Origin of the sequence: Amycolatopsis coloradensis (genome assembly GCF_037997115.1) — a bacterium.
Taxonomy (GTDB): domain Bacteria; phylum Actinomycetota; class Actinomycetes; order Mycobacteriales; family Pseudonocardiaceae; genus Amycolatopsis; species Amycolatopsis coloradensis_A.
On record NZ_CP150484.1, the window covers coordinates 3,525,238 to 3,582,908 of the forward strand.

Consider the following 57,671-nt stretch of genomic DNA (forward strand, 5'->3'; position numbering starts at 1 on the left):
GACCCGCGCGATCCCGGCGTTGTCCACGAAGGTCAGCGCCACAAGCTCGACACCCCGGGCCCGGAGTTCCCCGGTGAGGGCGGTCGCGCGGGCGGTCAGTGCTTCCCGGTTCACCATGGTTCCTCATCCTGGCCTCGATCGGAGTCCCTTGCCACGCCCGGATCCGGTCATAGGGTGAGGCCGCACTCGTCGACCACGAGAAGGGACGCGCTCATGCCGGGACCCCCGATCCTGCCGTTCGTCGCACAGACGAGGCTCGTGGACCACCACTGCCACGGCGTCGTCACCGGTGATCTGGGCCGGATCGAGTTCGAACAGCTGCTCACCGAGGCCGACACCGTCTCGTCACTGGGCACGACCCTGTTCGACTCGCTGATCGGGCTCGCGGTGCGGGCCCGCTGCGCCCCGGTGCTCGACCTGCCGCCGCACGTCCCGGCCGAGGTCTATCTGGCCCGCCGCGCCGAACTGGGCGCCACCGAGGTCAACGCGCGGTTCCTGCGCGCCACCGGCACGACCGAATTCCTGCTCGACGGCGGCTTCCTGCCGGACACGCTGACCACGACCGAGCAGTTCGCGGCCCTGTCCGGCGCCCGCGCGCGGGACATCGTCCGCCTCGAACAGGTCGCCGAAACGGTGATCGGCTCCACCACCGCGGCCGGATTCGCGTCGGCCTTCGCCTCGGAGCTGGCGAAACGCGCCACGACCGCGGTCGGGTTCAAGTCCATCGCCGCCTACCGCGTCGGCCTCGACCTGGCGGGGGAGCGGCCGACGGACACCGAAGTCACCGAAGCGGCGGGCCGCTGGCTCGCGCGGATCGAGGCGGGCGGACCGGTCCGGCTCGCGGACGAGGTCCTGCACCGGTTCCTGTTCTGGACCGGGATCGACCTGGCCCTGCCGATCCAGTTCCACGTCGGCTTCGGCGACGCGGACGTGGACCTGCACCGCTGCGATCCGCTGCTGCTCACCGGGCTGTTGCGGGCCACCCGGTCACACGGGGTGCCGATCATGCTGCTGCACAACTATCCCTTCCACCGGAACGCCGCGTATCTGGCGCAGGTCTTCGAGCACGTGTTCATCGACGTGGGACTCGCGACGCACAACGCCGGTCATCGTGCGCCCGCGATCATCGCGGAGACAATGGAGATCGTGCCGTTCGGGAAGCTGCTGTTCTCCACGGACGCGTTCGGGCTGGCCGAGCTGCACCACCTCGGCACCGCGCTGTTCCGGCAGGGGCTGTCCGACTTCCTGTACGCGGGGCTCACTTCGGACGTACTGTCCGAAGTGGACGCGCATCGGATAGCGGCGCTGGTGGGGCACCGCAACGCCGAACGGGTGTACGGGCTGGAGGGGACATGACGGAACTGGACGAACTGCAGGACCGGTGGGAGGCCGCCGTCGAGGCGGAACTGCCGTCCGCGATCGAACTGCGGCACCGGGTGCACGCCGATCCGCGCGCGTCGGGGGACGAGGAGGACACCGCACGGGTCGTCGTCGAGGCGCTGGGCATCGACGAAGGGGTCCGGGTCGCCAAGACCGGGCGTGCCGTGCTGCTTGCCGGTACCTCGCCGGGACCGGCCGTGGCGCTGCGCACCGAGCTGGACGCGCTGCCGGTCACCGAACGCACCGGGATCCCGTGGGCCTCGGAGACACCGCTGATGCACGCGTGCGGGCACGACGTCCACATGGCCGCGCTCGTCGCCACCTGCCGCGCGGCCTCCGTGGTCGGGGTGCCCCGGCCGCTCCTCGCGCTCCTGCAGCCGCGTGAGGAGACGTCGCCGTCCGGCGCGCTGGACATCGTCGACTCCGGCGTGCTCACCGAATACGGCGTCGAGTCGGTCATCGGCGCGCACGTGCAGCCCAGGCTCGCGGCGGGGGTGGTTTCGGCGGTGCCGGGACCGGTCAACGCCTCCGCCGACGAGTTCGACGTCGTCGTCCGCGGTCAAGGCGGGCACGCCGGCTACCCGCATCTGCTGCGGGACCCGATCCTCGCGCTCAGCCAGATCGTGGTGAGCCTGCAGCAGCTCGCGAGCCGCCGGGTCGACCCGGTGTTCGGCGCGGTCTGCTCGGTCGGGCGGATCGAAGCCGGGACGACGGCGAACGTCGTACCGAACGAGGCCCGCCTGTCGGGCTCGCTGCGGCTGATGCGCGCCGAAGACCGCGACCTCGCCCTGGAGGGGCTCGCCGAGGTCGTCCACGGCACCGCACAGGCGCACGGCTGCCGGGCGGAACTGGAGATCAGCCCGTGCGAACCGGTGCTGCACAACGACGCCGGGCTCACCCAGCGCGCGCACCGGCGGCTCGTCCGGACGGGGGCAGTCGTGGACACCGACTTCCGGTCGTTCGGCGCCGACGACTTCGCGCACTACTGCGGGATGACACGCGGGCTGATGATGTTCATCGGCCTCGGCGACACCGCGGGCGCGCCCAGCCTCCACGACGAGGTGTTCCTGCCGCCCGACGCCGCCATCGGGCACGTCGCGTCCGCGCTGATCGCGGGCTATTTGGCCGCCGTCGAGGGCTGACGCCCCCAAGAAGTGGACGAAGCGCTACGGTGGCCGACGTGAATACCGCCTCGGCAGCGTTCCTCGCGACCATCCCCAGTCCCGACCAGGGCGTCTGGCATATCGGGCCGGTCCCGATCCGGGCCTACGCGCTCTGCATCATCGCCGGCATCATCGTGGCGATCTGGCTGGGCGAGCGGCGCTGGGTCAACCGCGGCGGCACGAAGGGCACGGTCATCGACGTCGCGGTCTTCGCGGTGCCGTTCGGCCTGGTCGGCGGGCGGTTGTACCACGTCATCACCGACAACCAGCTGTACTTCGGCGAGGGCAAGAACCCGCTCAACGCGCTGAAGATCTGGGACGGCGGGCTCGGTATCTGGGGCGCGATCGCGCTCGGCGCGGTCGGCGCGCTGATCGCCTGCCGCCGCCGGGGGATCCCGCTGCCCGCGATGGCGGACGCGCTCGCGCCGGGGATCGTGATCGCGCAGGCGATCGGGCGGCTCGGAAACTACTTCAACCAGGAGCTCTACGGCGCGCACACCGATCTGCCGTGGGGCCTGGAGATCTACCAGCGCTACAACCCGACCAACCCGGACGACTTCCTGAACGGTGTCGCGCTCGGGCACGTCCCGCTGCCGGACAGCCCGGTGCACCCGACGTTCCTGTACGAGCTGATCTGGAACCTCGGTGTCGCGCTGCTGGTCATCTGGGCGGACAAGAAGTTCCGCCTCGGCCACGGCCGCGTGTTCGCGCTGTACGTCGCCGGGTACACCGCGGGCCGGTTCTGGATCGAGATGATGCGGACCGACACCGCGAACCACATCCTCGGCCTGCGAGTCAACGTGTGGACCTCGATCCTGCTGTTCGCCGCGGCGATCGCGTACTTCGTCCTCGCCGCCAAGCGTGGACCGCGGGAAGCGCCGGAAACGTTGTGGAGCAAGGACGTGCCGCGAGAGGACTCCGGAGCCTCTTCCTCCTCCGAGCCGTCCGATGAGGAGCCGCACGCGGACGTCGCGGCGGCTCCGGACACCGTCCGGGACTCGGCCGCGGACAAGGCGACCGAGGACCCGAAGCCGGACCCCGAGAAGTAGCACTCCGATCAAGTCCCGTGAAGGCCTCCTTCCCTACCCTCAAGGTAGGAAAGGAGGCCTTCACGGCATCAGGGAGCCACCAGGCCCCGCCCCGTCACCAAGGGCAGGTCCAGCGCCGTCAGCAGCCCGGGCGGAGCCGCCACCACCGCCGGGATCGCGTTCACCAGCCGCATCGCGGTCGCCTTCAGCCCGGCCGTGTTGTGGTCGCCGTCGGTGCCGACCAGGCGCAGGTCCAGTTCATACCGAGGCTCCCCGGTCACCTGGACGCGGTAGCAGCCCTGCCCGCTCGGCTGCGGCCAGTCCGGCCCGAGGTCGCCGCGCAGCCGCGTGACGTGCTCCAGCACGCACACCGCCCGCCCGCCGCGCATGCCGCGCACCTCGAACCGCAGCGCCGCCGCCGTGCCTTCTTTGATCGTCCCCGAAGCGATCTCGAACGTCTCGGGAGCCGGAAGCCGTTCATAGACCTCCTCGACGGCATCGAGTCCGACGTCCAGCCCGGCCGCGAGCTGCCGCACGACGCTGCCCCAGGCCAGCGACAGCACACCCGGCTGCAGCAGCAGTGGCAGATCGTCCATCTCCCGGCCGAAGCCCATGATCTCGAACAGCACCTTGCCGTTGTCGTACGTCGAATAGTCGAGGATCTCCAGGCAGCGCACCTCGTCGATCCGTTCGCACACGCCGGTGAGCACCAGCGGCAGCCAGTCGTTGGCGAAACCGGGGTCGACACCGTTGACCCACAGCGAAGCACCGCCTTCGCGAGCGGCCTCCCGGATCGGCTCGATCATCTCCGGCGGGACGACGCCTTCGGGATACTGGAGGAACACCGGGCTGCTGGACACCACGTTGATCCCCGCGCGCAGGAAGCGTTTCAGGTCTTCGACGGCCTCGGGCAGCCGGTCGTCGGCCATCGCCGTGTAGAGCACGCAATCGGGCCTCAGAGCGATGAGCGCGGCCGCGTCGGTCGTCGCGGTGACACCCAGCGGACGACCGAGCCCGGCCAGATCCCCAGCGTCCACGCCCGCCTTGGCGTCGCTCGAAACCCAGACTCCGGCGAGTTCGAGATCCGGCCGCGCGGCTATCCCCGCCAGCGCGTGGCGGCCGACGTTCCCGGTACTCCACTGGACCACGCGCACGGCGTTCGCCTCCTGATGTCTGGTCGGTGAACCCGCGTCCGCGATCGACGTCGGCAGGACGCTGCCTGGGAGACCACGTCACGGTTGACGAGCAGGGCGTCCTGCCACCGCGATAGCGGGGCCTTCGGCCAGGAAGGGTTCACGCGTATGGTCCTTTTCCCGATATCTCTCAGCTCCGCGGACAGTCTCCTACAGATCGGGCAGGCCCAGCTCGAGGTTCGGGGCCTGCAATCCGCCGTCGACTTCGATGATCTTGCCGGTGACGTACCGGCCCGCGCCCGACGCCAGGAACACGACGGTGGCCGCGATGTCCTCGGCCTCGCCGATCCGGCGCAGGGGAGTGGCGGCCTCCATCCGGCCGCGCAGTTCGTCGTTGCCCACCACCACTTCGAGCGCGGAAGTCGCCACCGAGCCGACCGAGATCGCGTTCACCCGCACCTTCGGCGCGAGATCGGCCGCCGCGAGCCGGGTGTAGTGCGCCAGCGCGGCCTTCGCCGTCCCGTACGCGGCGAAGCCACGGCCGGTCACGCGGCCCATGACCGACGAGATGTTGACGACCGATCCGCCCGTCTCCAGCAGGGACGGGGCCGCCGCGACGGTCAGTGCGTGTGCGGTCGAGACGTTGAAACGAAAGGCTTCCTCGAGGAATTCGGCGGTGGTTTCCAGTAGCGGCCGGGGATAGGTTCCGCCGACGTTGTTGACCACCAGGTCCAGCCGCCCGAATTCCGCCGCCGCGATCCGAGCCAGCTCGCCCGCGGCGGCCGGGTCGCTCAGGTCGGCGGGCACCACGTGCGCGCGCCGGCCGGTGGCGGCGACCAGGGCCGCCACGTCGTCGAGCTGGGTTTCGGTGCGGGACGAGATCACCACGTCGGCACCGGCCTCGGCGAGTGCCACGGCCGTCGCCGCGCCGATCCCGCGTCCGGCGCCGGTGACCACGGCGACCTGGTCGGTGAGCCGGAAACGGTCCAGGATCATGCGCGGAACTGTAACACGTTCTAGTGGATGCCGGTCCCGCCCGCGCGGAGCGGGACCGGCTCCGCCTAGCCGTTCACGATGAACGAGTAGTACCGCGGATCACTGAAATTCCCGTCGGTGTAGACCGAACTGACCTCGAGGACATGTCCGCCGGCGCTGCCCGGGGTGAGCGAGACGGTCGCGGTCCCGTTCGTCGCGGGGACCATGCCGGACTCGCCGTTGTCCAGCATGTAGAAGAAATCGGTGACGTCCGGACGTCCCGACGAGAAGACGAACTCGCCAGGTACGCCGACTCCGCCGCCCGGCTGATCCGCCGGATAGGTGGCACTGGTGACCGTCGGGACACCGCTCTGCTCCACCCGGCCCTCCCATTGTTCGGACCTCCAGCCTTCCTTGGTCCGGCTCGACACCACCAGGTAGTTCCACGGCTCCTTGGGGGTCACCGTGGTCGTCGCCTTGCCGTCGGGTCCCGCCGGGACCACGACCTCGCCTGCCCAGCCGAAGTCGTAGACGTACTCGACGACGCCGGGCATCGCGCCGGGGGTGAAGTCGAGCCGGAGCGGCTTGCCCACGGCGACCGTCCGGGCGTCGTAGGTGACACCCGGCTCCGACGGTGTGGCGGTGAACCCGTAGTGCGTGCCGGGACCGTTGTTGCCCGCCTTGTCCCTGCCCCAGGCGCTGAAGGTGTCGAACTCCGTCTTCGGCGTGTACTGGACGGTCGCGACACCGCCGGGGCGGTCCGCGGGTACGTAACCGTTGCCGGTGTTGAAGCCGATGATGTCCTGATCACCCTTGGCATCGATCGTGAAGGTGCCCGGGATGCCGATGGCGCCGTGCCGCTCGCGGTCGTTCGGGTAGTCCGCCGACGTCACGACCGGCGCGGTGGTCGGTGCCACCCGGTCGATGATGAAGGAACACGGCGCGCTGACCGGTCCGGCCAGTCCCTCTTCGACCCCCTGCATCGTCCACCGGTACTCGCGGCCGTGGGTGGTGAACTCGGACGGTAACCAGTAGCGCACGTGACGCGGCGCGGCGGAGAAGTAATCAGGACCCAGTTCCAGCCGCTTCGCGGGGTCGTCGGCCGCCCAGACCGTCACCTTGGCGGAGACCGCGGACCGGTCGGGGTCGTCGACCCGGCCGTAGACCTCGATGGGGTTGTCCGCCGTGTACACCGGATCCGCGCCGCACGGCTTGAGCCCGACGTGCAGGTCGGTCGGCACGGTCGGCGGCCGGTTGTAGTCGACGTAGAGATGCAGGCGGTTCTCGACGCGCCTGCCGTAGGCCGGGTCGAACTGCCGGTCGTCCGGCATCCGCAGCGCGAAGGTCACGGATTCCTTGCCCGCGGCGAGTGCGGCCGTGATCGCCTGTCCCGCGTCCCATTCGACGCGGTTCCACAGGCAGCCGCCCTGGGCGCCCGGGCCGGGAAGCTTGGTTCGCTCCTTCGGCTGACGCAGCCAGGTCGGCGCCGTCGCCGGGTCGGTGACCCACAGTTCGGTCGCGCGCGGCTTGGTGCAGTCGTTGGCGGCGGTTTCCGTCGCGTACGCCTCGGCGTAGCCGATCGTGGCCCCACGATAGGGGCGCAGGTCGAAGGTGAAGTACGCCTTCGAAGCGTGGAACCCGCGGTCGGTCCAGGCGCCGACCGGGACGTCATTCCCGGTGGCGGTGAAGGACTTCGCCGGCGCCTTGAGGTCGATGTAGACGGCCGGCGCCGAAGTGGCCGTCTCGGAGGTGGCCAGCGCGGGCGTGGCCGAGAGCAGGGCGGAGAACGTGAGCGCGGCCGCGCCGAGCACAGCGGTTCTTCGGATCAAGTTGAGCATCAAGCCCCCAGAGGTGAGGTGATTTCACCTCTAGGTCGATCTAGAGCGGTGTCAGGTTGCCGTGAAGCGCAGGATTGGGCCGTACGGCCTAATCGGCCCAGGGCTCGCGCCGGGCGCCTGGAGTGACTAGGGTCGCCTCACCGCGTCTCGTGACATCCCGGAACGGGACATATACTTAGCGGAACGAAGTACTGTGACCTCATCAGGAACTGTGTCGTTCCGGGCGTCCAGATCGTTACCCATCGGCGGGCTTTCGTGCCCGCCGAACTGATGCCGACGTGTTTCACAGGTGTTAAAGTCGCGCTAACGAACGGGCCATCGTCGTCCCGTGCGCATTCCCCCGGCCGGCCCCGTCCGGCCGCTGAGCACAGACGACGAAGGAGGTCCCTTCATGATCTTCTCCGCCATTCCAGGCAAACAGGGTCTCTACGATCCCGAATCCGAACAGGACTCCTGCGGTGTGGCCATGGTGGCCGACGTCCGCGGGCGGCGTTCGCACGGCATCGTCACCGACGGCCTGTCCGCGCTGACGAACCTCGACCACCGCGGCGCCGCCGGCGCGGAGCCGACCAGTGGTGACGGTGCGGGCATTTTGCTGCAGCTCCCGGACGAGTTGCTGCGGGCCGAAGTGGACTTCACCCTGCCCGAGGCGGACGCCGACGGCCGGCAGACCTACGCGACCGGGATCGGTTTCCTGCCCTCGGACATCGAGGAGCGGACCAAGGCCGTCGCCCTGATCGAGCGGATCGCCGGTGAAGAGGGCCTCGACGTCCTCGGCTGGCGTGAGGTCCCGGTCGACGCCGACCGCGCCGACATCGGCCCGACGGCGCGTTCGGTGATGCCGCATTTCGCGATGCTGTTCGTCGCGGGCGCCGAGGCCGACGGACGATGTCCCTCCGGGCTCGAACTGGACCGCCTTGCCTTCTGTCTCCGCAAACGCGTCGAGAACGAAAGCGTGACCGCGGGCTGCGGCACCTACTTCCCGTCGCTGTCCTCGCGGACCATCGTCTACAAGGGAATGCTGACCCCCGTGCAGCTCCCGCTCTTCTTCGCCGACCTGACCGACACCCGGCTCACCAGCGCCATCGCGCTCGTGCACTCCCGATTCTCCACCAACACCTTCCCGTCGTGGCCGCTGGCGCATCCGTTCCGGTTCGTCGCGCACAACGGCGAGATCAACACCATCCGGGGCAACCGCAACCGGATGCGCGCCCGTGAGGCGCTGCTCGAATCGGACCTCATCCCCGGCGACCTGACCCGCCTGTACCCGATCTGCTCGGCCGACGCGTCGGACTCCGCCTCCTTCGACGAGGTGCTGGAGCTGCTGCACCTCGGCGGCCGGTCGCTGCCGCACGCGGTGCTGATGATGATCCCCGAAGCGTGGGAGAACCACGCCGGGATGGACGCACAGCGTCGTGCGTTCTACCAGTTCCACGCCAGCCTCATGGAGCCGTGGGACGGCCCGGCCTGTGTCACCTTCACCGACGGCACCCTCGTCGGCGCGGTGCTGGACCGCAATGGCCTGCGCCCCGCCCGCTGGTGGCGCACCGCCGACGACCGTGTCGTGCTGGCCAGTGAGGCGGGCGTGCTCGACGTCGCCCCCGCGGACGTCGTGGCCAAGGGCCGCCTCAAGCCCGGCCGCATGTTCCTGGTGGACACCGAGGCGGGCCGGATCGTCGACGACGAAGAGGTCAAGTCGGAGCTGGCGAAGCAACTCCCGTACGAGGGCTGGCTGCACGCCGGTCTCCTGCAGATCGCCGACCTCCCGGACCGCGACCACATCGTGCAGAGTCACGATTCCGTGCTGCGGCGCCAGCTTTCCTTCGGCTACACCGAAGAAGAGCTGAAGATCCTCCTCGCGCCGATGGCGGTCAAGGCCGCCGAGCCGATCGGCTCGATGGGTTCCGACACCCCGCCCGCCGTGCTGTCGCAGCGTTCCCGGCTGCTCTACGACTACTTCAAGCAGAACTTCGCGCAGGTCACCAACCCGCCGCTGGACGCGATCCGCGAAGAGCTCGTCACGTCGATGAGCCGGATCATGGGCCCCGAGCGCAATCTGCTCGCCCCCGGCCCGGCCTCCTGCCGTCACGTGCAGCTGCCGTATCCAGTGATCGACAACGACGAACTCGCCAAGCTGATCCACATCAACGACGACGGTGACCTTCCCGGCTTCGCGTGCAGTGTCCTTTCCGGACTGTACGAAGTGGACGGTGGAGCCGAGGCGCTGGCGTCCGCGATCGAGCGGGTCCGGCGCGAGGCCTCCGAGGCGATCGCGGCCGGCGCGCGCACGCTCGTGCTGTCCGATCGCGACTCCGACCACCGCATGGCGCCGATCCCGTCGCTGCTGCTCGTCTCCGCGGTGCACCACCATCTGGTGCGTACCAAGGAAAGGCTCCGCGTCGCGCTGGTCGTCGAGACCGGTGACGCCCGCGAGGTCCACCACATCGCGCTGCTGCTCGGCTACGGCGCCGCGGCGGTGAACCCGTACCTGGCCTTCGAGACCATCGAAGACATGATCTCGACCGGTGCCGTCACCGGCATCGAGCCCGCCAAGGCGATCCGCAACTACGTCAAGGCGCTCGTGAAGGGCGTCCTGAAGATCATGTCGAAGATGGGCATCTCGACCGTCGGCGCGTACACCGCGGCACAGGTCTTCGAATCCTTCGGTCTGGCCCAGGATCTGCTCGACGAGTACTTCACCGGGACGTCGTCGAAGCTCGGCGGCGTCGGGCTGGGCGTGCTCGCCGAAGAGGTCGCCACGCGGCACCGCCGGGCGTACCCGGACAACCCGACCGACCGGGTCCACCGTGGACTCGAGACCGGCGGCGAATACGCGTACCGCCGCGAGGGCGAACTGCACCTGTTCACCCCGGAGACCGTCTTCCTGTTGCAGCACGCGACGAAGACCGGCCGGGAAGAGGTGTACAAGAAGTACTCCGACGAGGTGCACCGCCTGTACCGGCAGGGCGGTGCGCTGCGCGGGCTGTTCTCCTTCCGTGAGGGCGCGCGTGAGCCCGTCCCGCTGGACGAGGTCGAGCCCGTGGAGGCGATCTTCAAGCGCTTCAACACCGGCGCGATGTCCTACGGCTCGATTTCGGCCGAGGCGCACGAAACGCTCGCCATCGCGATGAACCGCATCGGCGGCCGGTCCAACACCGGTGAAGGCGGGGAAGACCCCGAGCGGCTCTACGACCCGGCGCGCCGCAGCGCGATCAAGCAGGTCGCGAGTGGCCGGTTCGGTGTCACGAGCGAATACCTGGTCAACGCCGACGACATCCAGATCAAGATGGCGCAGGGCGCGAAGCCGGGCGAGGGCGGGCAGCTGCCGCCGAACAAGGTCTACCCGTGGATCGCGCGCACGCGGCATTCGACGCCCGGCGTCGGGCTGATCTCGCCGCCGCCGCACCACGACATCTACTCGATCGAGGATCTCGCCCAGCTGATCCACGACCTCAAGAACGCCAACGAGAAGGCCCGCATCCACGTGAAGCTGGTGTCCTCGCTCGGCGTCGGCACGGTCGCGGCGGGCGTGTCCAAGGCGCACGCCGACGTCGTGCTGATCTCCGGCCACGACGGCGGCACCGGCGCCTCCCCGATGAACTCGCTCAAGCACGCGGGCACCCCGTGGGAGATCGGGCTCGCCGAAACGCAGCAGACGTTGCTGCTCAACGGTTTGCGCGACCGGATCACCGTGCAGGTCGACGGCGCGATGAAGACCGGCAAGGACGTCGTCATCGCCGCGCTGCTCGGCGCGGAGGAGTACGGCTTCGCGACGGCACCGCTGATCGTCGAGGGCTGCGTCATGATGCGCGTCTGCCACCTCGACACCTGCCCGGTCGGCGTCGCGACCCAGAGCCCGGATCTGCGCAAGCGGTACACCGGCCAGGCCGACCACGTCGTGAACTACTTCCGGTTCGTCGCCGAAGAGGTCCGGGAAACGCTGGCGGCGCTCGGTTTCCGCACCCTCGACGAGGCCATCGGGCACGCCGAGATGCTGAACACCGACGAGGCGGTCGAGCACTGGAAGGCCTCCGGCCTCGACCTCGCGCCGATCTTCGAGATGCCGGCCGAGACTCCGTACGGCGGGGCGAAGCGGCGCACGCGGACACAGGACCACGGCCTTGAGCACGCGCTCGACCGGACGCTGATCCAGCTCGCCGAGGCGGCGCTGGAGGACGCGCACCCGGTGCGGCTCGAACTGCCGGTGCGGAACGTGAACCGGACCGTCGGCACACTGCTCGGTTCCGAGATCACCCGCCGCTACGGCGGTGAGGGCCTTCCCGAGGACACGATCCACGTGCTGCTGACCGGTTCCGCCGGGCAGTCGCTCGGGGCGTTCCTGCCGCGCGGCATCACGCTCGACATGGTCGGCGACGCGAACGACTACGTCGGCAAGGGCCTTTCGGGCGGGCGGATCATCGTGCGCCCCCATCCGGACGCGAAATTCGCCGCGGAGGGCCAGACCATCGCCGGGAACACGCTCGCCTACGGCGCCACCGGCGGCGAGATGTTCCTGCGCGGCCAGGTGGGCGAACGGTTCTGCGTGCGCAACTCCGGCGCCGTGGTCGTCGCCGAGGGCGTCGGCGACCACGCCTTCGAGTACATGACCGGCGGGCAGGCCGTGGTGCTCGGCCCGACCGGGCGCAACCTCGCGGCGGGGATGTCCGGCGGCGAGGCCTACGTGCTCGACCTCGCTCCCGAGCTGGTCAACGAGGAGATGGTCAACCTCCAGACGCCGTCGTCGGAAGACCTCGCCTGGCTCAAGAAGACCGTGCAGAAGCATTACGACCTCACACGTTCGGCCGTGGCCGCGTCGCTGCTCGGCGACTGGCCGCGTCGCTCGGCGGCGTTCACCAAGGTGATGCCCCGCGACTACCAGCGTGTCCTTGACGCGGCGAAGGCGGCGCGTGCCGCGGGCCGCGACGTCGACGAAGCGATCATGGAGGCCGCTCGTGGCTGATCCGACGGGTTTCCTGAAGTACGAACGCGAAGAGCCGAAGAAGAAGTCCAAAGAGGAGCGTCTCGCCACCTGGGGCGAGGTGTACGCCGACGTGGAGCCCGCCGAGCGCAACGAACAGGTGCGCAAGCAGGCTTCGCGGTGCATGGACTGCGGCATCCCGTTCTGCCATTCCAGTGGTTCCGGCTGCCCGCTGGGCAACCTGATCCCGGAGTGGAACGACCTCGTGCGCCGCGGCGACTGGGCCGCGGCGAGCGACCGGCTCCACGCCACCAACAACTTCCCCGAATTCACCGGGAAGCTGTGCCCCGCGCCGTGCGAGGCGGGCTGTGTCCTGTCGGTCTCGCCGCTGTCCGGCGGCCCGGTGGCGATCAAGCGGGTCGAGCAGACGATCGCCGACCAGTCCTGGGAAGCGGGCTACGTGCAGCCGCAGGTCTCGGCCGTGTCGTCGGGGCAGCGGGTCGCGGTCGTCGGCTCCGGCCCCGCCGGGCTCGCCGCCGCGCAGCAGCTGACCCGCGCCGGCCACGAAGTGACCGTCTACGAACGGGACGATCGCCTCGGTGGCCTGCTGCGGTACGGCATCCCCGAGTTCAAAATGGAGAAGAAGGTCCTCGACCGGCGGCTCGCGCAACTCCGCAAGGAGGGCACGAAGTTCGTCACCGGCTGCGAGGTCGGCGTCGACCTCACCGTCGAGGAACTGCGGGCGGGCTACGACGCGGTGGTCCTCGCCGTGGGCGCGCTGCGCGGCCGCGACGACAAGACCACGCCCGGACGTGAGCTGGCCGGGATCCACCTGGCGATGGAACATCTGGTCCCGGCCAACAAGTACGTCGAGGGCGACGGCCCGTCGGCGGTGGACGCGGCGGGCAAGCACGTCGTCATCATCGGCGGCGGTGACACCGGGGCCGACTCGTACGGCACCGCGACCCGTCAGGGCGCGCTTTCGGTGACCCAGCTGGACCAGTACCCGACGCCACCGTCCACAAGGGACGACGAGCGGTCGCCGTGGCCGACCTGGCCGTACATCCTCCGCACCTATCCCGCGCACGAAGAGGCGGGCGAGCGCAAGTTCGCCGTCGCGGTCACGCGGTTCATCGGTGACGACGAGGGCAACGTGCGCGCGGTCGAGCTCCGTCAGGTCCGCGTGGTCAAGGACCCGGAGACCGGCAAGCGCATGGTGACCCCGGTCAACGACGAGGTCGAGGAACTGCCCGCCGACCTCGTGCTGCTCGCGATCGGCTTCGAGGGTGTCGAGCACATGCCGCTGCTGGACGGGCTCGGGCTCTCGCTCACCAAACGCGGCACGCTTTCGTGCGGCGCGGACTGGCAGACGGAGTCGCCCGGCGTGTTCGTCTGCGGTGACGCGCACCGCGGTGCGTCGCTGGTCGTGTGGGCGATCGCCGAGGGACGTTCGGTGGCGAGCGCCGTGGACGCCTACCTGACCGGTGCTTCGGACCTGCCCGCTCCGGTGCACCCGACGGCGCTGCCGCTCGCGGTGGTTTAGGTCCCGGACAGCGTCGCGCCTCGTGAGTGGTAAGGACGGTTAGAACCGTCTGTCCTGTTTCAGGACCTCACGGACAGATGTGTTTCAGTACTTGTCGGACAGTTTTGGGTTGGTCAGTGGTTGGTAGCGTATTGCTCTGTTGAGGGTGAGCTGGCGGGCGAGTGTGTCGCCGATCATGATGACGACGCGGTCGCCCTGCCAGAACACGGTGGCGCTCTGGCCGGCCCAGTGTCGGCCTAGCACGATGGAGCAGCCGGAGAAGGCGATGACCCCGGTGCTGGAGACGGGGCGTTGGGTGGTTCCGCTGGGAGCTGTGGAGCCTTCGGGTGGAGTGGCTTTGGGACTGGCGTCGTAGCGTTGCTGCGGGGTCTGGCCGTCGAGGCTCTGGTGTCTTCGGTTGTTGTAGATTGTGCGGTAGTCGTCGAGCAGCTGTTGCAGGGCGGCAAGATTCTCGGCCGGGGGCCGGGCGGCGAGCCATTTCTGCAGAGTCTGATGGACGCGTTCGTTCTTGCCGCAGGTTTGCGGGTGATAGACCGACGAGGCGATCGTGGTGACGCCGTGTTCGGCGAGGTGACGTTCCAGATCGGCCATCCAGCCGCGGTGTTTGCCGGAGAAAGCCAGCCCGTTGTCGGACAACAGTTTCACCGGCGCCCCGTAGCAGGCGATGGCCAGTTGCACTGCGGTCCAGGTGTCAGCACCGTTCTCGCTGACCGCGGCATAGGAGCCGACATCGAGGCGGGAATGGTCATCCAGGATCTGGATGATGCAGACCTTGGTGCCGTCGGCCAGGTAGTGCTCCGTCCCATCGATCTGCCAGCAGCCGTTCGGGTCCGGGTACTGGAACCGGCGCCGCGTGCGGGGCTTCTTGCGTGGCTCGGGTTCGATCTGGCCGCGATCACGCAGGATCCGGTAGATCGACGACTGCGAGGGCGGCGGGAGCATCCCGGCGTCCTCCAGACGCCAGCGAATCGAGATCGGCCCGTTGTCCAGGCCTTCCTCCTCGAGCTCTTTACGGGCCCGCAGCACCGCCTCGGCCACCTCCTCACCCAGCGCGGACGGATGGCTCAGCGGAGCGGTGCTGCGGCAGGCGAACCCGACGGTCCCCTCGCTCCGGAACCGAGCCACATACCGATAGAAGGTGTCACGGGAAACCCCGTGCTCGCGACAGAACCGCGCCACGTTGATCTTCTCGCCCGCAGCCGACCTGACGATCGCGGCGACGAACTCAGGATCCATCGGAAAACCTGCTCTGCCCATCGCCGCATGATCACCACACAAGCCCTGGTCACCACGCCGACAAGCCGGTCAGTGTCCGTGAGGTCCTGAAACATCAACTGTCCGACATGTCCTGAACTCAGACAGACGGTTAGAACCGTCCTTACCACTCACGAGGCCCAAGACCGACGTCAGGCTCCACTCCTCCCGAAGGTGGAGGGCCACGCTCATGCTCCGGGCCGACGCGGTAGGGCGGCCTGCCGCGCCACGCTCTCCGCATGAGAAAAACGTTGGCGATACTGGCTTTCCTGCCACTGACCATGGCCGTCCCGGCGACCGCCGAAGCGGCTCCGGCCCTGAAGTGGACGTCTCCCTGTCCGGATTACGGCATGATCCCCTCGCCGACCGCGGGGCTCGAATGCGCGAGACTCAAGGTTCCGCTGGACTACGCCGATCCGGGCGGGCGGACCATCGAACTCACCGTTTCCCGTAAGGCGAGCACCTCGCCCCAGCGCCGTGGCGTGCTGCTGATGAACCCCGGTGGCCCGGGAAGCCCAGGCTTGGCGATGCCCGCGCAACTCGCGCAACGCCAGGGGCGGTCCGGCCTGCTCGAGAGTTACGACGTCATCGGTTTCGACCCACGCGGGACCACCTACAGCACGCCGGTGACCTGCGACCTCACCGAGGAGCAGAAGTTCATCCTCGTCGGCCCGTACGCGGAGGGCCCGCGCGACGTCGCCGAGAAGGCGGCGAAGTCCCGTGCGGTGGCGAAGCAGTGCGCCGAGTCGAAGACGGCGGATCTCCTGCCGCAGATGAACACCGCCAACACCGCGCGCGACCTGGACAGGATCCGCGAGGCGCTGGGGGAGCGGACGATCTCGTACTACGGCGTCTCGTACGGGAGCTATCTCGGCGCCGCCTACGCGTCGATGTTCCCGGCGCGCACGGACCGGATCGTGCTGGACAGTCTCCTCGGTCCCGACGGGCTGGACGTCCGGGCGCACCGGCGTTTCGCGGAAGGTTTCGATGACCGCTTCGGCGACTTCACGGCTTGGGCGGCTGCGCGGGACGACGTCTACCACCTCGGGCGGACGCCGGCCGAGGTGACGGCGAAATTCCTCGAACTGACCGGAAAACGCCCGGAAATCCGGACCGCCACCTGGGGAGCCCTGTACGACGACGCGAACTTCCCCGGTCTCGCCGAGCTATGGTCGGCTCCGGCAACGAAGGCTCAGGGTGGGCCGCTCGACGGCGACAATCACGCCGCGCTCCAGCTCCAGGTGCTCTGCAACGACTCCGACTGGCCGGAAAGCGTGCGCTACTACCGAAACGCGGTCGAACGGGCCCGCGTGACGCACCCGATGTTCGGCCCGGCCGCCGCCAACATCACCCCTTGCGCGTTCTGGCCGGTCGAGCGCCGCGAACCGCCCGTGCGGATCCACGACCGCGGACCGTCGAACATCCTGCTGGTGCAGAACCTCCGCGACCCGGCGACACCGCTCGTCGGCGCCCGCGAAATGCGATCGGCACTGGGCGCGCGGGCGAAGTTCGTCACCGTGGACGCCGGCGGACATGGCGTCTTCACCATGGGGAACGCCTGCGGGAACGACGCCGTCGTGCGGTATCTGCGGGACGGCGTCCGTCCGGCCTCCGATACGCACTGCCCGGCTTGATCAGGAGAACAGGAAGACGATCAAACCGATCCAGCCGAGGCCGCCGACCAGGATCCCCAGCAGGACCCCGGCGGCGGTTTCGGCGAAGGTGTCTTCGGCCAGCCTCACGCGTGCCCAGCACACCCAGGCCACCAGCAGGCCGCCGAGCAGCATCACCGGCCCGAAAATGAACACCAGCACGGTGACCGCGGCGGCTTCGGGTGAGGTGTGCGGCGAAATCCTGAAGCCGGATCCGTGCTTGATCATCCATCCCACGGCGAGGGTCACGAGCACCGATCCGGCCAGTGCCGGCAGTGACGGCCAGGTCAGGCCACCGTTGTCGCCGGGGACGATCGTGATCGGTGCCAGAAGGGGTCCAGGCGATCGGAGCCACCAGGTGCGTGCCGAGCAGGGCGAAGCCGTTCACGGGTATCCCTACGAGCAAGGCTGGCCCGCCCCGGTTTCGCCGTATCTGGGCCGAACGGCCCATACGTCGCCACGGATGCGGCCGAACGGCCGCTTGTACGCCCGGTAGCAGGACAAATACTTTCGAAATGTCGTGCAAGTCATACGGCAATTCACCGGCGGCGAAAGGTGGTACGCCATGAAGAGGACGGCTTCCCGGACGGGGATCCTGGCGGCGCTCGTCGGGCTGGCGGTGACGGGGCTGACAGCCGTCGCGAGTCCCGCTCACGCCGGACCGGTCCATCACGAGGCGGCGGTCGACGCGCAGGCGGTGGCGGCCTACTGGACGCCCGAGCGGATGCGGTCGGCGGTGCCGATCGAACAGCTGGTCCAGGCGCCCGCTTTCACCCCGAAGGACGTCGCGAAGGGCAAGAGCACGATCATCCAGAGCATTCCCAACGGTGGCGGCGCGTGGACCGGGGCGGGCAAGGTCGTCCAGACCGCGGGCCGGGTGTTCTTCACCATGGGCGGGCGGAACGCGTCGTGCTCCGGTGACGCGGTCACCAGCACGAACGGCAGTGTCGTGATCACCGCCGGGCACTGCGTGAAGTACCAGGGCGCCTGGCACACGAACTGGACCTTCGCGCCCGGCTACAACAACGGCAACACGCCTTACGGCACCTGGGCCGCGAAGAGCACGCTGACCACTCCGCAGTGGGAAGCGAGCGAGGACATGAACTACGACATCGGCGCGGCCGTGGTCAATCCGCTCAACGGGCAGAAGCTGACCGACGTCGTCGGCGCGCAGGGGATCGCGTTCAACCAGTCGCGCAACCAGTCGATGTACACGTTCGGGTATCCGGCGGCGGCGCCGTACGACGGCTCGAAACTGATCTACTGCAGCGGCAGCACCTTCACCGACTTCCTGCTCACCAAGGACCACGGCATGAGCTGCAACATGACCGGCGGTTCGAGCGGCGGTCCGTGGTTCCTCAACTTCAGTGAGGCGACCGGCGCGGGTGTCCAGGTCTCGGTGAACAGCTTCGGCTACAACTTCCTGCCGGGTTACATGTTCGGCCCGTACTTCGGCACGGACGCGCAGAACCTCTACAACAAGGCGCAGGCCGCCTGATCAGCCCGCCGCCCGTCCACTTTTTGGGACTTTCGTCCCGGTGGGCGGGCGGCTTTCGGCGCGGCATATCCTGGTCCGGTGAACTGGACAGTGGACGTTCCCGTCGACACGCTCCCCGAACTGCCTCCTCTGCCTCCCGAGCTGCGTGATCGGCTCGACGACGCGCTTTCCCGGCCCGCGGCGCAGCAGCCCGAATGGCCGGACGCCGAGCTGACGAAGCGTGTGCGTGGCGTGCTGGAGAGCGTGCCGCCGATCACGGTTCCCGCCGAGATCGACCGCCTCTCCGACCGGCTCGCCATGGTCGCCCGCGGCGAGGCGTTCCTGCTCCAGGGCGGTGACTGCGCGGAGACGTTCGAATCGAACACCGAACCGCACATCCGCGCCAACCTGCGCACCCTGCTGCAGATGGCCGTCGTCCTCACGTACGGCGCCAGCCTGCCGGTGGTGAAGGTCGGCCGGATCGCGGGCCAGTACGCGAAGCCGCGTTCGGCGTCCACCGACGCGCTCGGCCTGCCGGTGTACCGCGGCGACATCATCAACTCGCTCGTCGCCAAGCCCGAACTCCGCGTGCCCGACCCGGGCCGGATGATCCGCGCCTACGCGAACGCGGGCGCCGCGATGAACCTCGTCCGCGCGCTCACCGGCGCCGGCATGGCGGACTTGCACCAGGTGCACGACTGGAACAAGGACTTCGTGAAGTCCTCGCCCGCCAGCGAGCGCTACGAGGCACTGGCCTCGGAGATCGACCGCGGCCTGCGGTTCATGTCGGCCTGCGGCGTCACGGACACCTCGCTCCAGTCCACCGAGATCTTCGCCAGCCACGAGGCGCTGCTCCTGGACTACGAGCGCTCGATGCTGCGGATGGACCGCGCGGACGCGGCGAACCCCAAGCTGTACAACCTGTCGTCGCACTTCCTGTGGGTGGGCGAGCGGACCAGGCAGCTCGACGGCGCGCACATCGCCTTCGCCGAACTGCTGGCCAACCCGATCGGGCTCAAGATCGGCCCGACGACCACGCCGGAGCAGGCCGTCGAGTACGTCCGCCGCCTCGACCCGCGCAACGAGCCCGGCCGGCTGACGCTGATCGCCCGGATGGGCAACGCCAAGGTCCGCGAGGTGCTGCCCGCGATCGTCGAGAAGGTCGAGGCGTCCGGGCACAAGGTCATCTGGCAGTGCGACCCGATGCACGGCAACACGCACGAGTCTTCGACCGGCTACAAGACCCGGCACTTCGACCGGATCGTGGACGAGGTGCAGGGCTTCTTCGAGGTGCACCGCAAGCTCGGCACCTACCCGGGCGGCATCCACGTCGAGCTGACCGGTGAGGATGTCACCGAATGCCTCGGCGGCGCTCAGGAGATCTCGGATCTGGACCTTTCGGGCCGGTACGAGACCGCGTGCGACCCGCGCCTGAACACGCAGCAGTCGCTGGAGCTGGCGTTCCTGGTCGCGGAGATGCTGCGCGGCTGACCGGCTGGTGAGTGGTAAGGACGGTTCTAACCGTCCTTACCACTCACGNACGGTTCTAACCGTCCTTACCACTCACCAGGTGCTAGGCGGTGTCCAGCAGTCGCGCTGCCGACTTGAGTACCCCGTCTCGCAGCGAACCCATGTCCGAGACCGCGGCCCCGTTCGCCTGAAGTCCGATGTGGACCGAGTCGCGATAGGTCGCCACCGCGATCCCGATCGCCTGCCGCGGTGCCAGCGGCACGAACGGGTACACGCCGGCGACCTTCGTCCCGTCGAGGGTGAGCCGATTGGGCGGCACCGGCACCGTGGTGATCACGAGGTCGAACAGCAGTGGCGCGGCCAGGCCGGCGGCCTTCGAACCGAGCCGGTGCAGCATCGGCGGCATCCGGTCGGCGAGCAGCGGGAACGCGCCCGCGCCCCGTGCCGGGCCCGCCGCCTTGTTCCGGCTCATTTCGCGTTGGACGGCCAGCAGCCGCTCCACCGGATCGTCGAGGCCGACCGGCAGGTCGCAGAGATAGCCGGACAGCTTGTTCCCGCCGAGTTGCTCGGCGGAGCGCCCGCGGACGCTGACCGGGATGAGCGCCCGCAGCGTCCGGTCGTCGGCGCGCTGGCCGCGGTTGATCATCCAGTCGCGCAGCGCGCCGCTGAGGATCGCCAGCACGACGTCGTTGGCGGTCCCGCCGTGGGCCCGGCGGATCCGCCGGATCTCGGCGGTGTCCAGCCGGACGAGGCCGAGCCGTCGTTCGGTCGACGGCGGCGCGCTGATCGGCGACAGCGGCGAACGGGTCGCGCGGACGACCGAAGACGCGATCCCGGCCTGGGTCAGCGTCGAGCCGACGGCTTCCTTGACAGCGTCCACAGGGGACCGAGGTGCGGGCGGCCCGGACCCGCCGTGCGGACGCCTCGGCGCGCGGGGGAGTTCGTCGAGCAGGCCCACGGCGACGGCGTACGCGCCCGCCCCGTCGGTGAGCGCGTGGTGCAGTTTCAGCAGCAACGCGAACTCGCCGTCCGGCAGGCCGGTGACGAGATGCAAGTCCCACAAGGGTTTTCCGGTGTCGAGCGGCCGCCCCATCCAGCGCGAGGCGTAGGCGGAGAGCGGGTCCGGTTCGTACAGGGAACTCAGGTGATGATGTGAAATATGTTCACTGGCAACGAAATCCGGGTCCTCGGCCCAGGTGGCGGCGCCGGGCGGGAACAGCGCGGTGCGGGGGCGCTGGCGCAGCTTCGGGAGCCGTGCGGCCCGCTCGGCCAGCAGCGCGGTCAGCTTACGCGCGTGCACCTGCCCGTGCGGCCGGAAGGTGACCACCGCGCCCATGTGCATGGGCGTCGTTTCGCTTTCCAGGCAAAGGAAAGCGACATCGAGTGCGCTCAGCTGGGGGCCTGACATCAGTGACCTTTCTCGGAACCGGCGGCGATGGGCACAACTGCACCAGCCTGACATGACGAGCGGGTGGTCGTCATGTTTCAGGGGCGCTAACTACCGCTGGTTTCACTCGAACGATGGGATCACGTTCGGACATGGACCACGGCTCTGCGGCAGATGGTGGACAGTGCGTCCCGGGGTAACTCGTTAGCGGATCATCCGAGGAAACCGGCAGACTGCACCACCATGACCGACGAACCGAAGCGCCCCGAACCGCCGCTCACCGGCGACGAGCGCACGCAGCTGAACGGCTTCCTCGACTTCCTCCGCGCCACTGTCGTGTGGAAGTGCTCCGGCCTCACCGACGAGCAGGCCCGCCGTCCGCTCGTGCCCAGCGAACTGACCACTGTGGCCGGCCTGCTCGGGCATCTGACCCTCGTCGAGCAGTACTGGTTCAACGTCGTGCTCAACGGGCAGGAGGACGTCTGGAAGGAGGCGCTGGAGGCCGATCCGGACGCCGAGTTCCGGGTCGCCATGCAGACCCCGATCGAGCAGCTGATCGCCGCCTACGAGGCCGAGTGCGAGCGGAGCCGCAAGATCGTCGCCGCGATGGGGCTGGACGACGAGGTCCCCTTCCGCGGCGATCGCAAGGTCAACGTCCGGTTCGTGGTCACGCATATGATCGAGGAGACCGGCAGGCACGCCGGCCACCTCGACCTGTTGCGTGAGCTGACCGACGGTCTCACCGGGGAGTGACGCGGCGCGGGGGCAGTGGGAAGAACCCGCTGGTCCGCTCGACGTACGCCGCGTATCCCGGCCGGGAACGCCGCAAACCCTTCTCCAGCAGAGGTTTTCCGGTTCCCTTGGCCAGCGTGTACGTCATCGCGATCGGTGACAGGATCGTCGCCGCCCCCACCCAGCTCGTACAGGCCAGCAGGTACAGGCCCCACCACACGCACGCGTCGCCGAAGTAGTTCGGATGCCGGGTGTAGCGCCACAGCCCGCTGTCGAGGACCTTCCCCTTGGTGGCCGGGTCGGCCTTGAAGCGCCGCAGCTGTTCGTCGCCGATCGTCTCGAACCCGAAGCCGACCAGCCACAGCGCGACACCGAGCCACGCCGTCACCCCGAAGGTGTCGCCGTACATCGCGAACTGGACCGGCAGCGAGACGAACCAGAGCACCACCGCCTGGACCAGGTACACGCGGACGAACAGCTTGAGCGCCGGATTCTCCCCGGCGTTCTCCGCCATCCGCACGTAGCGCGGGTCTTCGGGCAGCTTGTGGTTGCGCAGGTGGAGGTGGACGCCGAGGCGCACACCCCAGATCGCGGTCAGCAGCGCGGTGACCACGCGCAGCGCGACCGCCCCGTCCCCGAGCGGGGCCGCGACCAGCGCGACGAGCGCGAAGCCCGGCCCCCACAGCGTGTCGACGGTGTCATAGCGCTTGCGCCACCGCGCGATCCCGAAGGTGACGACGAAGGCCACGAGGGTCGCGCCCGCCGTGACCGCGAGTGTCCCGCCAAGGGGCATCAGGACCACTCCCGGGTGGTGGGCATCGCGCTCAAGCCCTCGTCCGACGAACGGACCGCGAGGATCTGGTCCACGCCCATCCGGTTCTCCTCGAACGCGAGCGCCCCGCCGACCAGGTAGAGCCGCCAGACCCGCGCGCCGGGTTCACCGATCAGCGCCACGACGTCGTCCCAGTTGTCCTCGAGCGTCCGCTCCCACGCCCGGACCGTGCGCACGTAGTGCTCGCGCAGCGCGTGGACGTCGCGGATCTCGAACCCGGCGGTCTCCAGATGCCCGAGCGTGCGGCTCAGCGGCCGCATCGTCATGTCGGGGGCGATGTAGCGCTCGATGAACGCGCCGCCACCGGGGGCCACCGCGCCGCGGGACATCTGCTGCAGGACCAGCCGTCCGGTGGGCTTGAGCATCCGGTACAGCGTCCGCGTGTACTCGGGGTAGTTCTCCTCGCCGACGTGTTCACCCATCTCGATGGAGGCGACCGCGTCGAACGGCTCGTCGGTCAGCTCGCGATAGTCCTGCCGCCGGACCTCGACCCGTTCCTCCAGGTCGTGCTGGGCGAGGCGCCCGCGGACGTGTTGCCGTTGCTCCGCCGAGAGCGTGATCCCGACGGCCTGGACGCCGTGGTGCTTCGCGGCGTGCACCAGCAGCGAGCCCCAGCCGCAGCCGACGTCGAGCAGCCGCATCCCGGGCCGCAGGCCGAGCTTCCGGCAGATCAGCTCGAGTTTGTCCCACTGTGCCTGCTCGACGCCGTATCCGTGCTCGTCGGAGGTCCAGTACCCGGTCGAGTAGGCCATCGATTCGTCGAGCAGCAGCTGGTAGAAGGCGTTGCCGAGGTCGTAGTGGTGCGCGATGGCCGACTTGTCGCGGAGCAGTGTGTGCAGCTTCCCGGACAGCCGGGCCTCTTCGGCGGGCGGTTTGGGCGGCGGCCCGGCGACGCCGAGACCCACCGCGATCCGCAGCGCCTCCGCCCATTCGCGCGGACCGAGCTTCGCGCCACGCACGGCACCCGATCGGGTCAGCGCCCAGATCCGGCGGAATCCGTCGGCGAGGTCGCCTTCGACATCGAGATCACCGGAGACGTAGGCCCTGGCCAGGCCCAATTCGCCGGGGGCGTAGAGGAGACGGCGCAGGGCACGCCGGTTGCGGAGTACCACGGTCGGCGCATCCGGCGGACCGGCACGTACGCCATCCCAGGTACGCAGACCGACCGGCAGGGAGCCGCCGAGGAGCCGCTCGGCGAACGGGACTAGGCGGGACGCGGGACTGTTCGGCATAGTCGTCATTCGCTCCCGGACCGGAAAGGGATGGGTCGGATGCTCAGCCGGTTCACGAGATCCAATCCTCGCCCGATCCGGCTCCGAATGCCTCATGTGCACACCAAGGGTCAACGCATCGGAGTCATCGGCAGCGGCGTCGCCGGCCTCACGGCGGCCTACCTGCTGCAACGCCGTTACGAGGTACTGCTGTTCGAAGCCGACGACAGGCTGGGAGGCCACGCGCACACCCACGACGTCCCGAGCGCGCACGGCGGCACCGTCGGCGTCGACTCCGGGTTCATCGTGCACAACGAGCGTACCTACCCGAACCTGCTCCGCCTGTTCGCCGAACTGGGCGTCGCCACCCGTGACACCGAGATGTCGATGAGCATCCGCTGCGACGGCTGCGGTCTCGAGTACGCCGGTGCCAAGGGCCTGAAAGGCCTGTTCGCCCAGCCACGCAACGTCGCGCGCGGCAGCTATCTGCGGATGCTCGCCGACGTCAAGCGCTTCCACCGGCACGCGAAGCGCGTGCTCGAAGCGCCCGAGGCCGGAGACGTCACCCTCGGCGCCTTCCTCGCGATCGGCGGGTACACGAAGTACTTCGTCGACCACTTCATGCTCCCGGTCGTCTCGACCGTCTGGTCCGCGGACCGCACCGACACCCTGAAGTACCCCGCGCGGTACCTGTTCGAGTTCCTGCGCAACCACGGGATGCTGTCGGTCGGCGGATCCCCGAGGTGGCGCACCGTCGTCGGGGGCTCGCGCGAATACGTCGAACTGGCCGCCAAGCAGCTGACCGCCGTGCATTTGTCGACGCCGGTCCGCTCGGTCGAGCGCACCGCGCGAGGGATCGAGGTCCGCGACGACGCCGACACGCGGCACCGGCTCGACAAGGTCGTCGTGGCCACGCACGCGGACCAGGCGCTGAAGGTGCTCGCTTCGCCGACCGAGGCCGAGCGCGAAATCCTCGGCGCGTTCCGGTACTCCAGCAACGAGGCGTGGCTGCACACCGACACCGGCGTGCTTCCGACGGCGGACTCGGCGCGGGCTGGCTGGAACTACGCCACCCCGTTCTGCGGTGCCGGCCACGGCGCGGTCCAGGTGTCCTACGACATGAACCGCCTGATGCGGCTCGACGAACCGACCGGCTACGTCGTCACGCTCAACCCCGGCACCGAGCCCGAAGCCGGTTCGGTGCTGGCCAAGATGACCTACGAGCACCCCGTCTACACGCCGGAATCCGTGGCCGCCCAGCGGCGTCTGCCCGAGCTCGACGACGACACGGTCGCCTTCGCCGGTGCGTACCACGGCTGGGGGTTCCACGAGGACGGCTGCGCGTCCGGTGTCCGCGCGGCCGAGAACTTCGGGGTGCGCTGGTGACCGTCATGGCCGTGCTCTACGACTCCACGGTGGCTCATGTCCGGCGCGACGCCCCGCCGATCTCGTTCGCCCACCGGATCTACCTGTGGTTCGTCGACCTCGACGTGCCGCCGAAGCTGCCGTGGTGGCTGGGCCCCTTCGCGCGCTTCGACCCGCGAGACCACTTCGCGCCCGAGGACACTTCCAGCATCAGGTCCAAATTGGACCGCTGGCTCGCGGCGCGCGGCGTCGACCTCCGCGGCGGGCGGGTGCTGATGCTGGCCGGCGCGCGGATGCTCGGCCACAACTTCAACCCGATCACCCTGTACTGGTGCCACCGGCCCGACGGGATACTCGAATGCGTCGTCGCCGAGGTCCACAACACCTACGGCGGCAGGCACGCGTACCTCCTGCGGCCGGACGCGGACGGGAACGCCTTCGCGGACAAGGAGTTCTACGTCTCGCCGTTCCAGTCGATGGACGGCGAGTACCGGATGGAGGTGCCAAGGCCGGAGTCGCTGCTCTCGGTCAAGATCGCCCTCCACCGGGACGGGCGGACGCCGCTGACCGCGTCGCTGCGCGGCGTGCGGCGGCCCGCCACCACGAAATGGCTGGCGCACATGCTGATCACCCGCCCGCTCATGCCGCACCGGGTCTCCGCGCTGATCCGGCGGCATGGGGTCAAACTGTGGTTGAAGAAGGCGCCGATGACCACGCGGACGCCGCAGACGGCCGGAGGCAGACTTGATCGATGAAACGGCACGTCCGCGCCGGATGGCGCCCGTACCCGGTGACGGCGAACCGGCCGGACCGACGGCCGAGGATCTGCTCGTCCAGGTCGCGAAGGGCGACGAGCGCGCTTTCGACGCGCTGTACGACCGGCTCGCCGGCCCGGTCCTCGGCCTGGTGCGGCGGATCCTCCGTGACGCCGCGCAGTCCGAAGAGGTCACCCAGGAGGTCATGGTGGAGCTGTGGCGCACGGCCACGCGCTACTCCCCGGAGCGGGGGAGCGCGCTGAACTGGGCCATGACGCTCGCGCATCGCCGTGCGGTCGACCGCGTCCGCTCGGCACGCGCCAGTTCGGATCGCGAGGTCAAGGCGACCTTCGAGGCCGCCCGCGCCCGGCCCTTCGACGAGGTGTCCGAGGCCGTCGCGGCCCGCTGGGAACAGTCGCAGGTGCGCCGCTGTCTCACGAGCTTGACCGAGTTGCAACGGGAATCCGTGTTGCTCGCCTACTACCAGGGCTATACCTATCGCGAGGTCTCAGAGGTGCTGCAGACCCCGCACGGAACCATCAAGACCCGGCTCCGGGACGGCCTGATCAGGCTCCGGGACTGTTTGGGGGTGACGGCATGACCATGCCCGAGATGCACACGCTCACCGGCGCCTACGCCGTCGACGCGCTGTCCGAAGTGGAGCGTGCCCAGTTCCAGCGGCACCTCGCCGAGTGCGCGTCGTGCGCACAAGAGGTCCTCGAACTGCAGATGACCGCGACCCGGCTCGGTGCCGCGCTGGCCGAGGACCCGCCGCCCGAGCTCAAGCGCCGCGTGCTCGCCGAGGCGATGGCGACCAGGCAGCAGCCGCCGAAGACGCGGTTAGGCGCCGGGGAGCGCGTCAAGGACCGGCGGCGCGCCCCGCGCTGGGCGATCGCCGCGGTCGCGGCGGCGGTCGTCGGGCTGGCGGGCACCGCCGTGTTCGGCGGGATCGCCTACGACAACCACTCGCAGCTGACCGCCGCGCGGGAGCGTGCGGCGGAGTACGCGGATCGGTACGCCCCGGTCGCCGACGTCCTCTCGGCCGCCGATCTCCGGACCGGGCACGCCGAGACTTCGGCGGGCGGCGGCGGGACCGTGATGATGTCGCGCGCGAAGGACCGGCTGGTGTTCATGGCGGCGCAGCTGCCGGCGAACGAACCGGGTCGGACCTACCAGGCCTGGCTCATGTACCCGGGTGCCGCGCCCAAGCCCGCCGGGCTCATTCCCGGTGGTCAGGACGGTGCGCTGCTGGTCGCCGACGGGCTCGGCGGGGCCGAGAAGTTCGCGCTCAGCGTCGAACAGGCGGGTGGATCACCGACCGGAACGCCGTCGAAGGACGTCGTCATGGTCATGTCCATGCCGACCTGATCTCCGCCCTTACCAGGCCGCCGTTCGCCGCCGCGACCGGGTCTCGCTCTTGCGCCCGCGAACATGTTGTGGCAAAACACCTTTGCGACACACGGCGTGGCTACTGGATTCGAGCCAGCCTGGTGCATACCGTCCTGCTTCAACGTCGGCAGTTGACATAACTCTCAATCTGAACTTCAGCTCGAGGGTTCGGGACAGGCTCAGCGACCGGCGGGCAGCACGAGCACACACGATCAGGAAGGCGGCTCCGATGACGCCCCCGCACAACTACCTTGCGGTGATCAAGGTCGTCGGTATCGGCGGCGGCGGAGTGAACGCCGTGAACCGCATGATCGAGGTCGGCCTCAAGGGTGTCGAGTTCATCGCGGTGAACACCGACGCTCAGGCACTGCTCATGTCCGACGCCGACGTCAAGCTCGACATCGGCCGGGAACTGACCCGCGGCCTCGGTGCCGGCGCCGCCCCCGAGGTGGGGCAGAAGGCCGCCGAGGACCACCGCGAAGAGATCGAAGAGGTCATCAAGGGCGCCGACNAGGTGGGGCAGAAGGCCGCCGAGGACCACCGCGAAGAGATCGAAGAGGTCATCAAGGGCGCCGACATGGTGTTCGTGACCGCGGGTGAGGGCGGTGGCACCGGCACCGGTGGCGCGCCGGTCGTCGCCCAGATCGCCCGCAAGCTCGGCGCGCTGACCATCGGCGTCGTCACCCGCCCGTTCACCTTCGAGGGCAAGCGCCGCAGCAAGCAGGCCGAAGAGGGCATCCAGCAGCTGCGCAACGAATGCGACACCCTCATCGTCATCCCGAACGACCGGCTGCTGCAGCTGGGCGACATCGGCGTCTCGCTGATGGACGCCTTCCGCTCGGCGGACGAGGTCCTCCTTTCGGGTGTCCAGGGCATCACCGATCTGATCACCACGCCGGGTCTGATCAACCTGGACTTCGCCGACGTCAAGAGCGTCATGTCCGGCGCGGGCTCCGCGCTGATGGGCATCGGCTCGGCGCGCGGCGAGGGCCGGGCGATCCAGGCGGCGGAGAAGGCGATCAACTCGCCGCTGCTGGAAGCGTCGATGGACGGGGCGCACGGCGCGCTGCTGTCGATCGCGGGCGGGTCGGACCTCGGCCTGTTCGAGATCAACGAGGCCGCGTCGCTGGTGCAGGAATCCGCGCACCCCGACGCCAACATCATCTTCGGGACGATCATCGACGACTCGCTCGGCGACGAGGTCCGGGTCACCGTGATCGCGGCCGGTTTCGACGCCGGCACCCCGACCCACAAGAAGCTCGACCCGCCGGCGTTCGGCTCCCGGTCGAACTCGACCGCGTCCGCACAGGCCGGTCAGGTCAACGGCGGTGGGGCGACCCCGGTGCAGAGCCCGCCTTCGGGTGCCACGCCGGTGCCGTCGACCGGTTCCAACGGCTACCCGGTCGCGCCGCCGCGCACGCACACGCCCATGCCGTCCGCCCGTAACGAGGGCAACGGCTCGATGACCGGCGGGCTCCCGCAGCCCGGCGGCGGTTCGCGCGGCTACTCGCCGATCGGGTCGAACTCGAACCACGGCAGCCTGCCCGGCCGCGCCACCCCGGTGCACGACGACCCGTCGGACGACGAGGTCGACGTTCCCCCGTTCATGCGTCGGTAGCACTCGCCAGTACGTTCCGTGAAGGCCTCCTTGACTACAGTCGAGGGGGCCTTCACTCAGGTCTAGGAGGAAACGCGTGCGGGTACGGCGGGTTGTCACGACAAGGGCGGGCGGGGCCTCCCGGCCGCCTTACGACACCTTCAACCTCGGTGATCACGTCGGTGACGACGCGGGCGACGTCTACGCCAACCGCAAACGCCTCGCCACCGAACTCGGCCTCGCCGAGGACAGGCTGGCGTGGATGGAGCAGGTCCACGGCCGGACCGCCACCGTCGTCGACGGTTCGGAGGCCTCCGCCGCCGAAGCGACCGACGCGCTCGTGACCGCGGAGCCCGGCCTCGCGCTCGTGGTGCTCGTCGCCGACTGCGTCCCGCTTCTGCTGGCAGACGCCGAAGCCGGTGTCGTAGCCGCCGTCCACGCGGGCCGGGTCGGCGCCAGGGTCGGCGTCGTCCCCGCGGCGATCGAGGCGATGCGTTCGGTCGGCGCCGAACCGGCCCGTACCGAAGCGCTGCTCGGTCCCGCGATCTGCGGCGACTGCTACGAAGTTCCCGCCGACATGGCCGCCGACGTCGAAAAGCACGTGCCGGGCAGCGCCTGCAAAACCCGCAAGGGCACGCCGGGGCTCGACCTGCGCGCCGGGCTCTGGCGGCAGCTGGCCGACCTCGGCGTCGGCAAGATCGGCGTCGATCCGCGCTGTACCAACGAAGACAAGACTCTCTTCAGTTTCCGCCGCGACGGCACCACCGGCCGGATCGCGGGCATCACGTGGCTGGACGCGTCGTGAGTGACACCCGCCGGGAGGAATTGGCCGCGTCCCTTGCCGAAGTGGAAGAGCGGATCGCTGCCGCGTGCAAGGCCGCCGGCCGGGCCCGCGACGAGGTCAAATTGCTCGCGGTCACCAAGACCTTTCCGGCGCTCGACGCCGCGCTGCTCGCCGACCTCGGCGCACTCGACCTCGCCGAGAACCGCGATCAGGAGGCGGGCGCGAAGGCCGAAGAGGTCGCCGCTCTCCGCCCGGACGCCCGGATCCGCTGGCATATGGTCGGCAGCCTGCAGCGGAACAAGGCCAAATCGGTCGTGCGCTGGGCGGACGAGGTCCAGTCCGTCGACTCCGAGCGGCTCGCCGACGCGCTCGCGAAGGCGACCAAGTCGGCGCTGGATTCCGGGCAACGCGAGCACCCGCTGGACGTCCTCATCCAAGTAAGTCTCGATGACGATCCGAAGCGCGGGGGCATTCGGTTGAGCGAAGTGAGCCATTTGGCGGAGCGGATAGCCCATGTGGGTGATATTCGCCTCCGAGGGCTTATGGCAGTGGCGCCGTTGGGTATTGATCCCGCGGAGGCGTTCGGGAAACTCGCTCGTGCGTCGGAGCGTCTACGGGAAGAACACCCAAATGCCCGTGAGATCTCCGCCGGAATGAGCAATGATCTCGAGCAGGCGATCACGCACGGCTCGACCTGTGTGCGTGTCGGAACCGCGTTGCTCGGTGGGCGCGGTTTAGCCTCGCCCTAGGGAATACCGTCTCGTCGTTACGGGGAGTGGCGGCGAGGGCGGGGGAGTACGGTGCGGGACGCGGCTAAGGCTAGGGAGAGGCATGAGCGCGCTGCAGAAGCTGAAGGCCTACTTCGGGATGGTGCCCGCGGACGAAGACGGCTATGACGTCGAGGACGACTACCGGCGAGGCTACGCTTCAAAGGAATATGCCGACGACGAGTACGACTACGACGACGAGCCACCGGCCCGGTCACGGGGTGGACGTTACCGGGATGTCGATGACACTTATGACGAGCCCGCGCCGCGGCCTCGGTCACGCTCCGTGGCCAGTCCGGAGCCTGCCGTCCACGGAGCGCTGGCTATGGACCGTCAGCCGGAGCCGGTCGCGCGGCTGCGGCCGGTCACCGAGCCGGTCCGGCCGGCGGTCCGCGACCCGTTGAGCCGGATCACGACGCTGCACCCGACGAGCTACGCGGAAGCGCGGGCGATCGGGGAGCACTACCGGGAAGGCATCCCGGTGATCATGAACCTCACGGAGATGGAGAACGCGGACGCGAAGCGTCTTGTCGACTTCGCCGCGGGGCTCGCGTTCGCGTTGCGCGGATCGATGGACAAGGTCACCAACAAGGTGTTCCTTCTCTCACCGCCCGATGTGGATGTCACCGCGGAGGACCGCCGACGGATTGCCGAAGGCGGATTGTTCCTGCGCGGCTGATCACCCGGTGACCGCTGAGCGCAGCCGGATGTGATTTTGTCGACTCATCGCCATCCGCGGCCCGTCAACTGCGTCTTTTGACGCGAGGCATGGCAGAGTGGTTACGTGAATGCTGTGTTGCTGGTCGTCTGGTACGTGCTGTTCGCCTTCTGGCTCCTGCTGACGGCACGGATCGTCGTCGAGCTCGTGCGTGCTTTCGCTCGCGAGTGGCGTCCTGCCGGAGGGGTTGCGGTAACGCTCGAGACCATCTACACAGTGACCGACCCACCGGTTCGTCTGTTCAGACGAATCATCCCGACCGTACGAATCGGCGGCGTCGGACTGGACTTATCGATTATGGTGCTGCTGTTGGTTGTGTTCTTCGCGATGCAGCTGGCAACGCCAGGGTGATTTTCGGGGAAGCCCCGGTGGACCTGCAGGCCATGGAGTGCGTGAGGTGATCTGATGTCGTTGACCCCCGCTGACGTGCATAACGTCGCGTTCAGCAAGCCGCCCATTGGCAAAAGGGGCTACAACGAGGACGAGGTGGACGCGTTCCTCGACCTGGTGGAGACCGAGCTTGCCCGGTTGATCGAGGACAACAACGAGCTGCGGCAGCAGGTCGAACAGCTCGACAACGAGCTCGAGACCACCCGTGGTGAGCTCGAGAACGCCAAGGCCGGCGCCGTCGGCCCGCCGCCGCAGGTACGCGACGAGCCGTCGCGCCGCCTGGCGCCGGTGCCGCCGCCGCAGTCGGCGATGGAGCAGACCCAGGCCCACTCGATGGTGCCGGACAACGGGGAGCCCAACGTCCAGGCCGCGAAGGTGCTCGGGCTGGCGCAGGAAATGGCCGACCGGCTCACCGCCGAGGCCAAGACCGAGTCGGACGGCATGCTCGCCGAAGCCCGGACCAAGTCCGAGCAGCTGTTGTCGGACGCGCGGTCCAAGTCGGACTCGATGGTGAACGAGGCGCGCACGCGCGCCGAGACGATGTTGAACGACGCGCGAACCCGTGCCGAGACCTTGGAGCGCCAGGCGCGCGACAAGGCGACGACCATGGAGCGCGAGGCTCAGCGCAAGTACACCGAGACCATGAACAACATGAACGCGGAGAAGGGCTCGCTGGGCAAGAAGATCGAGGAGCTGCGCACGATCGAGCGGGAGTACCGCACGAGGCTGCGCGGGTTCCTCGAGTCCCAGCTGCGTGAGCTCGACGACCGTGGTTCGGCCGCTCCCGCGTCGGCCTCTTCGTCGACCTCGGGGCAGTCCTCGTCCTCCGGTAGCGGACAGGGTTACTCGTTCGGCCCGCGGGCCGAAGCGGGCTGATCCGGTTCTACCCGGTTTGTTTCTACACAGTGGAACGGCCTCGGCACTCTCCGGAGGGTCGGGGCCGTTTCGCTTGGTCCTCGTGTTGTAATTCACCGTGCTCTACATCGTCCTGGTACTGGTACTGGCGGCTCTGGGGCTGCTCGTCGCGGCGCTCATCACCGCGAACTCCCTGTGGGCTTGGATCTCCATCGGTGTCTCCGTCGTCGCGGGGTTGCTGCTCCTCTTCGACCTGCTGCGCCGCCGGAAGAAGCGTGCACCCGCCGAGGAAGAGGCCGAAGACGCTTCCGACGTCGACGAGTCCGCCGAGGGTGAGGAAAAGAAGCCCGAGGATGTCGAGCAGACCGTCTTGATGCCCGCCGCCGGTGAACTGGGCGACGCGGAAGACACCCCGGAGCCTCCGCGCGGTGGCGACCCCGGCGAGGAGAAGAGCGCCCCCGAGGATGTGGCGATCGTCTCCGAACTCGAGGTCGAGGTCGTGGTCGTCGACGAGTACCCGCGCTATCACGTGACATCGTGCGAGTGGCTCGAAACCCGGGACACGATCCCGCTCGGCATCGGCGAGGCGCGGCAGCTCGGGTTCACCCCGTGCGCGCTGTGCACGCCCGACGCCGAGATCGCCGGACAACACCGCGAGAAGGCTTAGAGCTTCTGGGCCGCTTCGCCGACCGCCACGACGTCGGCGGCGATCGTGTCGAGCACCAGGCGCTGCTCCTCGTCCGCGTCGTGTGGCACGGGGATCTCCGCCGCCTCCCCGGTCCCGAGCGTGCGCGCCGCCTCGGCGACGGCGTCCGCCGCTCCGGCCGAACCAGGCCGCAGCAAGAGCGACGACGCCGTGATGGACAGACCTCGCAAGGCTTCGGCCGCGTTCTCCAGCGCGTCCCGCTGGCCGGGCGCGGGTTCCTTGGTACCCGGCTCCGCGGCGAGCAGGCCGTGGTGCGCGACCGCGGCGGTACGGAACTCGCGGCCGAGTGTCCGCGGGTCGACGTCCTCGCCGCGTAGTTTCCGCGTCACCGAGCCGAGCAGTGCGCGGGTGGCGCCGACGGCGCTTTCGAACCGTTCCGCAGGGCCGGGTCTCGGCACACCGGGGATCGCGGCGAAACCGAACAGCAGGGCGATGGCGCCGGCGAGGACCATCAGGAGCAGGTACTCGACGAGTACGTAACGCGGGTCCAGATGTCGGGTGGTCGCGTTCATACCGACCGACATCAGGACCATGCAGCCGTTGAAGATCGCCGGACGCGTCCGCATGAACGAGAACCCGCCGAGTAGCGCGACGAGCCCGATCGGCAGCAGAATCCCTTGTGGCAGAAGCCAAAGAACGAGAGTGAGCACGACGGCGCCGCCGAGTGAGCCGCCGATCCGCTGCCAGGCCTTGCTGAGGCTGTCCCGCCATTCCGGTTGCATGATGGCGAAAGTGCCGAGCAGGAACGACACGGTGAGCGGGTCGCCGGGCCGGAAACTCGCGACCACCAGCGCCACCCCGACGCCGAGCCCGCAGCGGAGCGCGTGCCGGAACTGTGCCGACCGCCAGGAAAACGCGCCGCTCAACTCGATCCGGCGCAGTTCCTTGCGGAGTCCTTTCGGAACGTCCACACGCGACTCGTCCCGTTCGGCCGCCGCGGTCCGGATGGATTCGAGAGCCTCCCAGAGCGCGGTGACGAGCCTCGCCGTGACACCGGGAAGTCCGGTGGGTTCCTTGCGCCGCACCGGTTCGACTTCGTCCGGTGCCGCCGGGCCCCGAACGGCGTCGGCGAGCCTGGCGGCTTCTTCCTTGGCGGCGTCGAGCGTTTCGCCGATTTCTTCGCTGTTCAGTCGTCTCCGGCGGATCTCCAGCAACCCGGTGGCCGCGCGATAGCGGAACATGCCGCCGAGGACCCGGCCGGTCCAGCGACGAGGCCGGTCCGCGAGCCAAAGCCTCGCCGCGCGCTCCTGCGTTTCCGACGAGCCCGCCGCGAGCGCGTCGGCCAGCGCCTCACGGGTCGGCTTGGCCGGATCCTTCGCGCCCATCAACGCCCGCAACAGGATCACGACGCCCGCCGCGAGCGCGGGCGCGCCCAAGATCTGCCCCGCCGACGCCGTCCCCGTCAGCTGGAAGCCGTACCCGAACAGCGACGCCATCCCGAGCCCCAGCCCGACCGTGACGAACCGTGCCCCGAGCACGGGCAACAGCCCGGCGACGACCACGATCGCCACCAGCAGCCCGATCGCCGCCCACTGCGACACCTCGCCCAGCAACCGCGGCACCCCGACCGCGAGGATCAGCGCGGGCGCGAACCACGCCAGCAACCGCAGATCCGCCCAAAGCGGCCCGCCCACCGCCGCCATGAGACAGAAGAGCGCGGTGAGGGCCGCCAGGACGGCCGCGTTGCCCAGTCCCAGGGCGAACCCGAGCCCGCTGACGCCGCCGAGGACCACCAGCAGGACGATGAGGAGTCCGGGCCCTTTCATCGGGCCTCGCAGAACGACATACCCGTCAACCTAGAGGCGGCGGCGGGGACGGCAACTCGGGCCCTGGGTGGTCGGGTTGGTCGGTCGTGAGTGTTATTCGTGTTCTGAGTCTATCTAGTGTTTATGCGCCTTCGCGTCCTTAAAGTGCTTCGCTGCTTTAACGGTTCTTCGCAGTTGCCATTTTTTGGCAATTTCCTCTGTTGGGCTGTTTGAGCTAGCGCAGGTGTTCGATTCGGGGTAGCTTTGATGTTGTGGCCAGCGAAGATGCACCTTCAGGGACGTCCACCGAGTGGTGGCGCGTCGATACCGCGACGCTGCATTCCCGTAAGCAGGAATTGGAAGTTTTGAAGCGGCGGGCGGATGCGGAGCAGAACGCGATCCTGGCGGAAATCAATTCCCGCGGGGTTCGTGGGTGTTCGGGTCATTCGACGTTGACCGGGCTGATTCTCGAGGACTTCCTCGTGTCGGACAAGGAAGCCAGTGATCGCGCCGACCGGGTGCTGGCGCTGCATCCTGGTCCGTCCATCGGTGGAGACCCGGAGCCGCCTCTTGCGCCCCTGACGGCCGAGGCTGCGGCGGAGGGCGCGATCGGCGGTTCGCAGATCGATGCCATCATCAAGACACTCGCGCGGATCCCGTCGACTGTGCCGGAAGAAGACGTGCGGGCCGGGGAAAAGATCCTCGTCGACCTCGCCCGCCGCGCCGGACCCCGACAGATCGCCCGCGTCGGACGCCGCCTGCTGGACAAGCTCGACTCCGACGGGAAAGAGCCCCGCAACGAGGATCCGAAGGAGACCCGGCCGGAGTTGCGGTTCGTCAAACACCGCGACGGCACCCTCGGCCTCAAAGCGAGGCTCGACCTGGAAACCTACGCCCGTCTCAAGTCCGATCTGGATCCGATGGCCAAGCCGCACAAGGCCATCGACGGGGTCCGCGACTCCCGCACCCAGGACGAGCGCTACGGGGATGCGTTCACCGACTATGTGCGGTTGAAGACGACCAGCCGGAACCTTCCCGGTCAAGCGGGCGAGGCGACCCACATCCTGGTCACCATGTCGTATGAGGACCTGATCAACGATCTCGGCGAGGCCCATCTGGACCTGGTCGGGCCGATCAGCGCCACCGACGCGCGGATCCTCGCCTGCGATGCCCGCGTCCGACCCGGCGTCCTCGGCACCGCCGGAGAACCCCTCGACATCGGCCGCTCCAAACGGACCGTATCGCTAGCGCAGAAGTACGCATTGACCCTCCGCGACGGTGGCTGCGCGTTCCCCGGCTGCGACATGCCGGTGCCGCGCTGCACGGCCCACCACATCGTGTTCTGGCGCCACCACGGCGAAACGAAGATCGACAACCTCGTGCTGCTGTGCTCTCGGCATCACCGGTTGATCCATTACAGCGAATGGAAAGTACAGATCGCCCAAGACGGTCTGCCGGAGTTCACCCCGCCTGGCTACCTCGATCCCACCGGGACACCGAGGCGGAACACGATGCACCTCAGGACCTAGGCGGCTCCGATGACTGTATAACGACCTATACGGCTGCGCTCAGGGCGGACCTCGGTATCGAAAGCCGGCGATCGTCGCGTTCGGGGCTGACGAAACTGGTAGTCCTTGTCCGCGATCACCGCCTCCGGTCGTGACCGGGGACGGGCCACCTACCGGACCCGCTCTAAGCACGCAGAAGATAGGCCTGATCCAGCAATGCCCGGGCCCGCGCCGTGGGAGTCAGCCGGACGGCCTCTTCGGCGGCGTCGGCGGCGTCCTCGAAACGGTCCATGGTCAAGAAGAGCTCCGCGAGATCGGCGCGGGTCCAGCCGAGCGCGTCGGTGTTCTCGGCGGTCTCGAAGCTTTCGGCGGCCATGAGTAACCGGAACACCGCGTCGTCGAGATCGCCGAATGCCTGCGAGAGCTTTCCGTGGGTGTACAGCACCTCGGCCTGTACCTCAGGGTTCCCGCCGGCGACGCCGCACTCACCGATCAGGTCGAGAGCGGCCTTCGGGTCGCCCGTGAACGCCAGGATCCACACCGCCATCAGCCGGGCGCGGGCGGCGTTCACGTAGTCGAACTTCGACTGGAAGAGGTCGATGGCTTCGCGCGCGGACGTCGCGGCTTGCAAGGGGTCCTCTTCCAGGGACAGCGCAGCGCAGCGGAACGCACGTGCCCCGGGATCGCTCGGCGGGTCGGACCGGTCGGTGGCTCCGGCAAGTTCGCCGGAACCGGCGAGACGGCGCGCGAGCAGTGCACCTTCGGGATTCGGCAGGAGCTCGTCGAACCGTTCCCACATGATGGCCGCGAACTCCGGATCGTCTTCGTTGCGTTCGGCCAGGGAAGCCAGTTCCTCCACGGTCGTCGGATAGATCACGAGTCGCGACCCCATTTGCTTGGTACGGGGCAGCAACGCGGAACCCAAGTCCACGGGAACCGGTGCCGGATCCGCCGCGAGAAACGCCCGGATCCGCTCGCTCTGCACGGAGTTGCCGTTGCGGGCGTCGAACCGGGCGGCGATCTCCAGCGCTAGGTACGCGTGGGATTCCGTCACCAAGGCCGCCGCGGCGTGGAAGTTCATCGTCGCGAAGGGCGTCGATCGCCACCCGCCGTGCCGGTCGACCAGTTTCCGGGCCGCGGCGTGATTTCCCGTGTGTGCGCAGAACTCGACGTGCCGGGCCAGCGAGCCCAGCTCTGCCGGCGTGGTCCAGAAGGCCGAATAGGATCTCCGGAACGCATCCACCGCGTCGTCGAGCCGGCCGGCTCGGGCGAACGGGAGCATCAGTGCCGCGAGCATCGCGTGCGGCTGTCGGGAGCAGAGGTCGTCGTCGGAGAAGAGCGCGGCGGCGTCGTCGAAGCGGCCGATCCGGAGCAGGTGGTCGATCCTCAAGCCGGTGTCGCACTGGCCGCACCGCGAGCTTTCCGCGGGAGCCTCGTACTCGACGTCCGCGTCGGTGCCGAGATGCGACGCGATGATCAGGCGGTTGTCGGGCATCGGGCCGAAGAGTCGTTCACCTTCGTCGAGCGCGGCGAGGGTGTCCGCGAGCGGAACGCGCGGGTCTTCGGTGAACGCCACGGCCAGGTCGTCGAACACCGGTCTGAGGTCGGGATCGCCGGAGTCCAGACACCGGGACAGGGGCTCGAACACCTTCGCGGGCTCGCCGCCGAGCAGGTACGCGGTGGCGAGCCGGACGCGCGCCTCCTGCCGGTGCGCGATCAGCCCCAGCGCGTCCACGCGACGCGTCACTCTCTCGAGCGCGGCGATCTGCCCCGGGCCCTCCCACATCCGGTCGGTGACGCGGATCTGGCGCCACAGCTGTTCTTCGGTGTCCATCACCCTCCTGTCGGGCGGGAGCCTAATCACGGTGGCCGCCCGCCGCCTCCGAGTTTCCACCCACCCCGGACAACCCGGTTGCCCCCGCGCGCTACCCTTGAACCAACTGGCACCGATCCGGCCATCACCGGGGAGCCTCCGGAAGAACAGGGCCCGTGTCCTCAACAGACGAGCCCTCAGTAGAACCGGACGGGTACGGCCCGTCACAGCCGTCGAATGAGCGGCCCAGCCGGAACACCACCGGCCGGGCAAGCGGGGTGGTACCGCGGAACGCGCCGGAAACGGCCGTCTCGTCCCCGTGTGGGCGCGAGCCCGTACGAGAGAGACGAACCGCGAGGAGCACCGAAGATGTATCCCAAGGCACAGCTGGACGGCGAGACCGGCGTCCCGTCCCAGCCTTCGTTCCCCGAGTCGGAAAAGCGCGTCCTCGCGTACTGGGAAGCCGATCGGACCTTCCAGGCTTCGATCGACGCCCGCGACCCCGGCGTCAACGGTTCGAACGAGTACGTCTTCTACGACGGCCCGCCGTTCGCCAACGGTCTCCCGCACTACGGTCACCTGCTCACCGGGTACGTGAAGGACCTGGTGCCCCGTTACCAGACCATGAAGGGCAAGCGCGTCGAGCGCCGGTTCGGCTGGGACACCCACGGCCTGCCCGCCGAACTCGAGGCCATGCGCCAGCTCGGGATCACCGAGAAGTCCGAGATCGACGCGATGGGCATCGACGTCTTCAACGAGGCGTGCCGCGAGTCCGTGCTGCGCTACACCGGCGAATGGCAGGACTACGTCACCCGCCAGGCCCGCTGGGTCGACTTCGGCAACGACTACAAGACGCTCGACCTGTCCTACATGGAGTCGGTCATCTGGGCGTTCAAGCAGCTGTGGGACAAGGGGCTGGTCTACGAGGGCTACCGCGTCCTGCCCTACTGCTGGCGCGACGAGACCCCGCTGTCCAACCACGAGCTCCGCATGGACGACGACGTCTACGCCAGCCGCCAGGACCCGGCCGTCACGGTCGGTTTTCGCTTGGAGGGCAACGACAACGAGCTCGACGGCACCTACCTCCTGATCTGGACCACGACCCCGTGGACGCTGCCGTCCAACCTCGCGACCGCGGTGCACCCGGACGTGCGGTACGTCTTGGTGGAAAGCGACGGCAAGCGGTTCCTGCTCGCCGAAGCGCGCGTCGCCTCGTACGCCCGCGAGCTCGGTGAAGAGCCGACCGTCGTCGGGCACTACACCGGGACCGAACTGCTCGGAACCCGTTACGCCCCACCGTTCCCGTACTTCACCGGCCACGAGAACGCGCACCGCGTGCTGTCCGCGGACTACGTCACCACCGAGGACGGCACCGGTGTCGTCCACATCGCGCCCGCCTATGGTGAAGAGGACAAGGTCGTCACCGACGCGGCCGGCATCGTGCCGGTCACCCCGGTGGACGCGCAGGGCAAGTTCGACGCGACCGTCTCGGACTACGCGGGCCAGCAGGTGTTCGACGCCAACCCGAACATCATCAAGGATCTCAAGAACGGCACCGGTTCCGCGGGCCGTCAGGGCGCGGTACTGCTGCGCCACGAGACCTACGAGCACCCGTACCCGCACTGCTGGCGCTGCCGCAACCCGCTGATCTATCGCGCCGTCTCGTCGTGGTTCGTCGCGGTGACCGAGTTCAAGGACCGGATGGTCGAGCTGAACCAGCAGATCACCTGGTACCCGGAGAACGTCAAGGACGGCCAGTTCGGCAAGTGGCTGGAGAACGCCCGCGACTGGTCGGTCTCCCGCAACCGGTACTTCGGCACGCCCATCCCGGTGTGGCAGTCGGACGACCCGGCGTACCCGCGCACGGACGTGTACGGCTCGCTCGACGAAATCGAGCGCGATTTCGGTGTGCGGCTGGAGAACCTGCACCGGCCGTTCATCGACGAGCTGACCCGGCCCAACCCGGACGACCCGACCGGGAAGTCCACCATGCGCCGGATCGAAGACGTGCTGGACGTCTGGTTCGACTCGGGTTCGATGCCCTACGCGCAGGTGCACTACCCGTTCGAGAACACCGAGTGGTTCGAGCACCACTACCCGGGTGACTTCATCGTCGAGTACATCGGTCAGACCCGCGGCTGGTTCTACGTCCTGCACGTGCTGGCGACCGCGTTGTTCGACCGGCCGGCGTTCCGCACCTGTATCTCGCACGGGATCGTGCTCGGCTCGGACGGCCAGAAGATGTCCAAGTCGCTGCGCAACTACCCGGACGTCAACGAGGTCTTCGACCGCGACGGTTCCGACGCGATGCGCTGGTATCTGATGGCCAGCCCGATCCTGCGCGGCGGGAACCTGGTCGTCACCGACAAGGGCATCCGCGACGCCGTCCGCCAGGCTGTGCTGCCGCTGTGGAACTCGTACTACTTCCTCGCGCTCTACGCGAACGCAGAGGGTGTGGAAGGCCAGTGGCGCACGGATTCGAAACACATCCTCGACCGGTACGTGCTGGCGAAGACACACGAACTGGTGACCGACGTCGAGCACGCGCTCGACACCTACGATGTCGCCGGTGCGTGCTCGACGGTCCGTGACTTCCTCGAGGTGCTGACGAACTGGTACGTGCGCCGGTCGCGCGACCGGTTCTGGGCGGGCGAGCAGGACGCGATCGACACCCTGCACACCGTGCTGGAGGTGACGTCGCGGGTGGTGGCGCCGCTGCTGCCGCTGACCACCGAGGTCGTCTGGCGCGGGCTGACCGGCGGCCGTTCGGTGCACCTGACCGACTGGCCGAACGCGCTCGACCTGCCCGCGGACGCGGCGCTGGTGACGGCGATGGACCGGGTGCGCCAGGTGGCGTCTTCGGCGCTCTCGCTGCGGAAGTCGAACAAGCTGCGGGTGCGGCTGCCGCTGGCCAAGCTGGTCGTCGCCGCACACGAGGCGGACTCGCTGCGCGAGTTCACCGACATCCTGCGCGACGAGGTCAACGTCAAATCCGTCGAGCTGACCACCGACGTCGCCGCGCACGGCGGTTTCGAGGTCGCGGTGAACGCCCGCGCCGCCGGGCCGCGGCTGGGCAAGGACGTCCAGACGGTGATCAAGGCCGTCAAGGCCGGTGAGTGGACGACGTCGGAGAGCGGCGCCGTCGTGGCCGCCGGGATCGAGCTCGTCGAAGGCGAGTACGACCGGCGTCTGGTCGCCAAGGGCGGCGGCGCGGCCGCGGAACTGCCCGGTGGTGCCGGGCTGGTGCTGCTCGACACCGAGGTGACCGACGAGCTGGCGGCCGAGGGCCTCGCCCGTGACCTGGTCCGGGTCGTGCAGCAGGCCCGCCGTGACGCCGGGCTCGACGTCGCCGACCGGATCGCGCTGACGGTCGACGCGCCGGAAGAGGTGGTCACGGCCGCGAAGACGCACGAGGAGTTCATCGCTTCGGAGACGTTGGCGACTTCGGTTGCCTACGGCGCCGTCGCCGACGGCTCGGCCGGGACAGTCGGGGAGGGCACCAAGGTGACCGTGGCGGTCGCCAAGGCCTGACGCCCACAAGTGACATGAAAGGCCCCTTCATTGCAAAATTTGCAATGAAGGGGCCTTTCATTGCAGTCGCGAGGTCCCGATCACCGGGATCACGAAACGGATTCGGAACCGTCGCTTTCCCGCCGGAAACGAGCCTTGCGCGGGGGAAATCGGCAGGCTGGCGCCCGGGGGCGCGCGAGGGTACGCGCCGTATGGGGGAGAGCGAATCCATGAGTCCTGCCCGGAAAAGAGGCATCCTGATCGGCGCCGCGCTGGCGGTCGTCGCCATCGTGGTGGCCGGGGTGGTGCTGCTCGTCAAGGAGGACCGGGCGCCCGCGGCCGCCGTCGGGCCGGGGGAGTCCACCGCGAACGCGCAGGACAGCCCCGCGCAGGTCGCCGGCCGGTTTCTGCGGCTGTTCGACATGGGTGACCTGACCACCGCCCCGGTCGACGATCCGGCGGAGGCCACGACCGCGCTGACCGGGACGCGCAACACGCTCAACGGGGCGTCCGTCAAGACATCACTCGGCGAGGTCCCGACGACGCCGGGTGACGCGCCCTCGACGTCGGCCACCTTCCACGCCGCGTGGACGTTCGCCGGCGGCAGCGTCTGGAAATACGAAGGCAAGCTGGACCTGGTGCGCAACGCCGGGAAATGGGTCGTCCGCTGGGCGATGTCGGTGATCCACCCGAAGCTCGAAGCCGGGCAGCGGCTCGCCGTCGCCCCGGTTTCGGCCAAACCGGTCGTGGCCGACCGCGACGGCAAGGCCCTCGTCGGCGGCGACGCGGCGGGCGTCGCGCCGATCCTGCAGGGGGCCTTGGCCAAGGTCGCCTCCGAGCAGAACGGCGGCAGCGGAACCCCGGCCACCGTCACCGTGTCGCGCGTCGACGCCTCCGGGAAGCCGGTCGAAACGCTCTTCGGGCAGACCGCCGAGACCGGCGAACCGCTGACCTCGACCTTGAGCGTGGCTTCTCAGGCAGCCGCCCAGAAAGCCGTCGACGGCTTCGGAGGGCCGGCGATCATCGTCGCGATGAAGACTTCGGGCGAACTCCTGGCGGTCGCGCAGAACGGCGCGGCCGGGAACCGGCCGGATGCGCTCAACGGCCTGTACTCGCCGGGTTCGGCTTTCAAGATCGCCACGGCGACCGCGGCGTTGCAGCAGGGCGGGGTCACCGCCGACTCCCCGTTGGCCTGCCCGGGCAGTGAGCAGATCGGGACCCGCACGCTCAAGAACGACAACGGGTTCGACCTGGGGACCGTCCCGCTGAAGACGGCGTTCGCCGCGTCGTGCAACACGACCTTCGGGCGGCTCGCCGGGCAACTGCCCGCGGACGGCCTCGCGAAGGCCGCGAGCCAGCTCGGTCTCAACGCCGACTTCGAGATCCCCGGACTGGCGACGGAGGCGGGCAAGGTGGATCCGTCGGGCAGCGGTGACGAGCAGGTCGAGGCCGGGATCGGGCAGGGCAGGGTGCAGGTCAGCCCGCTGGGCGCGGCGCTCATGGCCGCGACGGTCGCAACCGGGAAGCCGGTGGTGCCGAAGCTGTGGCAGGGCCTGGAGACCAAGGTCAACGTCGGCTACCAGGCCCCGCCTGCCGGGGTGCTGAACCAGGTCCGCGCGATGATGCGTGAGGTCTGCACGACTGGGACCGCGAAGGCGCTGAAGGGCAGCGGAGCGGTCTTCGGCAAGACGGGGACGGCGCAGTTCGGGTCGGGCGCGGACGCCAACGGCTGGTTCGTCGGCTATCGCGGGGACGTCGCTTTCGCCGTCATGCTCGAAGGTTCCAACGACTCCAAACCCGCGGTGCAGCTGGCGGCGAAGTTCCTGGCGGGCTGACGCTTCGGCGGTCGCCGAACCGTGGGTCTTCTACGGTGGACGCATGGAGACGATCGCCCTGGCCGAGGTCGCGGCCGTGCTCGCCGATCCGAGCCGCGCGTCGATGTGTCTCGCGCTGCTCGACGGGCGTGCCTGGACGGTGACCGAGCTGGCGGGCGCGGCCGAGGTGGCCGCGTCGACGGCGAGCGAGCACGTGACGAAGCTGACCGAGGCAGGCTTCGTCGTGCGGGTCAAGCAGGGGAGGCACAGTTACGTCCGGATAGCCGACCCCCGCGTGGCCGAGCTGATCGAACATCTGGCGCAGCACGCCGAACACCGGCCGGTGAAGGGGCTGCGGTCGTCCGTGCGGGTGAAGCGGCTCGAGTTCGCCAGGACCTGCTACGACCACCTCGCCGGAACGGTCGGGGTCGCGTTGCGGGACGGGATGCTCGCCGCCGGGCTGATCGACGACGCAGGCGGCCTGACGCTGACCGATCGCGGCCGGGAGGTACTCGGCGCGCTCGGGGTGGAGATCGACGGCGGCCGCCGCCCGATGCTGCGCGACTGTCTGGATTGGACAGTCCGCCGTGATCATTTGGCGGGCCGGGTACCCGCGGCGTTACTGTCTCACGGAGTGAGCGCCGGCTGGTTGTCCCGTGAGGGCAACCGCGCGGTGAAAGTCCTGCCCGCGGCGGAAGAACCGTTCGCGGAACTCGGCGTCGACCTGGTGGCCCTGCGCAGTCCGTAATGGACAGTCTGTAACACAGGCTGTCCGGACGGTTCTCGGCCGGTACACGGACGAGTGACGAGCACCGCCTCACTATTCTGGAGCCCTCACGGCGACCGGAACGGGAGGCGACATGGAGCAACTCCCGCTCATTCTCGGCACCGGCGGGGCCGTGCTGCTCGTCGCCGTGATCGCCGTCCGGGTGTCGATCCGGGTCGGCCTTCCTTCGCTGCTGTTGTACCTGGGCATGGGGGTCCTGCTCGGCGAAGCCGGGTTCGGCATCCAGTACGACAACCCCGAGCTGACCCAGTCGCTCGGCCTCGCCGCGCTGGTGATGATCCTGTCCGAAGGTGGCCTCACCACCCGGTGGTCGGCCGTGAAACCCTCGCTGGGCATCGGAATCGCACTGTCCACAGTGGCCGTGGCGGTGAGCATCGCGGTCACCGGCGCCGCCCTGCACTGGTTACTGGGCCTGGACTGGCGGATGGCGTTGCTGTGGGGCGCGGTACTGGCCTCGACCGACGCCGCCGCGGTCTTCTCGGTGCTGAGATCCGCCGGGATCGGCAAGCGGCTCGTCGGCGCGCTGGAGATCGAGTCGGGGATCAACGACGCCCCGGCCTACATCGCCGTCGTCGTGCTCGCCGAGGGGACGACCATCGACTGGTCGCTGCCGCTGCTGGTGGTCTACGAACTCGCCGCCGGACTGGTGATCGGCCTGGCCTTCGGCTGGGGCGGGGCGTTCGCGCTGCGCCGGGCGGCGCTTCCCGCCACCGGTCTGTACCCGCTGGCCACGGTCGCGGTGTGCGTCGTGGCGTACTCGAGCGGGCAGCTCGCGCACGCGTCGGGCCTGCTCGCCACCTACGTGGCGGCCCTGGTGCTGGGGAACTCGAAGCTGCCGCACCGGTCGGACACGCTGTCCTTCGCCGAAGGGCTCGGCTGGCTCGCGCAGATCGGCCTGTTCGTGCTGCTCGGCCTGTTCGCCTCGCCGAGCAGGATCTTCGAAAGCCTGGTCCAGGGCCTGGTCGCGGGTGCGGTCGTGCTGCTGCTCGCCCGCCCGCTGTCGGTGCTGCTGTCGGCGCTGCCGTTCAAGATCCCCTGGCGAGAACAGGTGTTCCTGTCCTGGGCCGGGCTGCGCGGGGCGGTCCCGATCGTGCTCGCGCTGATCCCGCTGTCGTCCGGGGTGCCGGGCGCGCAGCAGCTGGTCGACGCGGTGTTCGTGCTGGTCATCGTGCTGACGCTGCTCCAAGGGGCGACGCTGACCCCGCTCGCGAGAATCCTCGGGCTGGCCCAGCACGCCGAGGCGCACGAGATCGACGTCGACTCCGCGCCGCTCGACGAGATGGGCGCGGAACTCCTGCAGGTCCGGATCCACGCGGGATCGAAGATGCACGGCGTGTACCTGGCCGAACTGCGGCTGCCGGTGGGGGCGACGATCAGCCTCCTCGTCCGAGACGGCTCCGGCTTCACACCGAACAAGAACACCAGGCTCCAGGAACGCGACCAGTTACTCGTCGTGACCACCGCTGAAGCCCGTGACGCGGCCGAACGACGCCTGCGGGCCGTCGACCGCGCAGGCCGCCTCGCCAGGTGGAAGGGCGAATCCGGCCAGTAGGTCACGGATCGGCACCAGCTGTTCGGCGATTGATCACCGAAATCTGTGCGCTGGCCCTCCCCTTTGCCCTCCTTTTGGAATACCTTCCCCGCAATTGACTCCATCGAATGGGTGAGTGTCGCGGTTAAGGAGTACGCAAAGTGACGAAGCTTCCTGTCCGGTTCGCCGGTCTGGGTACTGCAGCCGTTCTGATCGGGGTGGTCCTTTCGACGCCGGCGACGGCCAAGGACGCGTTCCCGGCGTTCGGGTTGCCGTTCGAGGGCGGTCAGCGGGTCTATTCCGCGGGGATCCACTCGGACAACGGGAGGTCCGGAGTGAAGAACGCCATCGACTTCAGCCCCGGGGACAGGACCGTTCGCGCCCCGCTGGCGGGCACGGTCCGGATCCAGCACTGCTCCGGCGGCGACTGGGTGACCGTCGACCACGACGGCGGCTGGCGGACCGGGTACTACCACCTGGAGGGCATTTCGGTCACCGACGGCCAGAAGGTCGCCCCCGGCGACGCCCTCGGCCGGACCGGCAACGCGCTGCCCTGTGGTGGCAGCAGCACCGGCGCCCACGTGCACTTCACCCTGTGGACCCTGCCCACGGCTGCGGCGCAGAGCGGCGATTCGCGCGACTTCGGGGTCGGCGCGGGCAACTGGAACGGCCTGTCCTACGACGAGGTCTCGACCAAGGTCGCCGAGGCCTACGGCGAAGCCGTCGACGGCAAGACCTTCGGCGGCTGGCAGTTCGCCGCGGGCACCGATCAGTACTCGGGCACCGCGACCGAGGTCTCCTCCCGCGCGACCATCCCGCTGCCCGGACGATTCCGGGTCTGACCTGCCGTTGCCCGGCGCGGCGCGGCGCCGGGCAACGGTACTTCCCGCTTGCGGAGCACGTGAGCGGCGTCTCAAGATGCGGACGAGGGCTGGCCCGATCGCCCGCCCGTCCGCTAACTTCGTTCGTAGGTCACGAGTGTCAGCGTCAAGCCCCGGCTAGCTGACCGGCAACCCTCCTACCGCGGTGGGGTGCCCCGGGTGAGGACCTGGCTCGTCGCGTGGTGCGACGGGCAAGCGCGGGATCCTCGTCGGGTCCCCTGACCCGGAGGATGACGATGACTCTCGCTCTCGAACGCACCAGCGCTCCCGCTGAAGTCGCTGAAACCGTTGCCACGCACCAAATCCCGACGGTCGCGTGCGCCGATCTGCGGGTCCCGCTGGTCACCGGCGGCGACATCGGCTACGCCAATCTCGATCACGCGGCGAGCGCCCCCTGTCTGGACAAGGTGCGTGCCGCGGTCGACGAATTCCTGCCCTGGTACGCCAGCGTGCACCGCGGCGCCGGGTTCGCCTCGCAGGTCTCGACCAAGCTTTACGAACGCACGCGCGGAATCCTGCGCGGCTTCGTCGACGCGCGGTCGACCGACACCGTCGTGTTCACCCGCAACACCACCGATTCCTTCAACCTTCTCGCGCGCAGCCTGCCGAAGCACACGTCGGTCATCGTGTTCGACACCGAGCACCACGCCGCGCTGCTGCCGTGGAAGGGACCGAACGTCCGCCGGATCGAAACCCCTCGGACCCGCCTCGCCGCGGTGTCCGCCGTGGACGAAGCGCTCGCGGACTGCCCGCAGGGCCCGCGCCTGGTGGTGCTCACCGGAGCGTCCAACGTGACCGGGGAACTGTTGCCGGTCAAGGAGATCGCGACCGTCGCGCGGCGGCACGGCGCCCGGATCGCGCTCGACGCGGCGCAGCTCGCGCCGCACCGCAAGATCTCGATCCGCGATCTCGACGTCGACTACGTCGCGCTGTCGGGGCACAAGCTGTACGCGCCTTTCGGTGCCGGCGCGCTGATCGGCCGCGCCGACTGGCTGCGCGCGGCTCATCCGTACCTCGCCGGTGGCGGCGCGACGAAGCTCGTCACCCGTGACTCCGGAAACCTCGGCGTGGTCTGGAATTCCGGCGCCGAGCGGCACGAAGCCGGTTCGCCCAACACCGTCGGCGTCTACGCGCTCGGTGTCGCCTGCGAGACCCTGGCCGCGAACTGGGACGGGATCGTCGCCCACGAGGAGGAACTGCTGGCGCGGCTGCGTCGAGGCCTCGCCGCCATCCCCGGTTTCGCCGAACTGCGGCTGTTCGACGCGCCGGTCGACCGGGTCGGCACGCTCAGCTTCGTCGTCGACGGCTTCGACCCGGGCTGGCTCGCCGCGGTGCTGTCCGCGGAGTACGGCATCGGCGTGCGGGACGGCGCGTTCTGCGCGCACGTGGCGACGAAGCGGCTGATCGCCGCGGCCGGTTCGACGGGGCAGCAGGCCGTGCGGGTCAGCCTCGGCCTCGGCAGCACCACCGAGCACGTGGACCGGATCGTCCTGGCGCTGCGCCAGATCGTCGCCCGCGGCGCGCGCTGGCAGTACGAGAAGCCGGAGGGCCGCTGGGTGCCGGAGAACGATCCGCGCGAACTTCCCCCGTTCTGCGCCTGACCCACTACCCTCACCCGGCATGGGGAACGAACGACCGCGTTACTGGTTTCCGCTGGCGTTGCTGGGTTTCGCTCAGCTGATCGTGGTGGCCTTCGGCGGGATGTGGTCCGGGGGCTGGTTCGCCTACGCGCCCGCCGGTGAACAGCAGTTCCTGACCCAGAATCTTTACGGTGTCGGTGATGGTGGGGTTTTCGGATCCTTGCGCGGGGTCGAGATGAGCCGCGAGAACGCGGCCGCGCTGGACATGTCGTTCGACATCGCCGGCCGGAACGACGACTGGCTGTTCGCCGTTCTCGCGGTCTACCTCGGCACGGTGCTGTTCTACGTCATCCGGACGAAGACCATGCGCTGGTGGAAGGTCGCCGCGATCGCGCTCGGCGGACTGGTCGCCATCGTGCTGGCGGATCTGGTCGGCTACTGGGAATTCGATCTCGACGGTGACACCCGGAGCGCGATCCTGCTGACGCTGGGCCTGGTCGGGCTCGCCTGGCTGGAGCGCAGCGTGCTGGTACTGGTCGTGGCCGCGGCGTTCGTGCTCTGCGCGGTCGTGCTCGCGCAGGGACAGCTCGCGCTGGTGCTTTCGTCGCTGGTCGTGCTCGCCGGGGCGTTCGCGGCCCTGCTGAGCAGGCCGAAGACGGCCGCCGAGGAGTCCTGAACACGCTCAGTGGACAATGGGGCGGTGAGTACTGAGCCCGAAACGGCGCCACCGTCGCCACCGCTGCCCAAGAAGCGCGTCGCCGTGGTGTTCGCCGTCGCCGCGGTGCTGTGGGGGATCGACCTCCTCACCAAGCAGATCGCCGTGTCCACGCTGGAGGGCAAGCAGCCGGTCGAGTTCCTCGGCGGGCTCGTGTACTTCCAGCTGGTGCGCAACCCCGGTGCCGCCTTCTCGATGGCGACCGGGCTGACCTGGGTGCTCGCGCTGGTCGCGATCGCCGTCGTGATCGCCATCGTCTGGCTGTCCCGGCGGCTGCGCTCGGTCGGCTGGGCGATCGGCCTCGGGCTGGTGCTGGCCGGCGCGCTCGGCAACCTGACCGACCGGATCTTCCGCGCGCCCGGCCCGCTGCAGGGGCATGTGGTCGACATGATCTCCGCGTTCGCGCCGAACGGACAGGGCTGGGCGATCTTCAACGTCGCCGACTCCGCGATCTGTGTCGGCGGCGTGCTCATCGTGATCCTCTCCCTGCTGGGCAAGGACTACGACGGAACGTCTACAAAGGACAAAAAGAAGGCGGCGAGCGAATGAGCGCGCGGATGTTGCCCGTTCCCGACGGGCTCGACGGCATGCGCGTCGACGCGGGGCTGGCGAAACTACTGGGGCTTTCCCGCACGGTCGTGGCGGAGCTGGCCGAATCCGGTGAGATCCTCCTCGACGGCAGGCCCGCCGGGAAATCGGACCGGCTGACCGCCGGCGGACTGCTCGAAGTGACGCTGCCCGATCCGGCCTCGGCCGTCGAGGTCGTCGCGGAACCCGTCGAAGGCATGAAGATCCTGCACGACGACGACGACATCGTGGTGATCTCGAAGCCGGTCGGCGTCGCAGTGCACCCGAGCCCCGGCTGGGCCGGGCCGACCGTCGTCGGCGGGCTCGCCGCCGCCGGGCTGCGCATCGCGACCTCGGGCGCCGCCGAACGCCAGGGCGTCGTGCACCGGCTGGACGCCGGCACCACCGGCGTCATGGTCGTGGCGAAGAGCGAGCACGCGTACACCGTGCTGAAGCGGGCGTTCAAGGAACGCACCGTCGACAAGGGCTACCACGCCATCGTGCAGGGCCACCCGGACCCGACACGCGGCACCATCGACGCGCCGATCGACCGGCACCCCCGGCACGACTACAAGTTCGCCGTCGTCCAGGGCGGGCGGCCCAGCGTCACGCACTACGAGGTCGTCGAGGCCTTCCGCGCCGCGTCGCTGGCCCAGATCAAACTGGAGACCGGGCGCACGCACCAGATCCGCGTGCACTTCTCGGCGCTGAAACACCCGTGCGTCGGCGACCTGACCTACGGTGCCGACCCGGTACTGGCGCGCAAGCTCGGGCTCTCCCGGCAGTGGCTGCACGCGAAGACGCTCGGCTTCGCCCACCCGGCCGACGGGCGCTGGGTCGAGTTCGAGTCGGAGTACCCGGACGACCTGGCCAACGCGCTGCGGATCCTGCAGGACGAGAACTAGGCGCGAGTCTCGCCTGGATGTCAGGAGGGGCGAGTTCCCTCGGCTGAGCCATGTGAAGGGGGCCTTCACGCGCACCCCGTCGTGACGTATGGGGTTTCTGTGACGGTTGAGGCGATCGGCGGTCCGTGAAGGCCTCCTTCCCTACCCTCAAGGTAGGGAAGGAGGCCTTCGCTACCGACGCTCGCCAGCGCCGTGAAGGCACTGCGAGCCACCGCGCGCGTCAGTCGTCGATCGACCAGGTCAGCGTGCGCTCGTCCGGCTCGGGCCGCGGTGACCAGCGCACGGCGACCACGCGCGTCGAGTCCGGCAGCACGTAGACGGTGTGCCCGCCCAGGGTCTCCCCGGGCCGGACGCCGATCTTGTGCGGCGGCCGCGACGTCAGCGAGACCGGCGCCTTCGCGATCGGCTTGCCGTCCGCGGTGAGCAGTTCGAGGTAGTTGTCCGGGAGCGACACGAACGGGATGTTCCCGCGGTTGGTGATCTCGGTGTGCACCACGACCGACCGTTCCCCGGCTTCCAGCGAGTAGCCCGCGGCGCTGAACAGGTAGTCCGCCGGGTCCTGGACCTCGAGAAGCTGGACGGTGAGCTGCTCGCCCTCCAGGCCCTGGGTCTCCATCACGTCACCGGTCCGGCCCTTCTTGCCCTCCGGGGCGGGCTGCGGCGTGACCTGCTGTTCGTCGCCGCGTGCCCAGGACGCGGTCTGCGGGACGCCCCAGGTGCTCATCACCGGGTCGGCGGGCGCCATCGGGGGCGGCGCGAACTGCTGCTGCGGCGGGGCGGGCGGTCGCGGAGGCGGCGCCATCGGCTGGCGTACCGGGGCCGACGGCGGGCCGGGGTAGCGGCCCGACGGCGTGCCGTGCACGTTGTACGCGCCCGACGGCGTCCCCTGGACGTTGTACGGCCCGGAGGGGGTGCCCTGGACGTTGTGCGGTCCCGAATGCCCCGGCGGACGCTGGGGCTGCGGAGGTTGCTGGGGCTGCTGAGCCCAGGAAGGCGGCGCGCTCGCGATGGCGGCCCGTAGCCCGTTCGGGTCGCTCTCCACGCCGACGAGCAGCGGCAACCCGCTGCCGGAGAGGGCGACCAGGCGGTACGCGACCTCGCGCGGGTCCATCCCGACCTTGGCCGCGAGTTCGTGTACGGCCGCCTTGCCCAGGTCCGCGAGGGCGGCGAGCAGGCGGATGTCCACGGGATCGGTCACGGCCACGTCCGGGAACGCTACCGTCTCGCTCCCGGCGCCGCGGGGAGAGGCCGTCCGAGTGCGGCAAAACCCGGCTTCGGTAGTACGCGGTCTCCATTAGGGTCGGGGATACCGCCTCCATCGACCTCCGGGGAAAGAAAACATGAGCGAAGTCTCCGCCCTCGCCGACGAGTTCGTCGAAGCCCTCTTCGACGCCGAGCCGGTCATGCCCGCTTTGCAGGGCTTCCGTCCGGAATCGACCGGGCTCAGCGATCTCAGCGAGGCCGCGGGGGACGCCTTCCGCGCGCGGCTGGCCGGGTTGGCCGAGCGGGCCGAGGCACTCGCCACCGACGGTTTGAGCGCGGAGGAGAAGACCACCCGTGACGTCCTGATCGCGATGGCGCGGGCGAGGATCGCGCTGCTGGACTCCCGGTTCGTCGAGTTCACCGTCAGTGACCTGTTCATCTCGCCCGCCGCCGAGGTGCTCACCGTGCTGCCGATGATGTCGGTCGGGACGGGCGCGCAGGCCGAGGCGCACCTCGGGCGGATCGCCGCGATCCCGGAGTACCTGCGGCAGGCCGCGCAGCGGCACCGTGACGGCGTCGCCCGCGGGCTGGTCCCGGTCGCGTACCTCGTCGACGCCGCCGTCGCGTACCTCGACCGGCACCTCGCCGAGCCCTCGGCCGATCCGCTGCTGCGCCAGCCCTCGCCCGACGACGACTTCGAGACCCGCCGCGCCGCCCTGCTGCGTGACGTCGTCCGGCCCGCGATCGCGGAGTACCGCGAGGTGCTCGCGAAGGAGATCGCGCCGCACGGCCGTCCCGAAGACAAGCCCGGCGTCTGCTGGCTGCCCGACGGCGAGCGCATCTACGCCCTGCTCGCCGAGATGCACACGACGACCGACCGCACCCCGCGTGAGCTGCACCAGACCGGCCTCGACGTGATCGCGGGCCTCGCCGCCGAATACCGCGAGTACGGCTCGCGGGTCTTCGGCACCAGCGACCTCCAGGAGATCTTCACCAAGCTCCGCACCGACCAGGCCCTGCGCTGGTCCGGTGCCGACGAGATGCTCGACTCCGCCCGCGCGGCCATCACCAGGGCCGAGGCCGAGGCGCCGAACTGGTTCGGCCGGATCCCGCCGCAGCCGTGGACGGTCGAGCCGGTTCCCGCCGAATCCGCGCCCGGCGCGCCCGCCGCGTACTACATGTGGCCCGCGGTCGACGGCTCCCGGCCCGGCATCTACTTCGCCAACACCCACAAGGCGGAGGAGCGGTTCCGGCACGCGGCGGAGGCGACGGCGTTCCACGAGGCCATTCCTGGCCACCACTTCCAGCTGAGCCTCGCGCAGGGGCTCACCGAGCTCCCGCTGCTGCGCCGCATCGGCGACTTCACCGCGTACGCCGAGGGCTGGGGCCTGTACACCGAGCGCCTCGCCGACGAGATGGGCCTGTACTCCGACGACGTCGCGAAGCTCGGCATGCTGACCATGGATTCGATGCGCGCCGGACGGCTGGTCGTCGACACCGGGCTGCACGCGCTGGGCTGGAGCCGCCGCCAGGCGATCGACTTCCTCACCGAGAACACGCCGATGGCGCCGGTGGAGATCGAGTCCGAAGTGGACCGGTACATCGCCTTCCCCGGCCAGGCGCTGTCGTACATGGTGGGACGGCTGGAGATCCAGCGCATCCGTGCCGAGGCCGAGCTGACACTGGGCAGCCGGTTCGACATCAAGGCCTTCCACGACGTCGTGCTCGGCGGCGGTGCGCTGCCGCTCTCGGTGCTGGACGGCGTGGTCCGCGACTGGGTCGCCGGCCACGGCGACACCCCGAACGGTCTCGCCGACGAGCTGATGGAGCTCAAGTTCGAGGAGCTTCCGCTGTGGCGCTCGCTGCTCGGGCTCCCCGGCGACGAAGGCGCGCTGCCCGATCCGAGCGCGGAGGCCGCGGCCGCGCAGCGCGCGACGGCGGTCGCCATCGCCGAGCGCGCCGAAGCCCTCGACATCGAAGGGCTTTCCCCCGCCGAGGTGGTCACCCGCGAGGTCGTGATCCAGCAGGCGAAGGCGATGGTCGACGTCCTCGATTCGCGGGCCGCGGAGTTCTCGGTCAGCGATGGGCTGGCCTCGCCCGCGCTGTTCATGCTCAACGAACTCTCGGTGCTGTCGCTGAACGACGAGGAAAAGGTCCGCGGCTACCTGAAGCGGCTGGAAGGCATGGGCGCCTATCTCGACGCCCTGATCGTGCGCCAGCGCGCGGCGGCGGCCGACGGGCTGGTCCCGCCCGGCTTCCTCGTCGAAGGCGGGATCGCCTACGTGGAGCGTTACCTCGGTGACGAGGCGGGGGATCCGCTGGCGCTCACCGCGTCCGTTTCCGTGGAGGGCTACGAAACCGAACGGGACCGGCTGCTGGCCGAGGTCGTCCGGCCCGCTTACACGCGGTACCGCGACTTCCTCGCCGACGAGCTGCGTCCCGTGGCGAAGCCCGAAACCGAGCCGGGTCTCTGCGCGCTCCCTGGCGGGCAGGAGAAGTACGCCGCGCTGATCCGGGCGCATACATCCACCGAGCGCAGCGCGCGGGAGCTGCACGACACCGGCCTCGACATGATCGCGAAACTGGCCGACCAGTATCGCGAGCTGGGCGAGAAGATCTTCGGCACCAAGGATCTCGACGCGATCTTCGAGCGGCTGCGCATCGACCCTGCCCTACGCTGGCGGGACGGTGAAGAACTGCTCGACGCCGCGCGTGACGCCATCACCCGCGCCGAAGCCGTCGCCCCGCAGTGGTTCTCGACCGTGCCCGAGGAGCGGTGCCAGGTCGAGCCGGTCCCGCCGGCCGAGGCGCCCGGCGGCACGCTGGCGTACTACATCGAGGCGTCGCTCGACGGCTCGCGGCCGGGCACCTACTACGCGAACACCCACGAGGCCGAGCAGCGCCCGAAGCACACGAGCGAGGCGATCGCCTTCCACGAAGCCGTTCCGGGGCACCACTTCCAGATCTGCATCGCGCACAAGCTCAAGGGCCTGCCGATGTTGCGCGGGCACGCGGACGTCAACGCCTACGTCGAGGGCTGGGGGCTCTACTCGGAGCGCCTCGCCGACGAGATGGGCCTGTACTCCAGCGACCTGACCAGGTTCGGCATGCTCACCCAGGATTCGATGCGCGCCGGGCGGCTCGTCGTCGACACCGGGATGCACGCGCTCGGCTGGAGCCGTCAGCAGGCCGTCGACTACCTGGCCGAGAACACGCCCATGGCCAGGGTGGAGATCGAGGCCGAGATCGACCGCTACGCCGCCGTTCCCGGGCAGGCGCTGTCGTACATGGTGGGGCGGCTCGAGATCGAGCGGATCCGTGCCGAGGCCGAGGCCGCGCTCGGCGACCGGTTCGACATCAAGGGCTTCCACGAGGTCGTGCTGAGCAACGGGATCCTCCCGCTACGGGTGCTGGACGACGTGGTGAAGGCCTGGGTGGCCGCGCAGTGAGCCGGGACACAGGCGAAAGGCGGCGTCCCGGCGCATACTGTCGCTAAGCGAGCGCTCAGTAACCTACTAGGGAGATGCCGATGAGGATCGGGACCGCGATCAGCTACGCCGGTGGTTTCGCCGACAGCGTGGCGGACATCGTCGAGCTGGAGAAGGCCGGGCTGGACATCGTCTTCGTCCCCGAGGCCTACTCGTTCGACGCGGTCAGCCAGCTCGGCTACGTCGCGGCGAAGACCGAACGCGTCCAGATCGCCTCGGGCATCTTCCAGATCTACACGCGGACGCCGACGCTGACCGCGATGACCGCCGCCGGGCTGGACTTCGTCTCCGACGGCCGGTTCACGCTCGGCATCGGCGCGTCGGGTCCGCAGGTCATCGAGGGTTTCCACGGCGTGAAGTACGACGCGCCGCTCGGCAGGACCCGCGAGATCATCGACATCTGCCGTCAGGTGTGGCGGCGGGAGAAGGTGGTGCACTCCGGCACGCACTACTCGATCCCGCTGCCACCCGAGCAGGGCACGGGCCTCGGCAAGCCGCTGAAGCTGATCAACCACCCGGTGCGCGAGCGGATCCCGATCCTGCTGGCCTCGATCGGTCCGAAGAACGTCGCGCTCACCGCCGAACTCGCCGAGGGCTGGGAGCCGATCTTCTTCCACCCCGAGAAGGCCGCCGAGGTCTGGGGCGCGTCGCTGGCCGAGGGCAAGGCGAAGCGTGACCCGTCGCTGGGCGAGCTGGACACCTTCGTCGGCACCGCGCTGGCGATCGGTGACGACGTCGAAGGATTGCTGGACCACCTGCGCGGCATGCTGGCGCTCTACATCGGCGGCATGGGCGCGCGCGGCAAGAACTTCTACAACAGTCTCGCTCAGCGGTACGGCTACGAGGCGGAAGCGAAGCTCATCCAGGACCTCTACCTGGACGGCAAGAAGGACGAGGCCGCCGCGGCGGTGCCGAAGGAACTGATCAGGGCGATCTCGCTGATCGGGCCCGAGGGCTACGTCAAGGAGCGCCTCGCCGCCTTTCGTGAGGCCGGTGCGACCACGTTGGTGGTCAACCCGATGCTGCCCGGCCGGGAGGCGCGCGTGGCGCAGGTTTCGAAGCTACGCGAACTCGTCAGCTAGGCACGCGGCGGGGAGGCGAACCTCTCACCTGTATCGATCCGGTATACTTGACCTGCGCGGGTGTACCCCTTTCGTGGTCAAAAAACGGCCTCCCGGTGGAAAGGGAACGTAAACCACGCCTGAACGGCGAGAAAATACGCCATTATCAGGAGTGAAAGCGAGACCTCGGGGGAATCCGTTCGCGACGAAGGTGAGGTGCCTCGCGTGCGCAAGCAGATCGGCGAGCCGTCCGCCGCGGTCCTGGACGTCGGTTCGTTCAGTGCACGGCTGGTAGTCCTGGCCAAGGGTGGTTCGCCACTCGACCCCGTGCTGAGCCACCAGACGCGGCTGCGGCTGGACAGGGAACTCGACGATGACGGGAACCTGACCCGGCGTGGTATCGACGCGGTCTCGTCCGCGGTCGAGGCGGGGATGACGATGGCCGCCAAGCACGGCGTCGAAAACGTGTACCCGCTCGCCACCTCGTCGATCCGCGACGCGGGCAATGTCAAACAGGTCGTCCGCGACGTAGAGAAGGCCACCGGGGTCAAACTGCGCTTCCTCGCCGGCCGCCGCGAGGCCGAACTGGCCTACGTCGGCGCACGCCGGTGGTATGGCGCTTCCGCCGGCGGGCTGCTGGTGCTCGACATCGGCGGCGGGACCGTCGAGCTCGCCGCGGGGGACGGCGAGGAGGCCGGGTTCGCGCACTCCCTGCCGCTCGGCGCGCGCTCCCTGACCCGGGACTGGTTCGCCACCGAGTGTCCGTCGCCCAAGGTCGTGCGGGCGATGCGGGAACACGTCCTCGACGAGGTCCGCGACGCGATGCAGGACGTCCTCCCGCAGATCCGCGACCATCGCGCCGTCGGCTGCTCGAAGGTGCTGCGGCAGCTCGCCCGGCTCGCCGGGGACCGGCCGTCCCGCTCCCGGGAACTGCACCTCGACGACCTCCGCGCGTGGATCCCGCGGCTGGCGAAGCTGCCCGCGAAACGCCGCGCCGAACTGCCGGGCATCTCGCGGCAGCGCTCCCACCAGGCCCTCGCGGGCGCGATCGTCGCCGAGGCGCTGCTGACGCTTTCCGGCGGCCAGGTCGCCATCTGCCCGTGGTCCACCAGGGACGGGCTGCTGCTCGGCATGCTCGACGGGCTGGTCACGCTGGAGGGTGAACCGGCGAAAGCCGCCTGAAGACTGGCGCATCCGGCCGCGAGCGAGTACCCCGGACACATGAGGGAAAGCAAGAAGAGCTT

The 57,671-nt window shown here is 69.3% G+C and carries 46 protein-coding genes and 1 riboswitch (2 of these 47 only partly in view); of the genes, 34 read left to right on the forward strand and 12 right to left on the reverse strand.

The window, feature by feature from the left end; all coding sequences use genetic code 11:
* Positions 1–117: the beginning of a glutamine synthetase family protein gene (locus LCL61_RS16885; RefSeq protein WP_340687690.1), read on the reverse strand. The gene continues 1,257 nt to the left of window position 1, outside the view; 117 of the gene's 1,374 nt are visible here — the first part of the coding sequence; its start codon is at positions 115–117; its stop codon lies beyond the left edge, outside the window.
* Positions 118–213: 96 nt separating this feature from the next.
* Here LCL61_RS16885 and LCL61_RS16890 point away from each other — a divergent pair, with 96 nt between their 5' ends.
* Genes LCL61_RS16890 through lgt form a run of 3 tightly spaced genes read left to right on the forward strand, consistent with a single transcriptional unit; the run spans position 214 to position 3,592 of the window.
* On the forward strand, positions 214–1,356 hold the full coding sequence (locus tag LCL61_RS16890; protein WP_340687691.1) for an amidohydrolase family protein: 1,143 nt from the start codon (positions 214–216) through the stop codon (positions 1,354–1,356).
* On the forward strand, positions 1,353–2,522 hold the full coding sequence (locus LCL61_RS16895; protein WP_340687692.1) for a M20 family metallopeptidase: 1,170 nt from the start codon (positions 1,353–1,355) through the stop codon (positions 2,520–2,522). The genes LCL61_RS16890 and LCL61_RS16895 overlap by 4 nt, the downstream gene beginning before the upstream one ends.
* A gap of 29 nt (positions 2,523–2,551) precedes the next feature.
* Positions 2,552–3,592 (forward strand): prolipoprotein diacylglyceryl transferase, encoded by a 1,041-nt coding sequence (lgt, locus tag LCL61_RS16900; protein ID WP_340687693.1) that lies wholly within the window; start codon positions 2,552–2,554, stop codon positions 3,590–3,592.
* A 68-nt stretch (positions 3,593–3,660) separates the two neighbouring features.
* Here the strand turns inward: lgt and LCL61_RS16905 are convergent, their stop codons facing one another.
* From LCL61_RS16905 to LCL61_RS16915, 3 genes are all read right to left on the reverse strand, one after another.
* On the reverse strand, positions 3,661–4,725 hold the full coding sequence (locus tag LCL61_RS16905) for a diacylglycerol kinase (RefSeq protein ID WP_340687694.1): 1,065 nt from the start codon (positions 4,723–4,725) through the stop codon (positions 3,661–3,663).
* 189 nt (positions 4,726–4,914) lie between these two features.
* A complete protein-coding gene (locus LCL61_RS16910; protein ID WP_340687695.1) occupies positions 4,915–5,700 on the reverse strand; it encodes an SDR family oxidoreductase in 786 nt (261 codons plus the stop codon).
* 65 nt (positions 5,701–5,765) lie between these two features.
* Positions 5,766–7,517 (reverse strand): hypothetical protein, encoded by a 1,752-nt coding sequence (locus LCL61_RS16915; protein ID WP_340687696.1) that lies wholly within the window; start codon positions 7,515–7,517, stop codon positions 5,766–5,768.
* Between the two features lie 391 nt (positions 7,518–7,908).
* Here LCL61_RS16915 and gltB point away from each other — a divergent pair, with 391 nt between their 5' ends.
* Both gltB and LCL61_RS16925 read left to right on the forward strand, forming a co-directional pair.
* Positions 7,909–12,477, forward strand: a complete 4,569-nt coding sequence (gene gltB / locus LCL61_RS16920; protein WP_340687697.1) for a glutamate synthase large subunit — start codon at positions 7,909–7,911, stop codon at positions 12,475–12,477.
* Entirely contained in the window at positions 12,470–13,978 is a 1,509-nt protein-coding gene (locus tag LCL61_RS16925; RefSeq protein ID WP_340687698.1) for a glutamate synthase subunit beta, read from the forward strand. The genes gltB and LCL61_RS16925 overlap by 8 nt, the downstream gene beginning before the upstream one ends.
* 84 nt (positions 13,979–14,062) lie before the next feature.
* On the opposite strand, the gene LCL61_RS16930 is transcribed toward LCL61_RS16925, so the two are convergent.
* Positions 14,063–15,214, reverse strand: a complete 1,152-nt coding sequence (locus tag LCL61_RS16930; RefSeq protein WP_340681357.1) for an IS481 family transposase — start codon at positions 15,212–15,214, stop codon at positions 14,063–14,065.
* A 257-nt stretch (positions 15,215–15,471) separates the two neighbouring features.
* Here LCL61_RS16930 and LCL61_RS16935 point away from each other — a divergent pair, with 257 nt between their 5' ends.
* Positions 15,472–16,866, forward strand: a complete 1,395-nt coding sequence (locus LCL61_RS16935) for an alpha/beta hydrolase (RefSeq protein ID WP_340687699.1) — start codon at positions 15,472–15,474, stop codon at positions 16,864–16,866.
* On the opposite strand, the gene LCL61_RS16940 is transcribed toward LCL61_RS16935, so the two are convergent.
* Positions 16,867–17,112, reverse strand: coding sequence for a hypothetical protein (locus LCL61_RS16940; RefSeq protein WP_340687700.1), 246 nt, complete (start codon positions 17,110–17,112; stop codon positions 16,867–16,869).
* Between the two features lie 337 nt (positions 17,113–17,449).
* Here LCL61_RS16940 and LCL61_RS16945 point away from each other — a divergent pair, with 337 nt between their 5' ends.
* Positions 17,450–18,382, forward strand: a complete 933-nt coding sequence (locus LCL61_RS16945; protein WP_340687701.1) for a peptidase — start codon at positions 17,450–17,452, stop codon at positions 18,380–18,382.
* Between the two features lie 78 nt (positions 18,383–18,460).
* Positions 18,461–19,852, forward strand: coding sequence for a class II 3-deoxy-7-phosphoheptulonate synthase (locus LCL61_RS16950; RefSeq protein ID WP_007029972.1), 1,392 nt, complete (start codon positions 18,461–18,463; stop codon positions 19,850–19,852).
* An 82-nt stretch (positions 19,853–19,934) separates the two neighbouring features.
* On the opposite strand, the gene LCL61_RS16955 is transcribed toward LCL61_RS16950, so the two are convergent.
* Positions 19,935–21,173, reverse strand: coding sequence for a wax ester/triacylglycerol synthase family O-acyltransferase (locus LCL61_RS16955; RefSeq protein ID WP_425342049.1), 1,239 nt, complete (start codon positions 21,171–21,173; stop codon positions 19,935–19,937).
* A 288-nt stretch (positions 21,174–21,461) separates the two neighbouring features.
* Between LCL61_RS16955 and LCL61_RS16960 the strand changes: the two genes are divergently transcribed.
* Positions 21,462–21,971 carry a DinB family protein gene (locus LCL61_RS16960; RefSeq protein WP_340687703.1) on the forward strand — a complete coding sequence of 170 codons (510 nt, stop codon included), beginning with the start codon at positions 21,462–21,464 and terminating at the stop codon, positions 21,969–21,971.
* Here LCL61_RS16960 and LCL61_RS16965 read toward each other — a convergent pair.
* Together LCL61_RS16965 and LCL61_RS16970 are read right to left on the reverse strand one after the other, a co-directional pair.
* Complete coding sequence (locus LCL61_RS16965; protein ID WP_340687704.1) at positions 21,958–22,743, reverse strand: DUF1295 domain-containing protein; 786 nt, start codon at positions 22,741–22,743, stop codon at positions 21,958–21,960. The two genes, LCL61_RS16960 and LCL61_RS16965, sit on opposite strands and share 14 nt — an antisense overlap.
* Entirely contained in the window at positions 22,743–24,014 is a 1,272-nt protein-coding gene (locus LCL61_RS16970; RefSeq protein ID WP_340688611.1) for a cyclopropane-fatty-acyl-phospholipid synthase family protein, read from the reverse strand. Before LCL61_RS16970 ends, LCL61_RS16965 begins: the two co-directional genes overlap by 1 nt.
* Before the next feature lie 87 nt (positions 24,015–24,101).
* Between LCL61_RS16970 and LCL61_RS16975 the strand changes: the two genes are divergently transcribed.
* The 11 genes from LCL61_RS16975 (at position 24,102) to LCL61_RS17025 (ending at position 33,280) form a co-directional block, all read left to right on the forward strand.
* Positions 24,102–25,379, forward strand: a complete 1,278-nt coding sequence (locus LCL61_RS16975; protein WP_340687705.1) for an NAD(P)/FAD-dependent oxidoreductase — start codon at positions 24,102–24,104, stop codon at positions 25,377–25,379.
* A gap of 5 nt (positions 25,380–25,384) precedes the next feature.
* Positions 25,385–26,113: a DUF1365 domain-containing protein gene (locus tag LCL61_RS16980; protein ID WP_340688612.1), complete on the forward strand. Its 729-nt coding sequence runs from the start codon at positions 25,385–25,387 to the stop codon at positions 26,111–26,113.
* A gap of 19 nt (positions 26,114–26,132) precedes the next feature.
* On the forward strand, positions 26,133–26,714 hold the full coding sequence (sigK, locus tag LCL61_RS16985) for an ECF RNA polymerase sigma factor SigK (RefSeq protein ID WP_340688613.1): 582 nt from the start codon (positions 26,133–26,135) through the stop codon (positions 26,712–26,714).
* On the forward strand, positions 26,711–27,481 hold the full coding sequence (locus LCL61_RS16990) for an anti-sigma factor (protein WP_340687706.1): 771 nt from the start codon (positions 26,711–26,713) through the stop codon (positions 27,479–27,481). The genes sigK and LCL61_RS16990 overlap by 4 nt, the downstream gene beginning before the upstream one ends.
* 250 nt (positions 27,482–27,731) lie before the next feature.
* Positions 27,732–29,120 carry a cell division protein FtsZ gene (gene ftsZ, locus LCL61_RS16995; RefSeq protein ID WP_340687707.1) on the forward strand — a complete coding sequence of 463 codons (1,389 nt, stop codon included), beginning with the start codon at positions 27,732–27,734 and terminating at the stop codon, positions 29,118–29,120.
* A gap of 76 nt (positions 29,121–29,196) precedes the next feature.
* Positions 29,197–29,904: a peptidoglycan editing factor PgeF gene (gene pgeF, locus LCL61_RS17000; protein WP_340687708.1), complete on the forward strand. Its 708-nt coding sequence runs from the start codon at positions 29,197–29,199 to the stop codon at positions 29,902–29,904.
* Positions 29,901–30,632: a YggS family pyridoxal phosphate-dependent enzyme gene (locus LCL61_RS17005; RefSeq protein ID WP_340687709.1), complete on the forward strand. Its 732-nt coding sequence runs from the start codon at positions 29,901–29,903 to the stop codon at positions 30,630–30,632. The genes pgeF and LCL61_RS17005 overlap by 4 nt, the downstream gene beginning before the upstream one ends.
* An 82-nt stretch (positions 30,633–30,714) precedes the next feature.
* Positions 30,715–31,329 carry a cell division protein SepF gene (locus LCL61_RS17010; RefSeq protein ID WP_340687710.1) on the forward strand — a complete coding sequence of 205 codons (615 nt, stop codon included), beginning with the start codon at positions 30,715–30,717 and terminating at the stop codon, positions 31,327–31,329.
* 114 nt (positions 31,330–31,443) lie between these two features.
* The gene (locus LCL61_RS17015; RefSeq protein ID WP_005155180.1) at positions 31,444–31,719 is read left to right on the forward strand and encodes a YggT family protein; all 276 of its coding nucleotides are present in this window, start codon (positions 31,444–31,446) and stop codon (positions 31,717–31,719) included.
* Positions 31,720–31,773: 54 nt separating this feature from the next.
* The gene (locus LCL61_RS17020; RefSeq protein WP_016335929.1) at positions 31,774–32,634 is read left to right on the forward strand and encodes a DivIVA domain-containing protein; all 861 of its coding nucleotides are present in this window, start codon (positions 31,774–31,776) and stop codon (positions 32,632–32,634) included.
* Positions 32,635–32,731: 97 nt separating this feature from the next.
* Positions 32,732–33,280, forward strand: coding sequence for a hypothetical protein (locus LCL61_RS17025; protein WP_340687711.1), 549 nt, complete (start codon positions 32,732–32,734; stop codon positions 33,278–33,280).
* On the opposite strand, the gene LCL61_RS17030 is transcribed toward LCL61_RS17025, so the two are convergent.
* Positions 33,277–35,085, reverse strand: coding sequence for an FUSC family protein (locus LCL61_RS17030; protein ID WP_340687712.1), 1,809 nt, complete (start codon positions 35,083–35,085; stop codon positions 33,277–33,279). The genes LCL61_RS17025 and LCL61_RS17030 overlap by 4 nt on opposite strands.
* Positions 35,086–35,336: 251 nt before the next feature.
* On the opposite strand from LCL61_RS17030, the gene LCL61_RS17035 reads away from it, so the two are divergent.
* Positions 35,337–36,593, forward strand: coding sequence for an HNH endonuclease signature motif containing protein (locus LCL61_RS17035; protein WP_340687713.1), 1,257 nt, complete (start codon positions 35,337–35,339; stop codon positions 36,591–36,593).
* Between the two features lie 163 nt (positions 36,594–36,756).
* On the opposite strand, the gene LCL61_RS17040 is transcribed toward LCL61_RS17035, so the two are convergent.
* Complete coding sequence (locus tag LCL61_RS17040) at positions 36,757–38,406, reverse strand: hypothetical protein (protein WP_340687714.1); 1,650 nt, start codon at positions 38,404–38,406, stop codon at positions 36,757–36,759.
* Positions 38,407–38,754: 348 nt separating this feature from the next.
* Between LCL61_RS17040 and ileS the strand changes: the two genes are divergently transcribed.
* From ileS to LCL61_RS17085, 9 genes are all read left to right on the forward strand, one after another.
* Positions 38,755–41,916: an isoleucine--tRNA ligase gene (gene ileS / locus LCL61_RS17045; protein ID WP_340687715.1), complete on the forward strand. Its 3,162-nt coding sequence runs from the start codon at positions 38,755–38,757 to the stop codon at positions 41,914–41,916.
* 209 nt (positions 41,917–42,125) lie between these two features.
* Positions 42,126–43,730 (forward strand): penicillin-binding transpeptidase domain-containing protein, encoded by a 1,605-nt coding sequence (locus LCL61_RS17050; RefSeq protein ID WP_340687716.1) that lies wholly within the window; start codon positions 42,126–42,128, stop codon positions 43,728–43,730.
* A 43-nt stretch (positions 43,731–43,773) separates the two neighbouring features.
* Complete coding sequence (locus tag LCL61_RS17055) at positions 43,774–44,457, forward strand: winged helix-turn-helix domain-containing protein (protein WP_340687717.1); 684 nt, start codon at positions 43,774–43,776, stop codon at positions 44,455–44,457.
* Between the two features lie 112 nt (positions 44,458–44,569).
* The gene (locus LCL61_RS17060; RefSeq protein ID WP_340687718.1) at positions 44,570–46,048 is read left to right on the forward strand and encodes a potassium/proton antiporter; all 1,479 of its coding nucleotides are present in this window, start codon (positions 44,570–44,572) and stop codon (positions 46,046–46,048) included.
* Between the two features lie 140 nt (positions 46,049–46,188).
* Complete coding sequence (locus LCL61_RS17065) at positions 46,189–46,869, forward strand: M23 family metallopeptidase (RefSeq protein WP_340687719.1); 681 nt, start codon at positions 46,189–46,191, stop codon at positions 46,867–46,869.
* 128 nt (positions 46,870–46,997) lie between these two features.
* A riboswitch (SAM riboswitch) is annotated at positions 46,998–47,112 on the forward strand.
* Between the two features lie 32 nt (positions 47,113–47,144).
* Positions 47,145–48,509: an aminotransferase class V-fold PLP-dependent enzyme gene (locus LCL61_RS17070; RefSeq protein ID WP_340687720.1), complete on the forward strand. Its 1,365-nt coding sequence runs from the start codon at positions 47,145–47,147 to the stop codon at positions 48,507–48,509.
* Positions 48,510–48,528: 19 nt separating this feature from the next.
* Positions 48,529–49,164: a hypothetical protein gene (locus LCL61_RS17075; protein WP_340687721.1), complete on the forward strand. Its 636-nt coding sequence runs from the start codon at positions 48,529–48,531 to the stop codon at positions 49,162–49,164.
* Between the two features lie 24 nt (positions 49,165–49,188).
* The gene (gene lspA, locus LCL61_RS17080) at positions 49,189–49,752 is read left to right on the forward strand and encodes a signal peptidase II (protein ID WP_034319164.1); all 564 of its coding nucleotides are present in this window, start codon (positions 49,189–49,191) and stop codon (positions 49,750–49,752) included.
* Positions 49,749–50,675 (forward strand): RluA family pseudouridine synthase, encoded by a 927-nt coding sequence (locus LCL61_RS17085; RefSeq protein ID WP_340687722.1) that lies wholly within the window; start codon positions 49,749–49,751, stop codon positions 50,673–50,675. The genes lspA and LCL61_RS17085 overlap by 4 nt, the downstream gene beginning before the upstream one ends.
* Positions 50,676–50,895: 220 nt before the next feature.
* On the opposite strand, the gene LCL61_RS17090 is transcribed toward LCL61_RS17085, so the two are convergent.
* Positions 50,896–51,879 (reverse strand): AsnC family protein, encoded by a 984-nt coding sequence (locus tag LCL61_RS17090; protein ID WP_340687723.1) that lies wholly within the window; start codon positions 51,877–51,879, stop codon positions 50,896–50,898.
* A gap of 136 nt (positions 51,880–52,015) precedes the next feature.
* Between LCL61_RS17090 and LCL61_RS17095 the strand changes: the two genes are divergently transcribed.
* The 4 genes from LCL61_RS17095 to LCL61_RS17110 all read left to right on the forward strand — a co-directional run.
* Positions 52,016–55,327, forward strand: a complete 3,312-nt coding sequence (locus LCL61_RS17095; RefSeq protein ID WP_340687724.1) for a DUF885 domain-containing protein — start codon at positions 52,016–52,018, stop codon at positions 55,325–55,327.
* 80 nt (positions 55,328–55,407) lie between these two features.
* Positions 55,408–56,448: an LLM class F420-dependent oxidoreductase gene (locus tag LCL61_RS17100; RefSeq protein WP_340687725.1), complete on the forward strand. Its 1,041-nt coding sequence runs from the start codon at positions 55,408–55,410 to the stop codon at positions 56,446–56,448.
* A 204-nt stretch (positions 56,449–56,652) separates the two neighbouring features.
* On the forward strand, positions 56,653–57,609 hold the full coding sequence (locus LCL61_RS17105) for an exopolyphosphatase (RefSeq protein ID WP_340687726.1): 957 nt from the start codon (positions 56,653–56,655) through the stop codon (positions 57,607–57,609).
* A 39-nt stretch (positions 57,610–57,648) separates the two neighbouring features.
* Positions 57,649–57,671, forward strand: partial view of a hypothetical protein gene (locus LCL61_RS17110; RefSeq protein WP_340687727.1) — the start only. 157 nt of this gene lie beyond the right edge of the window; the window shows 23 of its 180 coding nt (coding positions 1–23); the start codon lies at positions 57,649–57,651; the stop codon falls past the right edge of the window.

Bases quoted from the DNA above. Each gene is read 5' to 3' on its own strand.
- LCL61_RS16910 (WP_340687695.1), bottom strand. From the start codon at position 5,700: ATGATCCTGGACCGTTTCCGGCTCACCGACCAGGTCGCCGTGGTCACC.
- LCL61_RS17085 (WP_340687722.1), top strand. From the start codon at position 49,749: ATGAGCGCGCGGATGTTGCCCGTTCCCGACGGGCTCGACGGCATGCGC.
- gltB (WP_340687697.1), top strand. From the start codon at position 7,909: ATGATCTTCTCCGCCATTCCAGGCAAACAGGGTCTCTACGATCCCGAA.
- LCL61_RS17070 (WP_340687720.1), top strand. From the start codon at position 47,145: ATGACTCTCGCTCTCGAACGCACCAGCGCTCCCGCTGAAGTCGCTGAA.
- sigK (WP_340688613.1), top strand. From the start codon at position 26,133: ATGGCGCCCGTACCCGGTGACGGCGAACCGGCCGGACCGACGGCCGAG.
- LCL61_RS17075 (WP_340687721.1), top strand. From the start codon at position 48,529: ATGGGGAACGAACGACCGCGTTACTGGTTTCCGCTGGCGTTGCTGGGT.
- LCL61_RS16930 (WP_340681357.1), bottom strand. From the start codon at position 15,214: ATGGATCCTGAGTTCGTCGCCGCGATCGTCAGGTCGGCTGCGGGCGAG.
- LCL61_RS17040 (WP_340687714.1), bottom strand. From the start codon at position 38,406: ATGGACACCGAAGAACAGCTGTGGCGCCAGATCCGCGTCACCGACCGG.
- LCL61_RS16960 (WP_340687703.1), top strand. From the start codon at position 21,462: ATGACCGACGAACCGAAGCGCCCCGAACCGCCGCTCACCGGCGACGAG.
- LCL61_RS16945 (WP_340687701.1), top strand. From the start codon at position 17,450: ATGAAGAGGACGGCTTCCCGGACGGGGATCCTGGCGGCGCTCGTCGGG.
- LCL61_RS16890 (WP_340687691.1), top strand. From the start codon at position 214: ATGCCGGGACCCCCGATCCTGCCGTTCGTCGCACAGACGAGGCTCGTG.
- LCL61_RS17095 (WP_340687724.1), top strand. From the start codon at position 52,016: ATGAGCGAAGTCTCCGCCCTCGCCGACGAGTTCGTCGAAGCCCTCTTC.
- LCL61_RS17055 (WP_340687717.1), top strand. From the start codon at position 43,774: ATGGAGACGATCGCCCTGGCCGAGGTCGCGGCCGTGCTCGCCGATCCG.
- ileS (WP_340687715.1), top strand. From the start codon at position 38,755: ATGTATCCCAAGGCACAGCTGGACGGCGAGACCGGCGTCCCGTCCCAG.
- LCL61_RS16940 (WP_340687700.1), bottom strand. From the start codon at position 17,112: ATGATCAAGCACGGATCCGGCTTCAGGATTTCGCCGCACACCTCACCC.
- LCL61_RS17100 (WP_340687725.1), top strand. From the start codon at position 55,408: ATGAGGATCGGGACCGCGATCAGCTACGCCGGTGGTTTCGCCGACAGC.
- LCL61_RS16955 (WP_425342049.1), bottom strand. From the start codon at position 21,173: ATGCACATGGGCGCGGTGGTCACCTTCCGGCCGCACGGGCAGGTGCAC.
- LCL61_RS17060 (WP_340687718.1), top strand. From the start codon at position 44,570: ATGGAGCAACTCCCGCTCATTCTCGGCACCGGCGGGGCCGTGCTGCTC.
- LCL61_RS17050 (WP_340687716.1), top strand. From the start codon at position 42,126: ATGAGTCCTGCCCGGAAAAGAGGCATCCTGATCGGCGCCGCGCTGGCG.
- LCL61_RS16915 (WP_340687696.1), bottom strand. From the start codon at position 7,517: ATGCTCAACTTGATCCGAAGAACCGCTGTGCTCGGCGCGGCCGCGCTC.
- LCL61_RS16980 (WP_340688612.1), top strand. From the start codon at position 25,385: ATGGCCGTGCTCTACGACTCCACGGTGGCTCATGTCCGGCGCGACGCC.
- LCL61_RS17030 (WP_340687712.1), bottom strand. From the start codon at position 35,085: ATGAAAGGGCCCGGACTCCTCATCGTCCTGCTGGTGGTCCTCGGCGGC.
- LCL61_RS16935 (WP_340687699.1), top strand. From the start codon at position 15,472: ATGAGAAAAACGTTGGCGATACTGGCTTTCCTGCCACTGACCATGGCC.
- LCL61_RS16895 (WP_340687692.1), top strand. From the start codon at position 1,353: ATGACGGAACTGGACGAACTGCAGGACCGGTGGGAGGCCGCCGTCGAG.
- LCL61_RS17020 (WP_016335929.1), top strand. From the start codon at position 31,774: ATGTCGTTGACCCCCGCTGACGTGCATAACGTCGCGTTCAGCAAGCCG.
- LCL61_RS16975 (WP_340687705.1), top strand. From the start codon at position 24,102: ATGCCTCATGTGCACACCAAGGGTCAACGCATCGGAGTCATCGGCAGC.
- LCL61_RS16990 (WP_340687706.1), top strand. From the start codon at position 26,711: ATGACCATGCCCGAGATGCACACGCTCACCGGCGCCTACGCCGTCGAC.
- LCL61_RS16970 (WP_340688611.1), bottom strand. From the start codon at position 24,014: ATGCCGAACAGTCCCGCGTCCCGCCTAGTCCCGTTCGCCGAGCGGCTC.
- LCL61_RS17010 (WP_340687710.1), top strand. From the start codon at position 30,715: ATGAGCGCGCTGCAGAAGCTGAAGGCCTACTTCGGGATGGTGCCCGCG.
- LCL61_RS16965 (WP_340687704.1), bottom strand. From the start codon at position 22,743: ATGCCCCTTGGCGGGACACTCGCGGTCACGGCGGGCGCGACCCTCGTG.